Here is a 57,671-nt window from a genome sequence, read left to right on the forward strand (position 1 = left end):
CGCGCGCTTGATAAGCGTGAGGTCGGAGGTTCAAGTCCTCCCAGGCCCACCAAGAATTGCGCTTCGCCGAATGGAGACATTCGGTGAGAGGCATGAAAGTCTAAGGGGCCATAGCTCAGCTGGGAGAGCACCTGCTTTGCAAGCAGGGGGTCGTCGGTTCGATCCCGTCTGGCTCCACCAAGACTTTTGGCTGGGAAACGGGAAGACACATCATCTTAAGAAGAAACAAGTTTGCGGACTGTTCTTTTAGAAAAAAGGAAAGTCTGCCTGTTCTATTGAAATCGTAAAGAGAAGATATATTCGGACAATTGCTCCGGTGCTTTTAAGGAAGTTATCGGCGTGTCGAGCGGTTTTTGAGATCACCTAAAGTCTTGAAAATTGGCTGATGTGAAAAGAGGCAATTTGTGTCGCAGAGGAATGCTCAAAGCCTCTGCAAATGATTGGAAGCTTAACCGCGCCATCGAATATATCTCGAGAAGCTGGTCTTTCTGCTGATATTTATAGCGATGTTTTGCACAAGACATTGCAAGAAGATGAATATTGGCAATGAGAACGATCAAGTGTCTTAAGGGCATTTAGTGGATGCCTTGGCATGCACAGGCGAAGAAGGACGTGATACGCTGCGATAAGTTACGGGGAGGTGCGAATACCCTTTGATCCGTAAATTTCCGAATGGGGCAACCCACCTTTGATGGCTAGAAAAGCTAAGTTGTTCAGTGATGGACAATTTAGGTTTCTAGCTATCTGAATAAAGGTATCTGCACCTGAATAAAATAGGGTGTAAGAAGCGAACGCAGGGAACTGAAACATCTAAGTACCTGTAGGAAAGGACATCAATTGAGACTCCGCTAGTAGTGGCGAGCGAACGCGGATCAGGCCAGTGGCTTAAGAGAGAAAAGTAGAACGAGTTGGAAAGCTCGACCGAAGAGGGTGATAGTCCCGTAAACGTAAATTGATCTTAAGTCCTTGAGTAGGACGGGACACGAGAAATCCTGTCTGAATATGGGTCGACCACGATCCAAGCCTAAGTACTCGTGCATGACCGATAGTGAACCAGTACCGTGAGGGAAAGGTGAAAAGCACCCCGACGAGGGGAGTGAAAGAGAACCTGAAACCGAATGCCTACAAACAGTCGGAGCCCAAGATTAGTTCTGGGTGACGGCGTACCTTTTGTATAATGGGTCAGCGACTTAGTCTAACGAGCAAGCTTAAACCGATAGGTGTAGGCGTAGCGAAAGCGAGTCTGAACAGGGCGTTCAGTTCGTTGGATTAGACCCGAAACCGAGTGATCTAGCCATGAGCAGGCTGAAGGTAAGGTAACACTTACTGGAGGGCCGAACCCATATCTGTTGCAATAGATCGGGATGACTTGTGGCTAGGGGTGAAAGGCCAATCAAACTCGGAAATAGCTGGTTCTCCGCGAAATCTATTTAGGTAGAGCGTTCGTTGTATTCTCCAGGGGGTAGAGCACTGGATGGGCTAGGGGTCCTCGCAGGACTACCAAACCTAACCAAACTACGAATACCTGGAAGAACTGACGAGCAGACACACGGCGGGTGCTAACGTCCGTCGTGGAGAGGGTAACAACCCTGACCACCATCTAAGGTCCCCAAGTTATGGCTAAGTGGGAAAGGATGTGAGGATCCCAAAACAACCAGGATGTTGGCTTAGAAGCAGCCATCATTTAAAGAAAGCGTAACAGCTCACTGGTCTAAGTAAGGGTCTTTGCGCCGAAAATGTAACGGGGCTAAAGCCATACACCGAAGCTGTGGATACGTCGCAAGACGTGTGGTAGCGGAGCGTTCCGTAAGCCGGAGAAGGGATATCCGTAAGGGGTCCTGGAGGTATCGGAAGTGAGAATGCTGACATGAGTAACGATAAAGGGAGTGAGAGACTCCCTCGCCGAAAGTCCAAGGGTTCCTGCTTAAAGTTAATCTGAGCAGGGTTAGTCGGCCCCTAAGGCAAGGCCGAAAGGCGTAGTCGATGGGAACCACGTTAATATTCGTGGACCTGTGGGAAGTGACGGATTGTGTAAATTGTAAGATCTTAATGGATTGATCTTGCTTTGAAGCAGTCCCGGGAAATAGCTCCCACGTATAGACCGTACCCGAAACCGACACAGGTGGACCGGTAGAGAATACCAAGGCGCTTGAGAGAACTACGTTGAAGGAACTCGGCAAATTGCACGCGTAACTTCGGAAGAAGCGTGACCCTTTAGCGGGCAACCGTTAGGGGGTGGCACAGACCAGGGGGTAGCGACTGTTTACCAAAAACACAGGGCTCTGCGAAGTCGCAAGACGACGTATAGGGTCTGACGCCTGCCCGGTGCTGGAAGGTTAAGAGGAGATGTGAGAGCATTGAATTGAAGCCCCAGTAAACGGCGGCCGTAACTATAACGGTCCTAAGGTAGCGAAATTCCTTGTCGGGTAAGTTCCGACCTGCACGAATGGCGTAACGACTTCCCCGCTGTCTCCAACGTAGACTCAGTGAAATTGAATTCCCCGTGAAGATGCGGGGTTCCTGCGGTTAGACGGAAAGACCCCGTGCACCTTTACTATAGCTTTACACTGGCATTCGTGTCGGCATGTGTAGGATAGGTGGTAGACTTTGAAGCAGAGGCGCCAGCCTTTGTGGAGTCATCCTTGAAATACCACCCTTATTGACATGGATGTCTAACTGCGGCTCGTTAACCGGGTTCAGGACAGTGTATGGTGGGTAGTTTGACTGGGGCGGTCGCCTCCTAAAGAGTAACAGAGGCGCGCGATGGTGGGCTCAGAACGGTCGGAAATCGTTCGTCGAGTGCAATGGCATAAGCCCGCCTGACTGTAAGACTGACAAGTCGAGCAGAGTCGAAAGACGGTCATAGTGATCCGGTGGTTCCACGTGGAAGGGCCATCGCTCAACGGATAAAAGGTACGCCGGGGATAACAGGCTGATGACCCCCAAGAGTCCATATCGACGGGGTTGTTTGGCACCTCGATGTCGACTCATCGCATCCTGGGGCTGGAGCAGGTCCCAAGGGTATGGCTGTTCGCCATTTAAAGCGGTACGTGAGTTGGGTTCAGAACGTCGTGAGACAGTTCGGTCCCTATCTGCCGTGGGTGTAGGAATATTGACAGGATCTGTCCCTAGTACGAGAGGACCGGGATGGACATATCTCTGGTGGACCTGTTGTGGCGCCAGCCGCATAGCAGGGTAGCTATATATGGACGGGATAACCGCTGAAGGCATCTAAGCGGGAAACCCACCTGGAAACGAGTATTCCCTGAGAACCGTGGAAGACGACCACGTTGATAGGTCAGGTGTGGAAGTGTGGTGACACATGGAGCTTACTGATACTAATCGTTCGATTGACTTGATCGTTCCCATTACAAATGTTCATCTTTGCTGTGCAAAGATTACTTTACTGCGCTCACGGGCGCAGCCCTCCGCGGGGGCGGCCAAAAGTGGCCGACGCGCGGTCGCACTTTTAAGTGAGAGTAAAAGAACAATACCAACAGAAAGATATTCGGCTTCTTGAAAAATTGTTGCGCTTTGCTGACCTGGTGGTTATAGCGGAGCGGCTGCACCCGATCCCATTCCGAACTCGGCCGTGAAACGCTCCTGCGCTGATGGTACTTTGTCTTAAGACACGGGAGAGTAAGTCGCTGCCAGGTCTGCCAAGTGCAACAATAGCTTCTCTGATCTTTACGATGTTTAGCCTCGTGCTTCCTCTTCAATTGTTATTTAACGGGCAGACCACTCTTGAATGGTCTGTTTGAATTGTTATATTGAAATTAGCCAACAGGCTTTTTTAATATTCCGCTATAACGTCTATCTTCTTATAGCGGTTGGGTTTTGCGGTATCTGTTCTCGGGCCTCTCGGTGCCCCTTCCAGCTTCTCGTAAAACGCTTATCCTTGGCGCGGGGTGGAGCAGCCCGGTAGCTCGTCAGGCTCATAACCTGAAGGCCGCAGGTTCAAATCCTGCCCCCGCAACCAATCTCCCCACACACCTTCCAGATTTATATCCGCATTTGATAACCGCTGCACTTCATGAAGCCTGCGGTTATGATAACGTTCAAACATTCGTCGTTTGCCTTGTAGTGTGGTAATGTAGCGCGGAAATCGCGACCGTTATAACGCTATCCCCGAATATCAGTATGTGAAAACCAAAATCTGGCTTCGGGAAAAAGCAAGCTTCGGTACTTGCTATCATCCGCCCTTCAAAAACATTCTGATAAAACACCTCACAGAACTTGAGGTAATTAAATTGCCTCCTTCAAAAAGGCCGCTGATCGTTGGGTGCAAAATAAACCAAGTTACCCGTTGTTGCTCGATAAATCGTGTTCTGGAAAAGCAGGTCATCGCTAACGGCGTTTAAACTGGTCATCTCTGGTTCAAATGAGAGCTCTCTACTGAGTCATTGGTTTCGTTGCCTCAAGTTTAGATTGATCTGCGTAACGTCATTAAAAAAATGGTTTTAGGCGTCATAAAAATAGAATATGCAACGTGTCATTGCGCGCCGGCTTCGTTTAACGCGTTCCCCAACTTTCTCTGAGACGATAAGAATTGGTAGCGGTTGCATTAGCAGCCTCTTTGTCGTCAGACAGCATAGGCATGGCTATGATAGGGAAATATCGTCCCTAACGCTATCCGATATTAATACGCCACAATAACCGCTCGCCATAGGAAATAAAGAGAGGTTCTAGATTTACTCAACGGAATTCCTCGGGAAATTCCTATCGGCTAAAGCCTCTCATAGAACTATGTTTTGCTAGTATGCCTGAGTTAAACTAACTGCAGACCATTGGACGCGAAGTGGATCCAAGTGAATTTGCTCGCGTTAACAATCAGCGAACATGCGGTCATATGCGGTGAATCTTTGGGTAATTTCTATAATCGTAGGTTGTCCGTCGGGATATGATGGATCATTTTATATTTGAAATTATTGAGGCCTCTAATTGGAAAAAATATAGGAAAACGAAGGCCCGTTCTTTAGAATAACATTCAGGACATTGACCGGTTTATCCGCTTAAAATAAGCTATAACTATATAATTTGGAAAACTGGAGTATTGGAAATTGAGAGAACAACTTATCAAGTATGTGAAATCAAAATACAATACAAAGGAAGAACATCCGTGGAGAAAATATCCCGACTATGTAGTCTTACGCCATAGCGATAATAATAAATGGTATGCCCTCATAATGAATGTTCCAAAATACCGCTTGGGGTTGACGGGAAACGATGAGGTGGATGTTATCAATGTAAAATGCCCATCAGTCATGATAGGTAATTTACGTCAGTCAGTCGGCTATTTGCCCGCTTATCACATGAACAAGGATAGTTGGATCACTATTGTTCTTGATGGAACCGTACCTATGAAAGAAATTTGCGATCTCATAGACCAAAGTTATTCTCTCACTCATTAAGCCGGATTTTACGGTAAAAATAGGGAAATTATTCCTGAGCTTTTTAATCCCTTCGGCCGTAATTGGTGCTTAAAAATATACTTTGAGTCCACCTCAAAAACTGTCTGAATTGAGAACAATAGAGACCAACCCTTTCCATTGAAATCTTTTCAATTCATTATATGCTTCAAATCTCCCGCTTGGAAACCCGCTCTCGTCTCGCCAAAGTAAGCTGATGGATGAACAAAAAGTTTTTTATGGCAGTCTTGTTGAGCAATTGTACAAAATGAAGGATTAGGAGCCGCCTTTTGATTGCAGAATTGTGGTTGAAGGCTCAATGGCATTAGGCCATAATGAAGCTGTGAACCGCCTTTTGCGAAAGGAGCCTAACCGGCCAAATCCTTTTGCTACTTATCTCAAATTACTGTTCCAAAAATAAATTCCTTGAAAGGTTGGAGCACCGCGATGTTCTATACCATTGTCCATTTAAGCACTGTCATTGTGCTTTTTTTGATTGCCTTGACACATTACTATTGGGTATTGAAACCCGATGCTGAACCATCATCAAAAGTAATTCCCTATATTGAGGGTGTCCCGGCTTTCCATGCAAGCAAATTAGGTACTTTTCTAGTTGCCTCGGCACTGTTGCTTGTTACATTGTTCGTAATGGAATTGGGAGCAGGGATTATCGGCTTGCTGCCAACTTATATATTAAAAATAGGTGGGACTTTGCTTGCAGTTGTTTTTATTGTCAGGGCAATTGGCGATTTTCGGCTTGTCGGTTTTACCAAGAAAATAAAAGATAGCACATTTGCTTACTATGACACGCGCTACTGGTCTCCACTATGTGCATTGATCGGGCTATCGCTGCTTTATATAACGTGGGGTTCCTGACAAAAGATGACACGGTTTTTAAGCTGCAATCTGTTAGACGATTGCAGGCTACATGCTTAAGCAGAAGAACAGTGATTTTGAAAAGTAGTTTATTGCTGGCTTATCACATGAACAAGGATAGTTGGATCACTATTGTTCTTGATGAAACAGTATCTATGAAAGAAATTTGCGATCTCATAGACCAAAGTTATTCTCTCACTCATTAAGTCGGATTTTACGGTAAAAATAGGGAAATTATTCCTGAGCTTTTTAATCCCTTCGGCCGTAATTGGTGCTCAAAAATATATCTTGAGCTTACTTAGAAGATTGGCTGAATTGAGAGCAGAATTATAGAAAACAAACTTTTCCAATGGCACCTTGTCGGTCCATTGCATGGCTCAAATCTTTCGCTTAAAGGAAAACTTAGCCGCTTTCGTCTCGCAAAAGTAGGCTTGTTGGTGAGATACGGCAAATTTTTAACTCAACACGTCGGCTGTGTCCGTCTGTTAGACTGATATTCGATAACTCATTTCACTTTATAAGCTATGTTTGAGCCAATAGTTGGCAGAAAATGTGGGAGCAACGAGTGTTCGGCATTTAGAGGTCACCAAAACCATTTTGTTGTTATTTTTAAAAAAGGCTTAAGGCTCAATAAGATGGAATATTGTGGCGATCGAAATCAAGAGAACAGATTATCGAATATTTCAGATCAAAATATTGGACAAAACGTGAGGCTTGCAAATAAAGAGAGGGAAAAAGATTCCCATTAAAGGTGCGAGGATGAATGCGTTTCATATAAAAATTCCGGTGTCATAATAGCGCAATTGAAATTGACTTGGTTTGGGAAGCTAAAAAAGGTATCTCTTTACATAAAAGACGGATGATCAACGATAATCGGCCGATGAGGCAATTCAAAAGCGTTAGAACAATTGGAACGCTTTTCTATTCTCTTAGTCGAGAGAATAATTAATAAAAACATTAGGATAAAAAGGTTAAAAATTGAGATGGTGCCCAGACGCGGAATTGAACCACGGACACGCGGATTTTCAGTCCGCTGCTCTACCAACTGAGCTATCTGGGCACGTCCGGTTTTTTAACCGGAGCGGTTGGGTTTATAACATTAAAATTCCGAGTGTCTAGCCTTCAAAATAAAAATATTCAAAATTTGCCCTGATAAGTTCATTTTTTTGGGGATTTGGCATTGCTCTTTGAGTAAACAAGGCTTATTAGCGGCTCTACACCGTGCGCCTATCGTCTAGCGGTTAGGACGCCGCCCTCTCACGGCGGAAACAGGGGTTCAAGTCCCCTTAGGCGTACCAATTAATTTTCCCGAATATATTTCTCTGTGAAATTTTATAGAAAAATTCTGGCAAATATTTTTATTCTTTGAATAAGCCCTTTGAAACCATCAACCTTGTTCGTGCGTCAGTAAAATTTTTTAAGACGTGAAAAACGTTTTTCATGTGGGCGTTTGCTTATTTACCGGTTAAAGCCGCCTGCCTGTTCGATAAATCGAATAATGTCCTGAAGCCCGTCACGGCGCAGCATATCCGTGAAAACGAAAGGTTTGTCGTCGCGCTGGATTTTTGCATCATGTTTCATAACATCAAGATCGGCGTGAACATATGGGGCTAGATCTTTCTTGTTAATGATAAGCAAGTCGGAGCGCGTAATAGCAGGACCGCCTTTACGCGGAATTTTTTCGCCTTCTGCGACCGAAATGACATAAAGTGTCAAATCGGCAAGGTCGGGAGAAAATGTTGCTGCGAGATTGTCTCCGCCTGATTCGATAAATACCATATCAAGGTCAGGATGACGTTTAACCAGCTCGTCAATTGCTTGCAGATTGATCGTTGCATCCTCGCGAATAGCAGTGTGAGGGCAACCGCCTGTTTCCACGCCGATGATGCGGTCTTCCGGCAGTGCCTGAACGCGATTGAGAATCAGGGCATCTTCTTTTGTGTAAATATCATTGGTAACGACGGCGACCGAGTAATGCTCGCGCAAGGCCTTGCAAAGCATTTCCGTCAAGGTTGTTTTTCCGGACCCGACAGGGCCTCCAATACCGATACGTAACGGGCCGTTTGGTGAATAAGAAGATGTCATGAGCGGAAGATCCTTGAATAGAGTGTTTCGTGGCGCATTGCCATGATGTCGGATAAAAGACAGCATGAACCGAGATTATCGAGCGTAAGCTTATCGCTTTGCATAACAAGTGAGAGGACGCGCTCTTCCATTCGTGCCATGGTTTTGACGCCGTCGCTTTGTCCTAACGGAACAAGTCTTATTGCTGCTTGAACGAGGTTTGATATAAACGCATGAAGATAAGCCATAAGTAACGATGGCAGTTTGATTTCCAACCGGTATCCGAGGACGCCCACTGCAATCGGATAGGGAAGAGCTTTATAGATTTTGTTTGAAACCTCCATCTCGGTAATTGCCTTACAAAAAGCCGCCCCTTGCAAATCGATTTCCATCAAGCGCTCTTTCGAGGCAGCATTCGCATTGGCTATTTCAACAAGCGCAATAATGGATTTTTCTTGATCGGTTGATCTCCACGCTTCGGCAATGAAAACCGCGTCATTATGGAGAGATCCGTGATTGGCAAGAGCATCAAGCCAATCAAACAAATCTTCGGCATTTTGAATAAAATTTTCATGGACTGCCTGTTCGAGACCATGGCTATAGGCAAAGCCACCGACCGGAAAGACGGGTGAAAAAAGCGTCATCAAACGCAGTAAAGAGGCATCACCCTGCAACATTAATGATGGTGCCCCGCATGGTCGTGATAAGCTCCGTGGAGAGGTTGAAAAGGAGCTTCAATCTCTTCAATGGTCGCTCCTAAACCTTCAAGCATAGCGCGTATAACCGGATCACGAGATAGAAGAATCGTATTTTCTTTAATTTCGACAGCTTGATGACGATTGCCCAAATGCCAGGCAAGTTGTGTAAGCTCCAGCGGTGTGTTCGCCGTTACAGAATAAAGCGGTTCGTTGGCTGCATGGATGAGAAAATATTCGCCGTTTTCTGCTTCAAGAACATCCCCTTCCAAGAGATGGACGGGTTCTTTCAAATCCACCATTATCATATCGCCATTCACAAAATGAAGTAATTTCCGGCGGATATGGCGCTCGTCATGGGAAAGTGAAAGAGCACCCGAAGTCTCAACCCCTTTGGCATTGGACGCCGATATATATTTTGTTGCTCGAAAAGTTTTATAGGACATTTAAACCTCAATAAAGGAAATAGCGTTGTGCCATCGGAAGTATCTTAGCCGGTTCGCAGGTTAATAATTCACCATCTGCACGCACTTCGTAAGTTTCAGGGTCAACGTCGATATGCGGCGTTGCAGAATTGAGTTTCATGGATTTTTTGGAAATTGTGCGGGTGTTTTTGACGGCAACGAGTTCCTTTTCAAGCCCAAGCTTTTCGGCGAGCCCGTTATCAATAGCGGCTTTGCTGGTAAATGTGACAGAGGTGTGTTTGACCGCCTTTCCGAGAGCGCCGAACATTGGCCGGAAGTGAACCGGTTGCGGTGTTGCAATTGATGCATTGGGGTCCCCCATTGGTGCCGCAACGATCATTCCGCCAAGCAAAACCATCTCCGGTTTTACACCGAAAAAGGCGGGCGACCAGATGACAATATCGGCACGTTTACCTGTCTCTATCGAACCGGTGACATGGCCGATTCCTTGTGCAATGGCCGGATTGATTGTGTATTTTGCAATATAGCGTTTCACGCGCTCATTATCATTGAACCCGCTATCTTTCCCCAAATAACCACGCTGTTTTTTCATTTTATCGGCAGTCTGCCATGTGCGGATAATGACTTCTCCGACACGTCCCATCGCCTGACTATCCGACGCGATAATAGAAAAGGCACCAATATCATGCAGGATATCTTCTGCGGCAATTGTTTCCTTACGTATGCGGCTTTCGGCAAAAGCGACATCTTCGGGTATTTTTGCCGACAAGTGGTGACAGACCATGAGCATATCGAGATGTTCGGCAATGGTGTTTTCCGTATAGGGGCGTGTCGGGTTGGTGGAGGCAGGCAATACATTTTCAAACCCGCAAACACGGATAATATCGGGAGCATGACCACCACCGGCACCTTCTGTATGGAAGGCGTGGATTGTCCGGCCTTTGAATGCAGCAATTGTATCTTCGACAAACCCCGCTTCATTCAATGTATCGGTGTGGATCATAACTTGCACGTCATAATCATCGGCAACGCTCAAACAATTGTCGATTGCCGCCGGAGTCGACCCCCAATCTTCATGAAGTTTGAGCGAAGAAGCACCGGCATTCACCATTTCGATCAAAGCATCCGGTGAGGATGAATTGCCTTTACCGGCAAGACCGATATTCATTGGTAAACTGTCTACCGCCTGTATCATCCGTGCCAAATGCCAAGGTCCCGGTGTGCAGGTGGTCGCAAGCGTCCCGTGCGCGGGCCCTGTGCCACCGCCAAACATTGTTGTAACGCCGGAATAGAGCGCTTCGTTAACCTGCTGGGGGCAAATGAAATGAATGTGTGAATCAATTCCGCCGGCGGTTACAATTTTTCCCTCCGCTGCAATAATTTCGGTTGCAGGGCCAATGATGATATCGACATCGGGCTGAATATCGGGATTGCCAGCTTTACCGATTTTTTCGATAATCCCGTCTTTCAAACCGATATCGGCTTTATAGATGCCGGTATAATCAACAATAAGGGCATTGGTGATAACTGTATCCATAGCCCCTTTTTCCCGTGAATACTGGCTTTGCCCCATGCCATCGCGGATAACTTTACCGCCACCGAATTTGACTTCCTCGCCATAAGTTGTCTTGTCATCTTCGACAGTTACGAAGAGGTCCGTATCGGCAAGGCGGATATGGTCACCTGTTGTAGGCCCGAACATTTGGGCATAAGCCGCACGTGAAATTTTGTGGGTCATCAAAGATCCCCCTGAATTTTTGCACGAAAACCGAAGACACGCCGTTTTCCCGCTAATGGTATGAGTAAGACATCTTTTTCTTGCCCCGGTTCAAACCGGATAGCGGTACCAGCCGGAATATCAAGGCGCATTCCACGGGCTTTTTCACGGTCGAATTGAAGGGCAGAATTGGCTTCATAAAAATGATAATGCGAGCCCACCTGAATAGGGCGGTCACCGCTATTGCCTACTTTGAGCTTTATTGCAGGACGGCCGGCATTCATTTCAATGTCGCCTTCTTTTGTGATGATTTCACCGGGAATCATAATGTTTCTTTCCGATTGTTAGAACGGTTACTTTTGTCAGCATTATTTACGCAGAAAACGCCATATAAACGCCGGCAAGAAGGGTAGCGATGCCTCCGATGCGGATGGCTTTTTTGCCGTTCAAGCTGCCAAAAATTTTACCGGCTCCCAAGCCGATTGCGATGCCTGTAGCATGAAGAAGTGCGGTTGCGAGAGAAAATCCGGCGGCGTAAGCATAAGCGCTAGCGCTTTCGAGTTCGCTGCCATGTGCATATCCGTGGAAAATTGCAAAGGCACCAACAACCAACATTGCCGGCATAACGGGAAGATGAATAGCCATAGCTGCAAAGAGCCCCATTGCAATGACCGAGGCAAGAATGACGGGTTCAACAAAAGGCAGTTCGACACCATTCAAAGCAAGCAAAAAGCCGAAAGCCATAAAGAGAACAAAACTTGCCGGAACTGCAACAATCGATTTTCCACCGAGTTGAGCTGCCCATAGGCCAACTGCAACCATCACCAGAATATGATCGAAACCGGTTAATGGGTGTAAAAAGCCGCTTGTAAAAGAGCTATGGTCATGTGGAACACCTGTAAGGTGGGCAAAAGCCGGTGTGGATGTAAAAATCATCAAACCTGAGATAAGTGTTGATCTTGACACGAGTTTCATGAGAGTTCCCCTCTTTGTAGTTTTATTTTTCCAACTGTTGGGCTTAACGTATAGGATGGTGGACAGTGACAAGTTTTGTACCGTCGGGAAATGTTGCTTCAACCTGAATATCTTCAATCATTTCAGGGATGCCTTCCATGACCTGGTCGCGGCGCAATACATAAGCGCCTTGTTCCATGAGATCGGCAACGGTCCGACCATCGCGAGCGCCTTCGACAACAAAATCGCTGATGATAGCAACCGCTTCCGGATGATTGAGTTTGACACCCCGTTCGAGCCGTTTCCTTGCGACTATTGCTGCCATAGAGATCAACAATTTGTCTTTCTCTCTTTCGGTAAGTATCATTGTTCACCTTTACCTAAATTGACCAAAATTTCGGCACACCTGCCCCTTTTGTCAGCAGATTTACCAAAGGAACCAACCTTTTCTTCAGAAAATAGGAGTCCTTTTCTATAATCCTTGCAAGAAGCTTGCCATTCCACGCAGAGACCCCTCCGGATTGCCCGATAATCTCTCTCGCTGCCTCTTTTTTGCTTTGATAATCATCAGCAATGTAAAGAACACTGGCAATGGCCTGATTGCCGTTAAAAATTGCGGGACGAGTGGATTGTTGCGCGATATCGCCAGCGATTTTAAAAGCTTCGAAATGGACAAGTTTATTGCCAAGGCGGATTTGCCAACGATCGTCAAGAGAACCGCTGTTGACCGTTTCACCCATCAATTTCCTACCGAAAACAAAACTTTCAACCATGAGGAGTTTTGCATTTTCTTCCATCTTGACAGTGATGTTGCGTTGGAGTGCGCTTTGATCGAAGAAAATCGTTTCCTGAGGCAGCCAGAAAAGCGTAGCACCTGACTTCAATTCGAGTGAAACATCTATTTCAACGGGTTGTCCATCAAGCGAGCGGTATATTTTTTCCGCGGCTTGGGTGGTGATTGTTGCTTGTGTTTTTTCGCCGAGCTCGCATTTCCAGAAAAGCTTGTCTCCGCCGGTTGCGCCGCCGGCTGTATTGATTTGCACAGCCTCGAAATGTTTGTCCGGATAAAGCGGGAACCGCAGTTTTAATGATCCCGATTGATAAAGCTTTTCCAATGATGAGTGGTCATCGTTATAAATCGTGCTGAATGAAGCACTGCCTTCCATACGCTGCATAGCGATTTTTTTAAAAGGCGAGTTTTGCAAATTAGTGCTCTTCCCCAAGTTTTTGTAAAAATATTGTTTTTATAACTGCTATATGACAGCAGTTTTTTAAAAAAATGCAATTTTTATCTTGAACTTGAAGAGACCAACTTGTTGAAAATCTATTTTGCAATAACCTCGGTTACATCATAAACTTTGGTCGATTGTGCTTCGGGCGTATGCATCATGGTGACAACCCAATGGATGCGGCGCGTATTCAACGGCAAATCCATTGAAATTCCACCTCCTGTACTGTCAGCGCCAGGGTCGGAAAAACCATAAGGATCGCGTCCGTAATTAATGCCAAAAGTCGGCATTTTTGAAGTCTGGGCACCTTCGGATGTGTCATTGATTGTAAAATAACGATAGCCGCGACGTTCTGCCGTAAAAGCGGCACGCCTCAGGACATCGGCCGGAATGCCAACTTCATTTGTCGGGCGGGTGTTGAACTCGTAAATATTATCGGGTGATTTGAGCTTGGGAACCGATTGGCAACCGCTTAAAAACAAAAGCGGAATGATCATAAGACTTAAGCTTTTTATCCAATGCAATTGTTTCATCCTGCACCCGTCCCGTTTGAAAGCTCATCATAGTTTTATTAGCTCTTCCCGACAAGAATGATTATCGTTATCTGATAGGCTAACGGTTTTTGAAAGAGAGGTGAAACATGTTTGTCGTGATGGGTGCAACCGGCCATATCGGTTCGGAGCTCGCAAAAAATCTGCTGCGTTCGGGGAGGGATGTGACGGTGATAACCCGTTCCGGAAAACGTGCTGAAAACCTTGTCAAGCTTGGCGCCAGACTCGCAGAAAACGATATTTCCGACCACCGCTCGTTAAATGAGGTTTTGAAACAGGCAAGCGGTGTTTATATCCTTAATCCGCCCGCGAATTCTGTTCATGATGTTGATGTTGAAGAGCGCAGAACAATTGCAGCGATTGCGCGTGCTCTTGAAAACACGAATCTTGAAAAAGTCATTGTGCAGTCAACTTATGGTGCTCAAAAAGGTGACCATATCGGAGATTTAGGAAGCCTTTATTCATTGGAGGAGAAGGTTAAAGAGATTTATCCGGAAGCGCTGATTGTTCGGGCAGCGTTTTATATGTCCAATTGGGATTTTGCACTTAATGGGATTGTCGAAAAAGGATGTCTGACCACCATTTATCCTTCGCATTCTATCATTCCAATGGTCGCTCCCCGCGATATTGCCGATTATCTGACAAAGCTTGTCGAAAATGGAAAGGCTGGCATTCATTATATTGAAGGGCCGGAACGTTACACGGTTCAAGATGTCGCATCCGCCTTTGAAGCGGCACTCGGAAAGCCCATAAAGCTCGAAGGAGTGAACAGGGAAGATATTGAAAAATATTATCTTTCTTTGAGATTTTCGAAAACAAGTGCAATGTCTTTTACTCGAATGGCGCTAAAGACAATAAGTGGAGATTGGCCGCCTTTGAATAAAACGCTGAGAGGAAAAATAACACTTAAACAATACATTGAAAAACTTTGTCTAAAAACCACTTAGGCTAAATAATTTGTGATAATCTATTTTTTTACTTGTATTGATAGAAGCTTTCGGATAACCACGTGAGCGGGCCACCTCTTCCCAACGAGAGGCGAGCTATCTGAAAGGGTAGATTAATATGACAAATTTAAACGAGCCGGGCGTGCGCCCGAACAATCCCAATTTCTCTTCTGGTCCCTGTGCAAAGCGTCCCGGTTGGACGGTTGAAGCGCTTGCTGATGCGCCGGTTGGTCGTTCACATCGTGCAAAAATTGGTAAAGCCAAGCTGGCAGAGGCAATCAACCTTACCCGCGAAGTGCTGGAAGTTCCTGCAAATTATCGTATCGGCATTGTTCCCGCATCCGATACCGGTGCTGTTGAAATGGCACTTTGGTCGCTCCTTGGAGCCCGCGGCGTTGACATGCTGGCATGGGAAAGCTTCGGTTCCGGCTGGGTTACAGATGTTGTCAAACAATTGAAATTGACCGATGTGCGCAAGTTGGAAGCGCCTTACGGTGAATTGCCGGATTTGACCAAAGTCGATTTTGATCGTGATGTTGTCTTCACATGGAATGGAACAACCTCCGGCGTGCGCGTTCCCAATGCCGATTTTATTCCGGCTGATCGTAAGGGGCTTACGATTTGCGACGCAACATCCGCAGCATTTGCACAAAATCTCGATTTCTCGAAGCTTGATGTTGTAACATTCTCCTGGCAAAAAGTGCTGGGTGGCGAGGGTGCCCACGGTGTGCTTATTCTGGGACCACGCGCGGTGAAACGTCTTGAAACCTATACGCCGGCATGGCCGCTGCCAAAAATTTTCCGCATGACAAAAGGCGGAAAACTCATTGAAGGTATTTTCGAAGGCGCAACAATCAATACGCCGTCTATGCTTTGTGTTGAGGATTACCTTGATGCGTTGAAATGGGCGAAGTCGATTGGTGGCTTGAAAACACTGATGAAACGGGCTGACGAGAACTTTGCTGTTCTTGACAAATTCGTTGCAAAAACTCCGTGGATCGAATTTTTGGCCACAGATCCGGCAACCCGCTCGAATACTTCAGTATGCTTCAAAATTGTCGATCCCGCAGTGGTTAACCTCGATGCCGACAAACAGGCAGCATTTGCCAAAGCCATTGTTAACCGTCTCGAAAAAGCCGGTGTCGCTCATGACATAGGGGCCTATCGCGATGCACCGTCAGGTTTGCGCATCTGGGCAGGTGCCACTATCGAAGCTCACGACCTTCAGGCATTGACGGAATGGCTCGACTGGGCTTTCAAGGCTGAAAAAGCAGCTCTTTAAAAATTCCCTTGTAGCGGCTTGTTTCAAGGCCGCTCATTCCCCCATTTTACAAAATTTTTGGAGGCCATAATGGCACCTCGTGTACTCGTATCTGATAAACTATCCCCGACTGCTGTCCAGATTTTCAAAGATCGCGGCGTTGAGGTCGATTACAAGCCGGAACTCGGTAAAGACAAAGAAAAGCTTCTCGAAGTTATTGATCAATATGATGGTCTGGCAATCCGATCGGCAACCAAGGTAACGGAAAAACTTATCGCTGCAGCGAAAAACCTGAAAGTTGTTGGTCGTGCCGGTATCGGTGTTGACAATGTTGATATTCCGGCCGCTTCACGGCGCGGTATTATTGTCATGAATACGCCATTCGGCAATTCGATAACAACCGCAGAACATGCCATTGCATTGATGTTTGCTGTTGCTCGCGAATTGCCAGCTGCTGATAAATCGACCAAAGCCGGCAAATGGGAAAAAAGCCGGTTTATGGGTGTTGAAATTACCGGCAAAACTCTTGGTATTATCGGATGTGGCAATATCGGTTCGATTGTTGCAACCCGCGGTGTCGGATTGAAAATGAAAGTGATTGCCTATGACCCGTTCCTCTCGGATGCCCGAGCCAAAGAACTTGGTGTCGAAAAGGTTGAATTGGACGATCTGTTGAAGCGCGCCGATTTCATTACTTTGCATACACCGCTCACCGATAAGACCCGTCATATCATCAATGCCGAAACGATTGCCAAGATGAAGGATGGCGTAAGACTTATCAATTGTGCACGCGGTGCGCTGGTTGTCGAAAAAGACCTCGTCGACGCTTTAAAGTCGGGCAAAATTGCAGGAGCCGCAGTTGACGTCTATGAAGTCGAGCCACCGGCTGCTGATGATCCTCTTTTCAGCCTTGATAATGTCGTTTGCACACCGCACCTTGGTGCGTCGACAACAGAGGCACAGGAAAACGTTGCTATTCAGGTTGCCGAACAGATGTCGGATTATCTCATCAACGGCGCTGTCAGCAATGCAATCAATATGCCTTCAATTACGGCAGAAGAAGCACCGCGTTTGAAGCCGTTTGTCAAACTTGCCGAAGTTCTCGGTGCATTTGTTGGTCAATCGACCGAGGAAGACATCAAGGAAGTCGAAATTCTGTTTGACGGCTCAACCGCTGCCATGAATACGCGCGCGCTCATCAGTGCCGCATTGGCCGGTCTCATTCGTCCGCAGCTTGCCGATGTCAACATGGTATCAGCGCCGGTTCTCGTTAAAGAGCGCGGTATTATTCTTTCTGAAGTCAAGCGCGATAAATCCGGTATTTTTGATGGCTATATCAAACTGACGGTCAAAACATCGAAGCGCACACGTTCTATTGCCGGAACCTGCTTTGTTGACGGCAAACCACGCTTTATCCAGATCAAGGGTATCAATCTTGATGCCGAGGTCGGCCCGCATATGCTTTATATCACCAACACCGACACACCGGGAATTATCGGTACAATCGGTACGATTTGCGGGAAATCCGGCGTGAATATTGCAAACTTCGCTTTGGGACGCAATGAACCGGGCGGAGATGCAATCGCGCTTCTTTATCTTGATGCACGTATTCCTGATCAAGTGCTTGATGAATTGCGCAAGATAAAGGGTATCAAACACACTCAACCTCTGGAATTCGATGTCGCTAACGGTTGATCGAACCGTGAAATATTGGCGTCCAATGAAACAAAGCGATCTGGCAGATGTCTGCCGGATCGCTTCACTTTGTCATCCGGATTTTCCGGAAGAGGATGCAGTGCTCGAAGAAAAGTTTAATCTTTCTCCTTCGTCCTGCTTTGTATTTTCCGACGGAAATCCTGCCTCCGGAAACATTTCAGATAAAAGTTCAGTCTCCGGAACAAGCACAATCTATGGTTATTGCCTTGCCCATCCGTTCAAAGTGAATTCCATTCCTGCTCTCGATCGGTTGCTGCATAAACTTCCGGAAAAATGTGATACGCTCTATATTCACGATCTTGCTTTACTGCCTGAAGCGCAAGGCGGGGTGAATGGCAAAAAAGCGGTAGAGCTACTGTTCAATGTAGCCAAGCGGAAAAAACTCGAAACACTTTCTCTTGTTGCTGTTCACGGATCACAACCCTTTTGGCAAAAGAACGGGTTTAAACAGGTGGAAGTTTCAGAAATATTGAAACAGAAATTGCTGACTTATAGCGAAGATGCCCGCTACATGGTGCATCGACGCTGAAGTTTTGTAAATGATGCCGATTTTCAGCTTTATCAGTCCCGTCTCGTCGGTCCTGTCAACCAAGTCCATTCTTTCAAATCAATATCATTTTTTACCGATGTTCTTGTATTAAGATTTTAAAAATAATTATTTGTCGAGTTCTTTATATATCGGAATGAAATGGAATTTCTGATTTATTTTAACCGTGTCCTGTTTCGGCTTTTTATTTTTAAAAATTCAATTTTGATTATATTTTAAAACAATCTATTTAACTGTCCGAAAATTTCAAAATATCATAGGGTTCATCCATCCATTCTTTGAACTTTCTTTATGCGGAAAACGATTGGTCGTTACTAATTGCGTTTTCGCTCGCTAACAAAGAAAAATGATGAGTTCACACATGGAAACAGCATGCGTTGTTCGCATTTTCGATAAAATATTTAATTTTTTGAAGAGTAAAATTATCTCAATTCTTGATAGAGAAAAAATAAAAGAAATATCGCTTTTAAAGCATCTTTTATCTGAAGTTATCTGATCGTTGTAAGAAATCACGAATTGAAATTTTTGTAGCGTAAGAGGTTATTGTTTATGAAACGCTTTGAAATGACAAAAGCGCTTGCACCCGCACGACCGTCCATTTCAGGATTGGTGTTAAGAAAAGTGTGATAGATTTAACAAACGCTTCAACAGTTATGCGACAACCGTTATCGGGAAGAGTGGAGCCAGATGAAACGCGTGTAAGAGAATTCAAAATCAGAAACAGATGGGATGAGCGTTTCAAATCTTTTGATAATCATAACAAAAAGATATTTGATTAAGTGAGGATTTCCCATAGTTTTACGGGAAATCCTTTCTTTTATAAACATCACGGATGTGAATGGAGATAGCTTACCGCTTTATCAGGAAAGTCGGTGAACAATCCGTCGACATCGGCTTGCCGATACAACGCATCGTAAAGCTCGTTTACATCTTTTGCGTAAGGTGGCAACTGGTCGGCTCTTACTGTGAAAGGATGAACTTCTAGTTGATGCTCATGCGCTTCCTTGACCATTCCGTTTATGATTATATGTCCGTTGGTAGAACTATCGGCTATCAACATATGATAATCGGGGCCAATACCATCGGCATATTGCGCAATTTTCTCCATGGCACCGGGTTCCAACATCCAGTCATAGCTGTAGTTTACCCATTTACCATCGGGCTGTTGCTCTTCGGTCTCATTCCATTTTGTGTAGGCGATGAGCTGCACCAGCTTCAAATCCATGCCCATTTTTGGCTCAAGTTCGTTGCGAATGCGTTTCAACTCGTTGGCATCAAAACATTGGAGATAAATTTTGTCAGATTTTTTGGTATAACCGTATTTTTTTAAAACTTCCAAAACGCGCGTGGCTATATCCTTGCCTTCCTGATGATGAAACCAGGGCGCTTTGATTTCGGGATAGAGACCGATATTTTTTCCGGTAGAATGATTAAGTCCCTGAATGAATTCGATTTCTTCCTCGAAAGTGTGAACCCGAAAATCGGATTTTCCCATCGGAAAACGACCCGGAAAAGTTTGCACTTTCTTGCCGTTTTCTACCGTGAAACCTTCGCTGAATTTCAGTGATTTGATTTCAGCCAATGTGAAATCGATCGCATAATAACGTCCATCCTTACGGGCGCGGTCGGGAAAACGGTCCGCAACGTCTGTTACGCGATCAAGGTAATGATCATGCAAGACCACCAACTGGTCATCCTTTGTCATGACCAGATCCTGCTCAAGATAATCTGCTCCTTGTGCAAAAGCCATTGCTTTTGCCGGAAGCGTATGTTCGGGCAGGTAACCGCTGGCTCCGCGGTGTGCAATAACAACTTTGTCATCGGCGTTGGCGGTGGTGCTGAAGGTTGCCCCCATCAGCACCAGTCCGGCCATCAACATGCCTAATAGTGTTTTCATAATGCACTTACTTTCTGTGACAGACGCCACTTTATCGGATTAACGCCGATCAGTGTGCCTGCTCTTTAGCATGCTGCTTGCGTTCGCCAATCATTTCGATTGCAAGAAGGATGACAGCTACGACACCACCACCGATCATGAGAAGGAAACCACCGTTCCAGCCGAAATAGTCGACGGTGTAGCCAACGATTGCGCTTGCAGCAACCGAACCACCAAGGTAACCGAAAAGACCGGTAAAGCCGGCAGCAGTACCGGCCGCTTTCTTTGGTGCCAATTCGAGAGCATGAAGACCGATCAGCATAACAGGACCGTAGATCAAAAAGCCGATAACGATCATGCAGATCATGTCGATATTGGGGTGGCCTTGCGGGTTAAGCCAGTAAATAACAGTGGCAATGGTCACCAATGTCATGAAGAAAACGCCGGTTGCACCACGATTGCCCTTGAATACCTTATCGGACATCCAGCCGCACAGAAGAGTGCCGGGGATACCTGCATATTCATAGAAGAAATAAGCCCATGACGATTGGTCGACTGCAAAGTGCTTGACTTCTTTCAAGTAAGTCGGTGACCAATCAAGAACGCCATAGCGCAGCAGATAAACAAAAACATTGGCAAAAGCGATATACCAGAGCAGCTTGTTCGGCAAAACATATTGGGTGAAGATCTGCTTGGTCGTAAGCTCGACTTCGTTCTTTTCCGAATAGTTTTCAGGATAATCGTTTTTATATTCTTCAATTGGCGGCAAACCGCAAGATTGCGGTGTATCGCGCATCATTGCAAAGGCAAAAATGGCAACCAGAATGGCGGCAAAAGCCGGCATATAAAAGGCTGCATGCCAATCATTAAACCATGCCATACCAAGCATGAACAGGATCGGAGGAAGACCACCACCGACATTGTGGGCGCAGTTCCACAAAGAAACGATACTGCCACGTTCTTTTTGTGACCACCAGTGCACCATTGTGCGCCCGCATGGAGGCCAACCCATTCCCTGGAACCAGCCGCAAATGAACAGCAGCACGAACATGACAGCAATGCTTGATGTTGCCCACGGAACAAAGCCCATAATCAGCATAACAACTGCCGCAAGAATCAAACCGACAGGCAGGAAAACACGCGGATTGGAACGGTCGGATACCGCCCCCATAATGAATTTTGAAAAACCGTAAGCGATAGAGACAGCCGATAAGGCAAACCCCAAATCACCACGGGTAAAGCCTTGCTCGACCAAAGAAGGCATTGCCAAAGCAAAGTTTTTACGTACGAGATAATAGGCGGCGTAACCGAAGAATATCCCTAGGAAAATCTGCCAACGCAGACGACGATAAAGCGGGTCGATCTCCGCTTCGGGGACACGCGGCTTATTCGGCGCGTGTTTAAAAATGTTTAGCATGAACTGCCTCCCATAGATATCGACAGAACGCAACCTGAAAAACTATGGCGTCTCATGTTCACGCAGGCAAATCCCCCACCGGATGGACAGGAAAACGTCGCACAGATGTTACATTCCAATGACAATGTGATCCAATTTGTGCACAGTAACACGTTATATTTTCTTTGTGAGTTCAATTAATTTCAATATTGAACAATCCACAATTAATTATGAATAAATGGTTAAGACCGAAAAGACAATCTTAATTAGCCGGTTTATTTTTTAAAACCGGATAAACCACTGGGCTGAATTAATCGGGTAATGTTTAATAAGTCATTGTTTTATATATCTAAATTAATTTAAAAATTTTATGAATTGATACCGTAATTTTTAAAAACAAACGACAAATTTTGTGGAGTTACCGCACTTTTGCTGTTTTTCATTTTGCCTTTTATCAAGGCTAGAAATTCACCTTTTTGAATCAGAAAACTAAAATGTTTTCAACAGGATAACTTTCAAAATTGGACGTATCCTACAATCTTTTAAAATTGTTGAACAATGCAAAATATGGCTCGCGTCGAAACAAGGGGAAAAGTGTCTTTTCAAAAATTTTTGATAATAAAATCGCACTTTCAGAAAATAATGTACCAATACGGAACAAGTGAAGAGAGAATCACGCAAGTTTCCGCGGGGTGGATTTAAATCGATTTAAAAAGAATGAAAGAATAGTTCATATTTTAAATGTAAAACTTCTTTATCGGTTTTAAATCCGATGAAATGCAAATAAGCCTGTTAACCGTTGTTCCATGGCGGCAAAATCAGAGTCAAAATTTTTAAAATTTGCAGGGCACTTGGCAACTTTGGTCTAAATGGCTATCGCCTATTTTTTTAAAATCGCAATGTTTAATCTGCTTGTTGCGGTTGTAGAAAAGCACTTTATCGTTCAGGAGATAGAAAAAGGGAGATCGTTCGAAAAATGTTGAGGAGGGTGACCATTTTTTTTAAGCTTTTTCCTATTGCTTAGTGTTTTTGATTGATTGTTTTCGAGCTTGTTTTTTGGTGTAAAAGTTCAAAAATTTCGGCGTAAAAGCCTAAAAGAAGAGTCGCACTCGAGACTATAGTTGGGTATAAGAAAGCCGTTTATTTCTGAAGGAAGGTTAAAAACCTTCAAATAGGACGGAGAAGATTATGGCCAATGTAGTGGTTGTCGGCGCACAATGGGGCGACGAAGGAAAAGGCAAGATTGTTGACTGGTTATCCGAGCGTGCAGATGTTGTTGTACGTTATCAAGGCGGACACAACGCCGGACATACATTGGTTATAGATGGAACAAGCTACAAATTGTCACTTTTGCCATCCGGCGTTGTTCGAGGTAAACTTTCTGTCATCGGCAATGGTGTTGTTGTTGATCCGCACCACTTTGTGGAAGAGCTGAAAAAGCTCAGAGGGCAAGGAATTACTATTACACCGGAAAATTTGCGTATAGCAGAAAACGCACCGCTTATTCTTTCTCTTCATCGGGATCTTGATGCAGCCCGGGAAGATGCCACATCAAGTCTTAAAATCGGCACGACCAAGCGGGGAATAGGGCCGGCCTATGAAGACAAAGTCGGCCGTCGTTCAATCCGTGTCATGGATCTTGCGGAACCCGATACTTTGATGGCGAAAATTGAACGTTTGCTTGCCCACCACAATCCGCTCCGTCGCGGTATGGGGAAGCCGGAGATTGATCCAAAAACACTTTATGACGAGCTCATGGAAGTTGCAGGCGATATTCTTCCCTTTATGGACCGCACATGGAAATTGCTCGATGAACAGCGCCGTGCCGGTTCTCGAATTCTTTTTGAAGGTGCACAAGGTGCACTTCTTGATAATGATTTCGGCACTTATCCTTATGTCACCTCTTCCAATACAATTGCCGGTCAGGCTGCGACAGGATCAGGTATGGGGCCGGGTGCAATCAATTATGTTCTGGGTATCGCCAAGGCTTATACTACACGCGTTGGTGAGGGACCGTTTCCGACCGAACAGAAAAACGAAGCGGGTGAATATCTTGGCACACATGGACACGAATATGGCGTTGTAACCGGACGCAAACGCCGTTGTGGTTGGTTTGATGCGGTTTTGCTGCGCCAGATGATTGCTGTTTGCGGCATTAACGGTATTGCTTTGACCAAACTTGATGTTCTTGACGGACTGGATGAAATCAAATTGTGTGTCGGCTATGAACTTGACGGTAAAAAGATCGACTATATGCCGTCATCTATGGGGGCTCAGGCACGCTTGAAGCCGATTTATGAAACCATGGAAGGCTGGAAAGCAACGACCGCAGGTGCCAGAAGCTGGGCTGATTTGCCAGCCAAGGCGGTTAAATATGTCCGCCATATCGAGGAATTGATCGGCGCACCTGTGGCGCTTCTTTCAACCAGCCCCGAGCGTCTCGACACTATTCTTGTAACCGACCCGTTTGAAGACAGATAAGACAGGTTTGAAGTGCGTGGCGGCAAAGGACCGCCAACTTATCCCGAGATAGAGTAAAATTTGACGATTGTTTTGTTAGACTATATCTATTTTTTATGAGGGATAAACTTACCGGAAAAGGTTGTTCAAGAACAATATCGGTCAACAATCTGAAGTAACCGGCAGAATAAAGACCTGCCGGTTGTTGTGGATATTTAGAAAGTAAAGAAACCGATGGCGAATTTCGCAGGGTTATTAAAAAAAACTATCGATGCCCAGAATAATCCGACACCACAATTGCGGGCACGGGTTTATGCTCGCGCACGTGAAACTGTCGAGCGGAAACTTGCCGAAACCAATGTTCCTGAAAATGTGGCAGCAGCACAATTGAACGCGCTTGATGACGCGATCAAAAGTGTTGAAGCCGACTATGTCGCGGTTGAACAGGAATTGCTTTCTACCATTATGGTTAGAAAACCGGCTGAAGAAAAACCGGCGCCTGCCGGCGAAGCATTTCGTCCATTTGCCTCTCCACAAAATCATCAGGAACCGGAGCATATCGAGGCCCGAACACCATCTTCCATTCATCCGCAAGAGAATGCCGACGACATGCAAAGAAAAGCTGGTGAACAGCGTGATCTGCAACAAACTTCACCAACAGACTATCAGGGTGTTGCAAGCGGGCTTGGAGACAATAGAAGTTTGCTTTCTGGAGAAACGAAACGAGATGACTCAACTCCAAGCAATGATCTAGGCGAAAGGGCAACGGCTTCTTCCCGTAATTATTTAGGCGAGAATAAAACATTTGCCACTAACAGCAATGGTAATGAAGCAACGCTCAAGTCGGACGACGCTTTTTCGACCAATTCTACGAATGTAAAAAAAGTACCGGACGCCGAGCCGGTCAATATGGAAGACATTATCGCTGCGGAAAAGGAAGCCGAGAAAGAACAAGCTGAAAAAGAACAGCAGTCGGCAAAAGCCTTGGGAAACAACCAGCAAACCGGCGATTATGACATCGTTTCCGATATTTTTGTGCAGGCTGCCAAAAGGACAGAACGCCGTGCTGCGAGAAAACGCGCAATTGTAATCGGTTTATCAAGTGCGGTCGTTATCATTGTTGTGGTGGGTGTTTTATTGACAGCCTGGAGTTTTCTTTCAGGAAAAAACAAGTCGCATGAAGCGGAAAGCCATATTGCGGAGAGCAATGCGAACGAGCAACCGAAAGAAAAATTTACCCAGCGCCTTCTGGCTGATGGTAGCGAAGTTGACGAAGGGCCTGCAAAAACGGCAGCCAAACCCGGTGAAGGGACGTCAACTTCAGCCGGAACAACGGGAGCTGCAAATCCCCAGGAACAACCGGGAGAAGCAACATTCTATCAGGCACGCACCGATCAACAGGATGAAAAAGTTGAAACCGGTTCGGTTCAATGGTCGGTGGTTAAAGATAAAGCCACTGCGCAGCATCCGGAAGAAATTGCGGTGCGTGGTAACGTGACAATTCCTGACGAAAAATTGTCATTGAGGTTGACACTTCGGCGCAATACCGATCCGTCATTACCGGCAGCCTATCTTATCGAGGCAATTTTTATTGTTCCCGACGATTTTGAAGGTAAAGCGATTGATAATGTTCATGAGCTGACATTCAAGGATAGCGAGCAGGCTCCCGGTCAACAGTTGACCGGAACAGTCGAAGCGAAAATTGATGATGATTTCTTCCTCTTTGCATTAAGTGGAGCCAATCCTTTCCGTGATCGTAATCTTCAGCTCATGAAACAATTGGGATGGATCCGTCTTGTCATCACCGATAAAAATAAACGTGTTTCGGAATTGACCTTTTCAAAAGGCCCGAATGGTGAGGCTATCTTCAATCAAGTGATCGATAGTTGGCTCAATCAAAACAACAAGCCGACGCTCTATGATGAGAAGCAGAGTTCCGATGGTAGCAATGCAAATAATCCGACGGCACAAAGCAACGAAAATGGCGTGACAACTGATAATCCGCAAGCTCAGGGGCAAAGCGAAGATAATGCTGAAGGAAACGGCATAAATCGGTCCCCGACAACAGGTGCCCAACCGGATTCCGATGCAGTGGAACCAAGTACTGGTGAAGCGGGAGCAGCTAACGCGCCGAAAGGTGATGGACAAACAGCGACCGATGGCAATCAATCAACTGATACAGGTGAAGAAGACACCGAATAACAGTTTGATCGTAAAAATTAGATTGCCGAATTCGAAATAACGCGGTTGGACTTTTTTTACTACCAATGCATATGGAAAGCCGGGGACGCGAAGCCGTATCCGGTACGAATAACCTTGGGGTAAAAGGGAACGCCTAACTCCTGTTTTGTATCTCATTGACGGAGGAAGGGTGGAAAATATACGCATGAAAAACGGTAGCAGTTGAAATGCTACCTGATTGAAATTTCCGCTCATTGTTTACTCAAAAAACCACCGAATGCCCGAATGCAAATTGATCAGGCTGCTGATCCAATCGGTGAAAAAGAAGATCGGTATAAATGCGTTACCGATATGCGAGAGATCAAAATATCGGTCAGTCAAACGCGTTGAACAGATACCGGCATTTCAGGGACTTCCGGAAATTGCATGAAAGAACCAGGCTTTCATATCAACGTCCAAACATTCATGTAAATTCCCGAATATTCATATAAATTCCCAAATATTCACATAAATTCATTGTGTCTGGCGGAATTTTCAACAAGCCGGAGCGGAACAATGAAAAATAAAAAAGGCTCTTTCGAGCCTTTTGCTTTTATTTTTTCGGTTTCGTCCGAAGTTTTTCCGCTGCACCAAGAAAAATCTTCGTTATCCGATAAAAACTGTCGACAATAACCGGAATACTTTCCGGTTATGTTTATTTGGTCGCCGCAGGTGCAAGTTTCTTGGGTGTTGTCGGAAGCAATGCACGCTTTTGCGCGATGGCAGCAGCTTTCACGGCATTCTGTACTTTTTCGAATGCGCGCACTTCAATTTGGCGAACACGTTCACGACTGATACCGAATTCGGTTGAAAGTTCTTCAAGTGTCACAGGATCTTCCGAGAGACGGCGGGCTTTGAAAATGCGTTTTTCGCGATCGTTTAAACCTTCCATTGCCTGTTCAAGCATGGCACGGCGATTTTCAAGCTCGTCTTCTTCAATCAATAGCTGTTCCTGACTGCTTGAATCATCAACCAGCCAATCTTGCCATTCACCACTTTCACCTTCACTCGCACGGATTGGCGCATTGAGTGACGTGTCACCCGACAAGCGCCGGTTCATCGAAATGACATCTTCTTCACTGACATTAAGACGGGTCGCAATTTCCTTGACCTGTTCGGGGTTAAGGTCGCCATCATCCAAAGCCTGAATTTTGCTTTTGACTTTTCTCAAGTTAAAAAACAGCCGCTTCTGATTGGCAGTGGTGCCCATTTTTACAAGGCTCCACGAGCGCAAAACATATTCCTGAATGGACGCTTTGATCCACCACATGGCATAAGTTGCAAGCCTGAAGCCGCGTTCCGGTTCGAAACGTTTGACAGCCTGCATCAGGCCGACATTTCCCTCGGAAATAACTTCACCGATCGGCAGACCATAGCCACGATAACCCATTGCAATTTTTGCAACGAGCCTTAAATGACTTGTAACGAGTTTATGTGCTGCCTTCGGGTCATTATGCTCGCGATAACGTTTTGCAAGCATATATTCTTCCTGTGGCTCCAGCATAGGAAACCGGCGTATCTCTTCCAGATAGCGGGTAAGTCCCCCATCACCGTTAGCAACTGATGGTAAATTTGTCTGGGCCATAAAGCACCCTCCTTTAGCGCGTTCTCCCATTAAAGGCGAAAACGAAAAATATCCTTTTCGTACAGGATGTAACAAGCATATTACACCGTCTATATGGCCTTTTTAAGAAACAAGCATCCGTCCGGTTGACGTTCAATCAAACAAACCCGCCAAAGCCAAAATAGTTTCACCTAAATTTCCGAAATGCCCCGATAAGATTGAGCATATCAGTTGGCAGGCTACTCGTAAAGCGCATGATTTTTCCGGTAGACGGATGTTCAAAGACAAGTGTCGCAGCATGAAGAGCTTGACGCGGAAATGCACTGACAATTGCTTTTAAGTCATCGGGTAACATATTGGCTTTTGTTTTAAAAGCATTGCCATAGACCTGATCGCCGACAAGCGGATGACCGATGTGAGCCATATGCACACGGATCTGGTGTGTACGTCCTGTTTCCAATCGGCATTCAATCAGACTTGCAATCGCTTCCTTTTCATTCGTTTCCCCGAAAGATTCCAATAGTCGGTAATGTGTTACGGCATGGCGCGCATCCATCTGGGTGGGCGAAACAACGGATCTTTTTGTACGATCACGCGAAGAACGTCCCAGATAGGTGTCAACCACACCGGCCTTTTGCGCAAAGGCACCCCACACCACAGCCTGATAGCTGCGTTCGAGAGGACCTTGTCGACCGTGATCAGCAAATTGTCGGCTTAAAACATTATGTGCATGGTCATTTTTTGCAACAACCATAACCCCGCTTGTATCTTTGTCGAGACGGTGCACAATTCCCGGACGTTTTACGCCCCCTATGCCCGAAAGCGAAGAACCGCAGTGGTAGATCAGGGCATTGACCATTGTCCCCGTTTCGTTGCCATTGCCGGGGTGGACAACAAGGCCTACCGGTTTGTTGATAACTATAAGATCATCATCTTCATAGAGAATTTCAAGGTCTATTGCTTCCCCTTCGGGGCGTGCAGCAACCGGTTCCGGCAGAAAAACTTCAATTGAATCGCCAACTTTCAACCGGGTTTTTGGTTCGCATATAACAAGTTGATTTATTTTCAACTGCCCTTCACGAATGAGTGCCTGAAGACGCGAGCGCGACATTTCGGGACAATTCTTTGCCAGCCATTGATCGACGCGTTGACCTTTGGCCGTGTCATCACTTACCAGTCTGATCAAATGAAGCCCTATTGAAGTTTAAAGTTGCGAAATTGAGCCGCTTCGGCAAAGGGAATGTTCCCCTTGCCGGAGACGGATAATCATTATCTTACCATTCGGAGATGGCTTTTGTATCAAGAAATTGCTTGATTCCCCAGATACTACCTTCACGGGCATGGCCGGAATATTTGACACCACCGAAGAAGCTTTCCTTCGGCAAACTCTTACCGTTAACTTCGACCATACCGGAACGCAAGGCCGTTGCAACACGGTGGCATTTTTCCTTGTCTCCGGATTGGACATAGTTGGTCAGCCCATAATCCGTGTCATTGGCCATTGCAATGGCTTCTTCTTCACTGTCAAAAGGAATCATCGACAGAACCGGCCCGAAAATTTCCTGACGGAAAATTCTCATATCCGGTTTGACATCGGCAAAAACGGTCGGGCGGACAAAATAACCGCGCTTGAAACCGTCAGCCAAGCCGGTACCACCGGCAACAAGTGTTGCGCCTTCGTCGATACCCGATTGGATAAGGCCTTGGATCTTGTCAAACTGGGCTTTTGATACAACCGGTCCCAAATGGTTTCCGTGTTCGCTCGCAACAGCAAGTTTGACATTATTTGCTACGTCTTTCGCAATTTTCTTGGCTTTTTCATAAATTGAACGCTCGACAAACATGCGGGTCGGTGCATTGCAACTCTGGCCGCTATTGTTGAAGCAGGCCAGAACGCTCCATTTGATAGCATCTTCACGGGCATCGGCAAAAACCAGATTGGCTCCTTTACCACCAAGCTCCAGATCAACATGTTTTAATGTGTCGGAAGCATTTTTGGAAATTGCTTTGCCAACGCCGGTAGAACCGGTAAAGCTTATCATTGCAATATCGGGATGGCCGGAAAGACATGTTCCAACACCGGCGCCATCACCATTGACAAGGTTGAACACGCCTTTCGGAAGTCCGGCCTGATCAATAATATCGGCATATAAGAGACCAGAAAGCGGGGCAATTTCGGAAGGCTTCAAAACCATGGTACAACCGGCAAGCAATGCCGGAATAACCTTCAGGTTGATCAGGTTCATTGGCCAATTCCATGGCGTAATGAGACCGACGACCCCGACCGGCTCATATTGAAGCGCACTATCTTTATGACCTTTGACAAGTTCGGTCTGGAAAGAAAAATGCTTGAAACTATCAATAAAGCCTTCGATAAAGTAAGCACCACCTCCGACTTGTTGTTCCAAGGCCATATCAATCGGGGCACCCATTTCTGTTGAAATAGCTTTCGCCATTTCTGCTCTGCGCTGATTATAGATGTCCAATATTTTTTCAACAAAAGTTAAACGCTTTTGCGGGTCGGTATGCTTCCATCCGTCAAAAGCTGCCTTTGCGGCTGCAACTGCACGATCGACATCTTTCGACGTACCATTGCTGATGACAGCACAAGCTTCTTCCGTCGACGGATCAATCACTTTGAGGTCATGTGCCTCGACTGGCTCAACCCAGGCACCATTTATATAGAATTTGCGTTTATCTAACATATTTATCCCTTTAAGCCCACGCAGGGCAATTTTATATCGGTTTTCCTTTTTCCCGAAGCCATAGACATCCATATTGGAAAAACTTTTTTGTCGTTCAAAAAGTTGGAAGAACCGGAATTTCCGTGCAAACGGCTTTTTTAAAAATACGGTTGCCCCTATTATTTAAAAAGTGATCCTACGTATTAAAGTGTTGTCGTTTATTTTTTTTAAAAAAGTCGCAATAAGGCAAGACACACGAAAGCCGTGTTGAAACAATAAAAATCCGGCAAGCTTTAAATGCTCTTATAAGCCAAAGGTCTTTCAAAGAGGCCAATATCGGGAGGAAAAAACGGAGGAGCAGATCACGGCGTTGACTGAACCGTCTCGTTATCATTGCCGGAATAGACCACAAGGCCTGCCGGTTTGTTGATAACTATAAAATCATCCTTTTTATAAAGGATATCAAGGCCTATTGCATACCCTTTGGGGCGTGCTGAAACCGGTTCCGGCAAAAAACTTCAATTGAATCGCCAATTTTCAACCGCGTTTTCGGTTTGCGTATAACAAGTTGATTTATTTTCAACTGCCCTTCACGAATGAGTGCCTGAAGACGCGAACACGACATTTCCAGACAATTCTTTGCCAGCCCTTAATCGACGCGTTGACCTTTGGCTGTGTCATCACTTACCAGTCTGATCAACTTCCATCCTGCCCATTTGCAAAAGTCGGAAATTTGCCTTTCCGGCAAAAAGTAAATGGCTTTTTGCCGGAAAGGGTAACCTTATTTTATCATTCGGATTTTACCATTCGGAAATGGCTTTTGTATCAAGAAATTCCTTGATTCCCCAGATACCACCTTCACGGGCATGGCCTGAATATTTGACGCCACCGAAATAGCTTCCCTTCGGCAAGCTTAAACCGTTGACTTCAACCATGCCGGAACGCAATGCCGTTGCAACGCGGTGGCACTTTTCCTTGTCTTCGGATTGGACATAGTTGGTCAAGCCATAGTTCGTGTCATTGGCCATTGCTATGGCTTCTTCTTCACTGTCAAAAGGAATCATCGACAGAACCGGTCCGAAAATTTCCTCGCGGAAAATTCTCATGCCCGGTTTGACATCGGCAAAAACAGTCGGCCGGACAAAATAACCATGATTGATACCTTCGGGTAAGCCCGTTCCACCGGCAAGAAGTGTTGCACCTTCGTCGATACCCGATTGGATAAGGCCCTCAATTTTATCGAATTGGGCTTTTGATACAACGGGTCCGAGATGGTTTCCGTGTTCGTTTGCCACAGCGAGTTTGACATTATTGGCAACTTCTTTTGCTGTCGCTTTGGCTTTTTCATAAATCGAACGCTCGACAAACATGCGGGTTGGTGCATTGCAACTCTGGCCGCTATTATTGAAGCATCTTAAAACACTCCATTTGACAGCATCTTCACGGGCATCGGCGAAAACCAGATTGGCTCCTTTGCCTCCAAGCTCGAGCCCCACACGTTTTAGTGTTTCTGCTGCATTTTTGGAAATTGCCTTACCTGCGCGGGTGGAGCCGGTAAAGCTTATCATGGCAATGTCCGGATGACCGGAAAGACATGTTCCAACACCGGCACCATCGCCATTGACAAGGTTGAACACACCCTTCGGAAGACCAGCCTGATCAATAATATCGGCGAATAAAGATGCAGAAAGCGGAGCAATCTCGGAAGGCTTCAAAACCATGGTACAACCGGCTAGCAATGCCGGAATGACCTTCAATGTAATCTGGTTCATCGGCCAGTTCCATGGCGTAATGAGACCTACAACTCCAATCGGCTCATATTGAAGCGCACTATCTTTATGACCTTTGACAAGTTCGCTCTGGAAAGAAAAATGCAAAAAGCTATCAATGAAAGTTTCAATATGGCGTCCACCAGCCGCAGCCTGTTGTTCTACAGCCATATCAATCGGGGCGCCCATTTCGGTTGAAATAGCCTTCGCAATTTCACCCCTGCGCTGATTGTAGATGGCCAATATTTTTTCAACAAAGGTTAAACGCTTTTGCGGGTCGGTATGCTTCCATCCCTCAAAGGCTGCTTTTGCAGCTGCAACTGCATGATCGACGTCTTTTGACGTGCCATTGCTGATAACACCACAAACTTCTTCAGTTGATGGATCAATCACATTAAGGTCGTGTGCCTCGACAGGCGCAACCCAGGCGCCATTTATATAGAATTTGCGTTTATCTAACATAGTTTATCCCTTTAAGTCCTCGCTTGGGTATTTTATACCTGTTTTCACCCTATCCAAAGTCATAAGACGTTTTATTGGCAAAACTTTTTGTCATTGGAAAAATAGTAGAACCGGACTTTGGCGCAAAAAAGTTTTTTAAAATTACGATCGTCTCTATTATTTAAAGAGCGATCACATCTGTTAAAAGTATCATTGTCCGGTTTTTTAAGCTAGCGTACGACAAAATCAGCAAAAGCGGTATTGGAACAATAAAAATCAGGCAAGCTCTAAACAGTCTTATAAGTCGGGCGGTTCTCTAATGAGGCCCGTTTTGCAAAACCCGTTTTTCGACTTTTATCGGCAATAGTTTTGCAAAAGTTTTTTATTTATCTGGTTCCACGCTTTCAGATTTCTCGGGTTCAGGACTTTCAGATTTCTCGGGTTGGGAGCTGTTAACCGGTTTGTCCTCGCAGCTTGATACCGGAATCTCCATCTTGGCCTTTTTATCCCCATCAATAAAGATGACGTAATAGGATTTGATCGTCAAATCAAAATATTGCTGATTGGTTTTGCGATAAGGCAGCGCTTGTTCGGCCTTGAGTATTCCACAATACTTTACGAGATTTTTATTCAGATAAGAATTGGCATATGCTTCGAGATCGTCTTTTGTGTATCCTTCGGCCAATGGAGTGTTGTTTTTCACGTTAAGTGTAAGTGAATGGGCACGTACCTTGACATGGGTGAGTGTCACATTTTCGAATTTCAATGGTGTTTGTTCGAATTGCCGGTCAAGTTGTTTTTGACGTTGAGCGAGATTTATCAAGGGCTGAACCGGACTGGGGCCATCAGTCTGGAAAGCCATATAAGCTGCCATTGCAAGAGCACCTGTGGCGATCACCATAAGTTTTTGCGGAACTTTCAAAAGCCGCATGACAATAGAAAACAAGACCAGTGCCACAATAAGAATTGTAACAACGATCTCGATTCCGTGCAGATCGAATGGCAATATATAGATCAGTTCTTCCATGGCTCAATCATCATTAAAATTAATTGCGTTAAAGTATAAAACAAAATTCTTAATCATAAGATGACGACCGACAGAGATTGGTTTTCGACAGCTTCAAGTTGAAAAGACATATCCACATCATAAGTTCCATCTTAATGCTCGACTTGTTATTTTTGATTAAATTATCTATACTGGACTCCTCATATATGTGATTTTGGTTGACGGTTATTGATCTGGCCCTAATTTTCAAGATGGTCATTATCGTTGTTGTGGGCAATTATTCAACCGTCTTTAGCCCTTTATCGAATTTCCGGTTATGTTTAACCCGGGATTTGATGGAAGCAAGACTTGATTGTCTTTTTTAAGAAAGGGCAAACCTCGGCATCGTGAGAATTTGGTATGAAACGACCTTCATCGTCGCGTTTTAATGCGCTTCAATGAAGGGGTATGTCTTTGGCTCGAAAAGGAACTTTTGGTCAAAAAGAACGTGGGCTCGAAAAGGGGCGGGCCTTTTTATTCAAAAGACATATCAGGAATAAGGAAGAACATATGTCAGAAACGACACTGCAACCACTTACTGTCAAAGATATTCCGATTGTCGGAAACAAAGAATTGCGAAAAGTTATCTGCGCAGCGGGGCTTGGAAATGCCATAGAGTGGTTTGATTTCAGTGTCTACGGTTTTCTGGCAGTCATTATCGGACACACGTTTTTTGCTTCCGCTCCCCAATCGGTTCAATTGATTGCATCCCTTGCCACTTTTTCCATCCCGTTTCTGTTCAGGCCGATGGGCGGCGCCATTTTCGGTTATCTTGGTGACAAATATGGTCGCAAAAACATTCTCTCCTTTACAATCATTTTGATGTCGGCAAGCACATTTGCTATCGGCCTCATTCCCTCTTACGCGACAATCGGGGTATTCGCGCCACTTTTGCTGCTTCTTGCTAAAATCATTCAGGGACTTTCCGTTGGTGGTGAATATGCCGGTGCGGTGGTTTTCGTCAGCGAATATTCACCGGACAGGAAGCGCGGCTTTATGGCAAGCTGGCTCGATTTCGGTTCCATTGCCGGTTTTCTTGTCGGTGCTTTGGTAGTGTCGACGATTTCTCTTGTGATCGGGCAGGATGCAATGGGCAATTGGGGCTGGCGTATCCCCTTCTTTATTTCACTGCCGCTGGGGTTGGTCGGCCTTTATTTAAGAAAATCGTTAGATGAATCGCCCACTTACGAGGCACAAAACAACAATTCGGCCGAGGAGGAAGAACAGGAAAAGGTCGAGACAACATCTGTCGGTACCATCATCAAGGAAAACCTCAACGGCATTGTTATCAGTTGTCTGTTGGTGGTTGCGGTGAATTCGACCTATTATATGTTGCTCACCTATATGCCGAACTTTTTATCCGTCAATCTCGGCTACAGTTATGACCATGGTGTTCTTATTATCATCGTTGTCATGGCTTTCATGCTTCTGGTGCAACCTCTTGTCGGTTTTTTAAGCGATAAAATCGGTCGCAAACCATTTCTGTTTATCGGTTCTGTCGGTCAATTCTTTCTCGCTATTCCCGCTTTTTATATGGTCATGCACCACAATGTATTTATGATCGCAGGTGGAATTGCCATTCTCGCTGTTCTTCTTTGTTGTTTCATCGGTGTTATGGCCTCTATCCTTCCGGCACTTTTCCCGACTGATGTACGTTTCAGAACACTTGCGATCTGCTTTAATATTGCAGTGTTGATTGCCGGTCTTACACCGCCTATTGCAGCCTGGCTTGTTGAAACTTTGCAATCTCTTTATATGCCGGCCTATTATCTCATGGTGGTTGCTGTTTTCGGCTTTATCGCAGCCGTCAAAATGCCGGAAACGGCCAATCGTCCGCTAAAAGACGCAACGCCGGTTGCTTCGTCCAAAACCGAGGCAAAAGAAGTTTTGCAGGAACATTTCGATTATATTGAAGATCAGGTCAACGAGATTGAAAACAAAATCTCCGATCTCGAGGAACAGCGGCAAAATCTTGTTGACCAGCATCCGAAGCTGAATTGATTGAGAAATATGGTCGTTTCGCTTTATGGTTAATTGACCGGCTTTTAAGCTCCAAACCTCATATTGAGGAAGCTGATGTATAAAGGGCAGGTGTTAAAGGTTTCCGGTATATCGATTAACGCCTGAAACCGGCATCTACAACATTTTGCATAACTACGAAGGTCGATGTACTCGCGACATAGGGCAAGGTCGAAATTTTTTCGCCAAGAACGATACGGTAACGCTTGATGTCACTGGTTCGCACTTTCAAAAGATAGTCGAACGAGCTTGCAATCATGTGGCATTCTTCCACTTCCCGTATTTTTTTAACCGCGGCGTTGAAAGCCCGCAAAGCTTCTTCTCTTGTGTCGGAAAGTTTCACTTCCGCAAAAGCGATATGTTCAAGTCCCATTTTTGCAGGGTTGAGCACGGCACGAAAACCGGTGATATAGCCTTCATTGACAAGCCTTTTTAAACGCAATTGGCAAGGTGTTTTTGAAAGGCCGACTTTCTCGGAAAGCTCGGTAATAGACATACGGCCATTTTCAACAAGTGCATCAATAATACGATTATCGATGCGGTCGATTTCACTATTTTTTTCTTCCATTGATGTAAAAAATCCTAATACTCAGGCTTAAAACAAGAAAAAACACTATAAAATACATTTTTTTGTGCAAGAAGTAAACTATAGCCGGTGCTATGATCGTTGCATAACAAGCTTTAAAAGCATTTTTTCAAAATTTTTCAAGTTCAATAAATCTTATCCAGAGTGGAATGAAATCATGACCAGAACACAAAAGCCGTTTGCCGAATTTGCGCCTCCCATCTCCAAGCAGAGCGAATTACGCAAAAAAATCACCGCAGCCTATCGTCGTCCGGAAACCGAATGTCTGAGACCACTTCTCGAGGCAGCAACGATTGACGATAAAACCAAAAAAGACATTGCTGCTACTGCTCGCCATCTCATTGAAACGATGCGGGCAAAATATAAAGGTAATGGCGTTGAAGGTCTGGTTCATGAATATTCTTTGTCGTCACATGAAGGCGTGGCGCTCATGTGTCTGGCAGAAGCGCTGTTGCGCATACCCGACAAAGCAACCCGTGATGCCCTCATTCGCGACAAGGTGGCAGGCGGTGACTGGAAAGCGCATTTGGGTGGTGGAAAATCGCTTTTCGTCAATGCTGCGACCTGGGGACTTGTGGTTACCGGTAAACTATCGGCCAATTTCAGGGAAGGCGAACTGTCTTCCTCTTTGACTGGTCTTATCGCGCGCTGTGGCGAGCCGGTTATCCGCAAAGGAATGGATATGGCCATGCGCATGATGGGCGAGCAATTCGTGCGCGGTGAAACCATTGAAGAAGCGCTCGAGCGCTCGAAACCACTGGAAGCACGCGGGTTTCGTTATTCCTATGACATGTTGGGAGAAGCTGCTACAACGGCTGATGATGCCGATCGCTATTATCGCGATTACGAGATGGCAATTCATGCTATCGGTAAAGCCTCGAACGGGCGCGGAGTCTATGAAGGGCCCGGTATTTCCATTAAACTTTCTGCACTTCATCCCCGTTATTTCCGTTCTCAGGCTGATCGTGTGATGGGCGAACTCATGCCGCGCGTCAAACAATTGGCTTTGCTTTGTAAAAATTACAATATCGGGCTTAATATCGACGCTGAGGAAGCCGACCGGCTCGAGCTTTCACTCGATATTATGGACAGTCTGTGTTTTGACCCTGATCTTGACGGCTGGAATGGCATCGGCTTTGTTGTGCAAGCTTATGGTCGTCGTTGCCCGTTTGTGCTTGATTATCTCATTGATCTTGCCCGCCGCAGTCATCATCGTTTGATGGTGCGCCTCGTCAAGGGCGCCTATTGGGATGCTGAAATCAAACGCGCGCAGGTTGACGGACTTCAAAGTTTTCCCGTCTACACACGTAAAGTTTATACGGATGTTTCCTATGTTGCCAATGCCCGAAAACTTCTTTCGGCTCCCGATGCCGTTTTCCCGCAATTTGCAACGCATAATGCCCAAACCATGGCAACGATCTATCATCTGGCGGGGCCGGATAAGTACACTGTCGAACAATTCGAGTTCCAGTGCCTCCACGGCATGGGAGAACCGCTTTATGACGAGGTTGTAGGCAAAGATAAAATGCAGCGCCCTGCGCGCCTTTATGCACCGGTCGGAACACATGAAACTTTGCTCGCTTATCTGGTGCGGCGGTTGTTAGAAAATGGTGCCAATTCTTCTTTCGTCAATCGCATTACCGACAAGTCTATATCGGTTGATGAACTTGTTGTTGATCCGGTTGATGTGGTGCGTAATATGCCCGTTCCCGGTGCCCAGCATGACAAGATTGCTTCGCCTGCCGATCTTTTCGGAAAAGACCGTCGCAATTCCGACGGCTATGATTTATCGAATGAAACAGTGCTTGCAGAACTGACGAAAGAATTTGAGAAAAGTTCAGCATTAAGCTGGCAAGCAGCACCGGCGAATGTCGAAAAGGGTGCAAAATCACGCCAAATTGCCAATCCCGGTGACCACCGCGACAAAGTGGGCGAAGTTATCGAGATTGATGAAAGTGAAGCCAGAAAGATGGTCTCTCATGCTGAAAAAGCGTTTTCATCATGGGCAAAGACTTCCCCTCAATCGCGCGCCGGAATTCTTGAAAAAGCAGCCGATCTTATGCAGGCGCGTATGCCTTCACTTCTTGCGCTTGCTGCACGGGAAGCGGGAAAATCTATACCGAACTCTATTGCCGAAGTGAGAGAAGCAATTGATTTCTTGCGCTTTTATGCCGAACAATTGCGCACAACTTTTAAAGGCAATGAAGAACCTTTGGGACCGATTGTTTGTATCAGCCCGTGGAATTTCCCGTTGTCGATTTTTATCGGTCAAATATCGGCTGCATTGGCGGCGGGTAATACTGTTTTGGCAAAACCGGCAGAAGAAACACCGCTTATTGCTGCTGAAGGTGTGCGCATATTGCATGAAGCGGGAATCCCGAAGGATGTCTTGCAATTCTGTCCGGGAGACGGAAAAATCGGTGCGGCACTTATTGGAGAGAAAGCGACTTCAGGTGTTATGTTTACCGGTTCGACAGAAGTTGCGCGGCTTATCCAGAAGGAGCTTTCAACCCGCTTGACAAAAGATAAGAAACCCATTCCGCTCATTGCTGAAACCGGCGGGCAGAATGCCATGATTGTCGATTCGTCAGCACTTGCCGAACAAGTTGTGGGAGACGTTATCGCCTCGGCTTTTGATAGTGCAGGCCAGCGTTGTTCGGCTTTGCGGGTTTTGTGTTTACAGGAAGAGGTGGCAGACCGCATTCTGGACATGCTTAAAGGCGCAATGCAGGAATTGCGTATCGGGCGCACAGATTTCATCGGTACCGATATTGGCGCGGTTATTACCGCAGAAGCCAAGGATAATATCGAAACGCATATCGAAACAATGCGCGCAATGGGGCATAAAGTAACGCAAGTTCCCCTTCCAGATATTGCAAAAGAGGGAACATATGTAAGCCCCACTCTTATCGAGATCGACTCGATTGGCGAATTGAAGCGTGAAGTCTTCGGGCCGGTCTTGCATGTTGTACGTTATAAACGCAAAGATATTGAAAAGCTTATCAACGAAATCAATTCGACAGGATATGGTCTCACCTTCGGGCTTCATACAAGACTGGATGATTTTGTCGATTATGTTTCAAGCCATATTCGGGTAGGCAATATTTATATCAACCGCAATATTATCGGCGCGGTTGTCGGCTCGCAACCATTTGGCGGAAGGGGATTATCCGGAACCGGTCCGAAAGCCGGTGGGCCTTTATATATCGGCCGCCTCGTCAAACAGGCTCCCGACCTGCAATTTTCTGTTGGGCCAAGAAAAAATGAACTCATCGACAGTTTTTTGAATTGGCTCCAAAAAAACGGAGACTCATCCGATGCAACCTTTGCAAAATCATTAAACGGCAAGTCACCGCTTGGCGTCGCCATCAATTTGCCGGGGCCGGTGGGGGAAAGCAATGTCTATTCCCTTCACAGTCGCGGAAAAATTCTCTTGTTTCCGCAAACAAAAAGCGGGCTTTACCGGCAGCTTGCCGCGACATTTGCAACCGGCAACATTGCCGTGATTGACGTAGCTTGCAAATTGCAAAATTCGCTTTCGGATTTGCCAAAACAGCTTGTCCGGAATGTCAAATGGTCAGAAAATCTAAACGCCGATGGTCCTTATGCGGGTGCGCTCATAGAAGGCGATGAAAACAGCATTATCGAGAAACAGAAAATTATTGCAGCCCTTTCAGGGCCTATCATTCTCACCCAAGCGGCTACAAGCGAGGAGCTTACATCAGGTGAACTCCTCTATAATCTCGGTTATCTTAGCGAAGAAGTCTCGACTTCGGTGAATACCGCCGCAGCCGGTGGCAATGCAAGCCTGATGACAATCGGCTGAAGACCGGCAATTATTGTTATTTATAGCAGATCTATTCATTACCACCGGAATATCTGTCCCGGTGGTTTTTTTGTTGATAAAGCGACTTTGGCAAAAGGTTATTAACTTTCGCACTTTAACGTTGAAAAGATGAGTTTCGTTAAGAGGCAATCTTTAAAAATTGCCGCAATCTAGTTTGAGTGCCATGCGTAATCTGAAAACAAATCCGGTCTCTTTAAATCCTGTTGCCAAGCCCGTTTCCGGCGCCACTGCAAAGCCAGAAGAAGCGGTGGCTAGCGCACAATCACAAACGCAATATCCCACCATATGGAAAAAAGCTTTTGCCCTCGGACAGAATGTACGTTTTACACGCACGCCGGAAGTCGAACTTGTGCGCAAACGGGTTGAAAATGATCCCGATTTTGCGGAGAAATTGAAGGCTTTCGAGCTCGAACAAAAGCAAAAGCGTGAAAACGTGGCCTTGAAAGAAAATGCTCCGGAAAATAAAGAACCGGTGACACTTGATGGAACCACGCCCTTGCCGCAAGGACAGACACAAGTTCGCTCCTTGCAAGACGAGGTGATTGCTTCTGTCAAACGCAAAAATATCGAACAGAATTATAGCGTCAAATCTGTTTATACACGCCCTCAAAATAGTGGCGCTCCTCAAATCCGGAATGAAACTTCTATGCAAGAAGCGGCGGTCGAGGTGGAAAAACCGGCATCCGAAATTAATAAGCCTGCCGATATCAAGCCGTTTTATCTTTCCGATTCGGCATTTTTTGAATGCGGGCCGGACATTCTTGAAAATCTGGCAAAACTTACGCCGCAAAATGAAAGCGAGCCGCAGTCGGTTGAAACGCCGCTTGCAAGTGCAAACACTATTGTTCCGGAAACAAGCTTGAACACGACTGCGCCCGAAACAGATGCAAACGCTGTTGCAGTCGAAAAGAAGCCCGTTGTGACTGTACAAAAAATGTCACTTGATGGGTCGCTCACGTCGGGTGCGTCCCAATTACCGCCAGTCGCTTCGACTTTGATGACGGGTAATACAACCGAAGAAAAAAGCGCCGCCAAGGTTGAAGAAAAATCTATTGCCGATCTTTATCGGGTGCTGGAATGCCGTTTCCCGAAAAAGAGTGGAAATGGTCCGGAAAAGCCAACGGGAAAGGTTGAAGAAAAAATTGAACAGCAAGTGGCGACACCGGACATAGTTCAACCAACAAGTACTGAATCAGGGGCTTCAGCTCCGGTAGCAAATGATGCGACGGTTCAAACACCGGAAACATCGGAAGCGGCGGGCGTGGAAAATACCAATGCCGTTATTGTTGACGCGGCACCGCAATCAATCATCAATCAGACAGCGGTAACAGAAAGTGTATCGTTATCAAGTGTTAGTCCGGCAATCACTCCCCGACTGACTGAAACGCCTGTTCTACAAGTGGTAACACCATTGCCTGACAATTCTGTTGTCACTACCTTTAACAATCAGGGGCAAGTGGTGATTGAAAATGCCGGTGTCGAGAAGAATACCGAAAATACGGCCGGTGACGCACAAACGAGTAAATCCGTTGGCGGCACAGTGTCTCAAGCGGCATCGCAAAATCCGGTTTCTGTTTCCCCGGCGGGACAGGAAAATTCGGTTGCTCCATCTGCCGGAATTATCGAGGATATAGAACCGATAAAAACAGCCAACACCCAGTCCGCTGCAGCACTTCCACAGGCCATAGCACCTCAACATAGCGGAGAAGAAAAGGCTCCTGAACAAAAGGAAAAAACGCAAGCTGTTGCACCAATTGCAACAACTGAGCAAACCGCAACAACCGCGCAAAATGCAACAATTACGCCGACTGCAACAAAAGCGACGATTTCTGCACCATTTCGCACGCTCAATCCGGCTTTTATTCCGAGCCCCAAATCCCAAAGCGACGATTCATACATTTTTCCTTCAATCGACCTTTTGCAGGAGCCGGAACATAAAGATGGTGCGGTGATTTCTCAGGAAACACTTGAACGCAGTGCCGGACTTCTTGAAAGTGTGCTGGAAGATTTCGGTATCAAAGGCGAAATCATCCATGTCCGTCCGGGGCCGGTTGTCACCATGTATGAATTCGAACCGGCAGCCGGTGTCAAATCATCGCGCGTTATCGGTCTTTCTGATGATATTGCCCGTTCGATGTCGGCGATTTCCGCACGTGTAGCGGTTATTCCGGGTCGTAATGTTATCGGCATAGAATTGCCGAATAAAGTGCGCGAGACAGTTTATTTACGCGAGATTATCCAGTCGAAGACATTTCAGGATAGCAATTACAAGCTGCCGCTTGCATTGGGTAAAAATATCGGTGGTGAACCGGTTATCGCAGAACTCGCAAAAATGCCGCATCTGCTTGTTGCCGGTACCACGGGTTCGGGTAAATCGGTGGCAATCAACGCCATGATTTTGTCTTTGCTTTATCGTTTGAAGCCGGAGCAATGCCGCCTCATCATGGTTGATCCCAAGATGCTTGAATTGTCTATCTATGACGGCATACCGCATCTTCTAACCCCGGTTGTTACCGATCCTAAGAAGGCTGTAACGGCATTGAAATGGGCGGTGCGTGAAATGGAAGATCGCTATCGCAAAATGGCAAAACTCGGCGTGCGCAATATTGACGGCTTCAATCAGCGTGTCAGTGCGGCAGCCGAAAAGGGCGAAACCATTACCTGCCGTGTCCAATCCGGTTTTGATAAGGAAACCGGCGAAATGCTTTATCATGAAGAGGCAATGGATCTTACGCGTCTTCCCTATATCGTCATTATTGTTGACGAAATGGCCGACCTGATGATGGTTGCAGGCAAAGAAATCGAAGGTGCAATCCAGCGCTTGGCACAAATGGCGCGTGCTGCGGGAATTCACCTTATCATGGCAACACAACGCCCCTCCGTCGATGTTATTACCGGCACGATCAAGGCGAATTTTCCAACCCGCATTTCATTTCAGGTTACCTCCAAGATTGATAGCCGTACGATCCTTGGCGAACAGGGGGCAGAGACATTGCTGGGGCAGGGCGATATGCTTCACATGGTGGGTGGTGGCCGGATTGTCCGTGTTCACGGCCCCTTTGTTTCCGATGAGGAAGTCGAACATGTTGTGGCTCATCTGAAGACACAAGGCACGCCCGACTATCTTGCAACAGTGACGGATGGTGAAGACGAAGAAGAAACCATCGAGGACGCCGATTCCATTGCGGACATTGTGGCTGCTGGCAGTGCCGGAGAGAATATGGAAGAACTTTACTTGCAAGCTGTCAAAGTGGTTATGCGCGACAAGAAATGTTCAACATCCTACATCCAGCGCCGTTTGAGTATCGGCTATAACAAGGCAGCAACACTGGTTGAACGCATGGAAGCTGAAGGCATAGTCGGTCCGGCCAACCATGTCGGTAAACGTGAAATTCTTTTAAACCATGGCCATGAACTTTGATAATCGGTTGAGTTAACCAATTCGCGAGAAGGCGTAGACGGTTATGTCTGCGCCTTTTTGCTATAGATAGACAAAAACGTTATTTTCTAAAAGGTAGAAACGCTTTATCCATAAAAAGAACTGAAGAAATGACGGTCAATCCATTGAAGTGATTGACGAGTTTCGAGCATATTTGAAAGATATCTTTCAACCGAAGTTTCAAAAAATTTATAGCGGCCGACAAGGATGTTTCCTGATTTCTTTTGAAACTTTTTGCTCTTTCCTGTAAAAGATTGAATTAACATTTCTTTAACCGGTGGAGCAATCCTTGGCATTTCTGGATTTTCTGTCTCAAAGTACAATCAGAAACGCATTTTTGAGCGGCAAGTGTTCTTTTGTGCTTGACCGTAACGCATCGGTTTTATTGTGGCTTGATGGTGCTGCTCTTTCATTTTTCGGCTTTTCATCACTTACCGATGCACTTGATCGGGAAGAAATTTTCGATAGTGCTGTTAAACGTCAGATCGAAAATGGCGTTAAAAGCGGTCGTCCGGTTCATTTGCGCGGAAAAAACGGAGCGCGGTCTTTCAATCTGTCACTTATATCCGGTGGTCATGCATCAAATGAAACGTATGGGGAAAATGCGCAAGACGAACAAAACCGTTTTATCTTTGCCGCCGAGATCAATTCGGCAAAAACAACAAACGAGGCAGGCAAAGCAGCAAATGATACAAATCGGAATCTTTCAAGCTCTCATCCGGAAGCACTTCTTGTAGGGCTTGAAGGCAAAAATATTTCGGCGGCTATTTTTGACGACGGAAACAAAATTCTTGCGAAAACAGAAAATCTTCAGCCACTTGGCGATGCACTCCAAATTTTTCTTTCTTCTATTGACGGGTTTTCACCCGTTAAAACATTGATGAAGGCTGGCAGGGGAAAAGTACAGGTCAATGCCATTCGCTTGAGCGAAATGCCACAACGTTTTCTCGTTCTTTGCTTCAATGTCACGGCAATAGAAGAAAACGCGGACGATCGGAACAACTTGAAGACACATGTAAAGCCGGAGCGTTTTACATGGCAAATGGACAAAAACAGTGCGTTCATCAATTTTTCCCGCGAGTTTTATGATCTTGGGGGTGACGCTGAAAAATTGCTCGGCAGGCCGCTTGCCTATCTTTCCAGTGAACACAAAAATTCCGGTTTTTTAAACCTTGAAAAAAACATTTCGCAATGCACCGCCTTTCAAGATGCGGCGGTTTTTTTCCCGGCCAAAGGGGAACGTGCGAATTTGGAAGTCCATTTATCCGGCCTCCCCATTTTGTCGCTTGATGGAAGGGTTGACGGGTTTCGCGGTTTCGGCACGGTGAAGGATCTGGTGAACGGGCAGCCAAATCCGGAGAGTGGAAATCGGGTTGCCGATTCTGTCGCAACTGTCGGGAAGGAATTAACTCCAGTGCCGGAAAAGCCGGTTGAAGATGAAATAATTCAATCGCAATTGTTGGCAGATCATATTGCGCCGGAAGACGCAGAAAAATCGGCATTTCCTGTGGAAGAAAACCAATCTCATCAAACTTTGCAAGAGCGCGATAAGGACACGAGTTTGAACAGTTCGGAGCGTTCGGCTTTTCGTGAAATTGCAGAGCGTCTGCGCAGCGAATTACAATTGCCTGACGTTTCACGGCCGCTTTCAAAGGCTGCAAATACAGATAAAACAGCTCATGACAACACATTGTCCGCCGACAGCAAGTTTACCCCCGAACAGTCTTCCCTTCTCAATTTGCTGGATACAGCAACTGATGGTGTTGTCTTTCTTGATAATGACGGCTCAATAGAAGGTTTTAGCGCAGCCGCGTCGGCTCTTACCGGTTACGAAAGACAGGACGTGACCGGTAAACCTTTTAAAAGCTTGTTCCGCCCGACATCCGAAGAAGCGATAGATAATTATCTTGCCGCACTTAAAAGCGGTGGAGCAAAACGCTTATTCAACCGTGGTCAATCGGCCGATATTCAAACCAAGGGCGGTGATGACATTCGGGTTTTCGTCACTCTCGTACCGCTTTCCAACCAAAAAGGATATGCAGGGCTTTTGCGCGATATGACGAATGTGTCAGCTCAAAGCCAGCCTATCTATGATAACGAGGTTTTTGCACAAACCATCCACGAGATCAGGACGCCGCTTAATGCCATGATCGGTTTTGCCGATATCATGCGGGAAGAACGTTTCGGCCGAATAGAAAACGAGCGTTACCGTGGCTATTTGCGCGACATTATTTCTTCGGGCAAACATATATTGTCACTCGTTAACTCTTTTCTTGAAAAGGCAAAATCGCGTTACGAAGAAAGATCGCATTCCGGTGGACAGAGTAACGCGCAGATAATCGACAACCGTCAATCTGCAGTGCCGGGTTTCGACGTTATCCAGCAATTGAGGAAATCGGTTGCGTTGTTTGAAAATCAGGCAAACGAAAACGGCATTATTATTCGCATCATTATGCCGCCAAAAATACCGGTAATCAGGATTGATGCGCAGGAATTCAGGCAGATTATTTTCAATCTTTTGTCAAATGCTATCCGTTTTACCCAAAGTGGCGGTCAAATTGTGGTGCATCTTTCTTCAACGGACAAGAATTTGGTGAAATTGTCGGTAAGCGACAATGGTATCGGTATGAACGAGGAAGAAATGGCACGCGCCCTTCAGCCCTATGGGCAGGTTGCAAGAAAGGACGGGCGCGCGGGAGACGCTGTGTTTACCGGTACCGGTCTTGGCCTTCCGACAACAAAAGGGATTGTCGAAAAAATTGGCGGGCGGCTCGTTCTCTTATCAAAACCGGGACAGGGAACAACAGTGGAAGTGTTTTTTCCCATTAACCGCTCGTGAAAAAGCGTATTTTTGGAAAAACGCTATCGAGAAGTCCAACCCGAAAAGGTTGTGTAAATAAAGCCGATTTATGAAAACACAACTTTTGAAAACACATAATTTACAGGGACCTCAATTATAAGCGCATTGGAAAAAATTGAGCTCTCTCGAAATAGGTCAAAAAATCGGATGCCGCATTAATATCACTGATGTGTCGAGAACCATATTTCTTATCGAAAATTTTGTTTTCTTGCAGGTGCATTAAACTCGTCACACACTTCAACATTACCGGCTTTGCGGAACATTTCGGGGCAAATCTGACGGGCTGATTGTTACATTTGTTTTAAATATTGTCATACATTGCCCCGCGTGGCCTTTCTCTTTTTTGAGCTTATTTTTTCGCGGCCAACAGATCGCGTATTTCGGTTAGCAATACCTCGTCACGCGGAACCGGCTTTGGTGCAGGTGTTTGTTGCTCTTTACGATGCATTGCATTGATTGCTTTGACAACAATGAACAATACCCATGCAATGATAAGAAAATTGATGAACAAAGTAATGAAGTGACCGTAGGCTATTGTGGCACCGGCTTCACGCGCTGCCGCAAGGGTTGTCTGTTTTTCACCGGCAAGCTGGATAAACATATTGGAGAAATCTATGCCACCGGTGATGAGCCCGATGACCGGCATGAGTAAATCATTGACAATCGAATTGACAAGTCCGCCGAAGGCACCGCCAATAATAACACCAATGGCCAGATCAATCATATTGCCTTTAAGTGCAAATTCCCGAAACTCTTTTAGCATCAGCCTCTTCCTCGCTTGTCGTTGATCGTTCTTAACTCTGGCAATAATCGTTGACGATTATGCTCTGACCGTAAAATATGGCACGATTACCATAAGAAAAGACTTTTATTATTATTTCCTGCGCGACCTAAAAAGCATCGCGGAATTTTCAGGATTTAAAGTTTATCAGCGCCATTATCAGGGGCAGTTTCGTTATTTTTGAAGTCGTTTTTAAACTTGTCGAAGAAATATTTCATTGTGTCATAAGCCTGATCCATATCCTGTTTGCTGGGCAGGCTCGTTTTGGCTTTATTTTGTTGAAGCTCGGCAATTTTATCTTTCAACGTCTTGATTTCCTGTTCGTAACGTGCGCGATCGTCATTCGAAATAGAACAGGTTATTTTCCCGTCCTTATCAAGACATTTGTCGATGCTGCCGGTATCGCCATCAAAACGCAAATAACCACCATCGACTTTTTGAAATTCGAAACGATGATCGGATGCAGATCCGATTGTTGTCAAACCGATGGTGCAGAAGGATGCCAGAACAAGTGTTTTTAGAAAAGTCGACATTTTTATTCCTTGGTTGAAACTCTCACATCTTTTATATAGGGATGAATAAGAATATTTCCCGTCTCATGGGCGCTTACGTCTGGCGGAGTAAGAATGTTAGGCTCGAAAGATATGGCCTTGATTTATAAGATTGTGTCGAAAGACGAATGGAAAAAAGCCGAGGAAACGGGTGTTTTTTCCGGTGCTGCAGTTGATATTGCCGACGGTTTTATACACTTTTCAACTGGCGAACAGGTGGCAGAAACGGCAAATAAACATTTCAAAGAGCAAAAAAATCTCTTGCTTGTAGCCGTTGATGAAGATGAGCTTGATGAAGAGGCACTGCGTTATGAGGTGTCTCGCGGGGACGCGTTTTTCCCTCATCTTTATGGTGAATTATCACTTGAAGCTGTTGTCGGTGTCAGTCCTTTTGAAGCCGACGAGAAAGGCACATTCCATTTCAGCGAGGTTTTGCCATGAACCTCTATCGTTCTTTATTACGCCCGTTGGTTTTTTGCCTATCACCGGAAAATGCCCACAGGCTTTCTATTCTTGCTTTGAAAGCTGGCCTCGGTTCAGGGAGTGAGTTCCGTGACCAACGTTTGGGTGTGAATATTGCCGGACTGGAATTCCCGAATTTTTTAGGCTTGGCTGCCGGATATGATAAAAATGCGGAAGTTCCCGATCAAATATTGCACTTGGGCTTCGGCTTTAGCGAAGTTGGCACGATCACGCCGCGCCCGCAGGCGGGCAACCCGCAACCCCGTCTCTTTCGTCTCTGTGAAGACGAGGCGGTGATCAATCGCATGGGGTTTAACAATGAGGGGCATGAGGCCGCTCACAAACGTCTCGCCATGCGCAAAAAGCAAGGCATTGTCGGGGTCAATATCGGAGCCAACAAGGATTCCGACGATCGTATTCTCGACTATTCGCGCGGTGTTCATTGTTTCTATGATGTTGCAAGCTTTTTTACTATCAATATCTCTTCACCGAACACACCGGGTTTGCGGAATTTGCAAGCCCGTGACAGTTTGAGAGAATTGCTTTTGTCGGTAAGCGGTGCAAGAGCGGAAGAAAAGCAGAAGACGGGCGTTCATGTACCGGTCTTTTTAAAGATAGCACCTGATTTGACTGAAGAAGGGCTTGATGATGTTGCCGCCGAGCTTCTCGACTCCGATGTTGACGGGCTTATTGTTTCCAATACAACTCTTTCAAGAACCGGTCTTGAAAATAAAAGCTTCAGGAGCGAATCGGGCGGGCTTTCCGGAAAGCCGTTATTTGAACGCTCGACAATTGTTCTTGCCAAGATGCGCAAGAGAGTACAGCAGAAAAAAGCAATTATCGGTGTTGGCGGCGTTTATGACGAGAAAACAGCACTCGAAAAAATCAAAGCCGGTGCCGATCTTGTCGAACTTTATAGTGCGATGGTTTTTGAGGGTGCAGGGCTTGCGAGACGCATCCTGAAAAATGTGATTGGAATCATGGAAAATGATGGTGCGAAAAAGATAGGGGAGTATCGCGACCTGTCTTTGGATGAATGGGCCAACCGTAAAATCCCTGATTAAGCGCGTTTACTAAAAACTTAGGTTCTCCAAAAGTGCCCAAGCAGTGCCTAAAAAGTGCGAAGCGGTTTTTAGCATAAGCACTGCGACAAGGAAAGAGTACGGTTTTGGGATAGGAACCGCGTTTACTCAAAACTTGGTTCCCCAAAAGTACCCTAGCAGTGCCTGAAAAGTGCGAAGCGGTTTTCTTCAATAACGCTGCGACAAGGAAAAAGTACGGTTTTAAAAAACCGTTGATTGAAAGTTTTCTATAAAAAAGAAGAGACGCATTTTGCGTGTGTTTTAACCCGCATGCATTGTCGATTTTGTAAGTCTCGCCACATTGACAAGCAAAAATTTCAGGAATTTTGAAGTTTGGCAAAAACAAAAACGACTGAAAATGCCAATAAATAGAGTTTAAATGCGCTTAGGCACTTGCAAAATTGTTCGATCTTCCGTATGTCACCCGTCAGAATGTTTAATTCTGACGATGCGGTTGTAGCTCAGTTGGTTAGAGCGCTGGTTTGTGGCACCAGAGGTCGTAGGTTCGACTCCCACCAACCGTACCATTCCCTTCAAGCTTTCTTATTTGTCCAGTCTGATTGAAGCTTTAAGCTTTTCGTATCTCCTCATATTTTTATCAATAATGGAAAGACGTCGCTTTTATGCGCCAAAAATTTCGGTGATTGGTCGGAAACGAAAGCCCTGTTGAAAAAGCGTGAATACGCTTTTGTTCGCGACGAGCGCCTTTAAACGAACAGCGAAAATAAAAATGTGAAGGCCGGTTTTTGATCTCTCGTGAGATAACCTCTTTATCGAATAAAGATAGTTCGGGAATTTCCCAATTTTCGACAACCGCAATTCATACAAGAGAGAGTGCGGGATAACGGCTTGCCGCCAGGAGAATGGCAAAAAGTCAGGATTTTTAAATAGGCAAGCATGTCTTGAAAGACTCGAACGCCTATTAACGAGACGTTTTAAAGGTCCTTTGCTTCAAGAAAAAGTATTTTTCTCGCCAGATTGCACAGAGCGCAAGTTTGCACAAAGCGCCGGATTGACGGCGGCAATAGGAAAGTGAAGGGCAATGTTGACAGGGTCAGCTTCAGGCAAGACCGCAACAATAAATTATAGTAGGTTATAATTGGTCCTGATGGTTCGATGCAAGGCGATTGAAAGGCAATTGTCAGGTTGACAAATGATTGTGCCCGTCACAATTTTTCAGAATTGATTGTTAATATTGATTAGACGATACACATTTCAATTTGGTGTTTTATGACTGTGAAAAAAACAAAAAAGACAAAAGACAAAAATACAAAAATACAGCACGCTTATCTCAAGAATATTTATGGCGTGAAAAATTGGAAAGAAGCGTCGGAATGGCTGGCCTTTCGCGGTATTGAAGACATTGAATGTATTACACCCGATCAGGCAGGTGTCGCACGCGGCAAAATGATGCCGTCAAACAAATTTACTTCCGATACGTCGCTTGCTCTGCCATCAGCTGTGTTTATGGCGACAATTTCCGGCGATTATCCCGAGGATGGCAACGGTTTCCATTATCCTGCCGATGATGGCGATTTGCGGCTGGAGCCCGATCTTGCAACTTTAAGCGTTGTCCCTTGGGAAGATGATCCGACCGCGCAGGTTATTTGTGATATTGTCTACCAGACAGGCAAAAGGGTGGAATTTACGCCGCGCAATGTTTTGCGCAATGTGGTGGAAGCATACACAAAGTTGGGGCTGAAGCCGGTGGTGGCACCGGAAATCGAATTTTATCTTGTCCAGAAAAATCCTGATCCAGATTATCCGTTGACACCGCCCGTCGGCCGCTCCGGTCGCGCAATCGGTGGAGGGCAGGGGTATTCTATTGCCGGCGTTAACGAATTCGACGAATTGATCGACGACATGTACCATTTTTCCGAAGCGCAAGGCTTGGAAATTGACACATTGATCCATGAAGAAGGGGCGGGCCAGCTCGAGATCAATTTGCGTCACGGTGATCCGATCGAACTCGCCGATCAGGTTTTTCTGTTCAAGCGCACCATTCGGGAGGCGGCATTCAAGCATGATATGTATGCAACCTTTATGGCCAAACCCATAGAGGGTCAGCCCGGTTCAGCCATGCATATCCATCAATCTATTGTCGACGTGAAGACGGGAAACAATATTTTTACCCGCGAGGATGGAAGTGAAAGTGAAGCCTTCCGGTATTTTCTTGGGGGCTTACAAAAACATATGGCAAGTGCAATGGTTATGCTTGCGCCTTATGTCAATTCCTATCGCCGTTTGGTGCCCGATCTTTCGGCGCCGGTCAACCTCCATTGGGGGTACGACAATCGCACAACGGCATTTCGTGTTCCCCGTTCGGCACCTCAGGCACGTCGGGTAGAAAATCGTCTTCCGTCTTCCGATGCCAATCCTTATCTCGCACTTGCGGCATCACTCGCCTGCGGTCTTATCGGGCTAATCGACAAACTCGAACCTGATGAACCGTCGTCAAAGACTGTTAATGCCGATCGGGTCGATTTGCCACGCGGACTTGTAGAAGCTGTTGCGTTGTTTGACGAAAACAAGCGGTTGCGGTCGGTGTTGGGGGACGCATTTGTCAACACCTATGCTGCGATCAAACGACAGGAATTCGAGACGTTCATGGAAGTTATCAGTCCTTGGGAGCGGGAATATTTGCTGCTTAATGTTTAGGATATCAGTTGATGTTTCACGAGAATTCCATTTCGCCGGGTATATCATGGTATGAATTCAGTGTTGCCAATCGTCCGTCGTACCCCTCTCTTCACGAGAAAAAAGATTGTGACGTGGCAATTATCGGAGGTGGCTTCACCGGACTTTCGGCAAGCTATCATCTGGCAAAAGCTGGACTTCGTGTTGTGCTTGTCGACGGTGCACGATTTGGCGATGGAGCCTCCGGCCGCAATGGCGGGCAACTCGGGACCGGTCAACGGCAATGGGTAGAAAAGCTTGAAAAAAATCTTGGATACGAGCGGACAAAGGCTTTGTTCGATTTGGCTGAAGAAGCCAAAAAAGACATCATCAACCTCGACAGCCAAATAGCCCTCGACTATTTTCCCGGACAATTATCACTTATCCATAAAAAGCGCGAAATTGCGGCCTATCAGGCGCATGTCGAAAATATGGCGCGCTATGGCTATGAGCAATTGTCGTTCATGGACGGGAAAGAGACAAAAGAACGTTTGGGTTCAAATTTCTATTATGGCGGCATCCGCGATACCGGCACCGGCCACATCAATCCGTTAAAACTGGTTGTCGGACTTGCGTCTCTTGCGTCGGAAGCCGGTGCGGAACTTTATGAAAAAACGCCCGCTACGTCACTTGAAAAGAGGAATGATGATTGTATCGTTACAACGCCGGATGGATATATCAAATCGAAATACGTCCTGCTTGCCACCAATGGTTACAATCAAGGGCTAAAAGGTTTTGTAGATCGCACCATTGTTCCGATACGTTCATATATCGGCGCGACAGCTCCGTTGCCGATTGATAGTGAAATTTTACGTGGTAGAGAGTCCGTAGACGACTCGCGCTTCGTCGTCCGCTATTTCAGAAAAAGCATTGATAATCGCCTGCTTTTTGGCGGTGTCGAGAGCTATGATAATGCGGTGGCTGACCATCTTGGCGATCGCATTCGTGCGCAAATGGTGGAAATTTTCCCGAAATTAAAGGAAATCGAAATAACCCATTGCTGGGGAGGAACCGTGGCGATAACGGTCGAACGCATGCCTTATATTCGTGACATTATGCCAAATGTTACTTATTGCGGCGGCTATTCGGGCCACGGTGTTATGCTTGCTCCGTTTATGGGAAAACTTTATGCGGAAAGTATAACAGAAAAAGGCGATCGTATTCGCTGTTTCAAAGATTTGAAAATTTCGCCTTTTCCGGGGGGCAAAACTTTAAGAAGACCGTTGCTTTGGCTTGCAATGCGCTTTTTCGCATTGATGGACAGATTTTGATGTTTTTTAAAGTTCTATCGGCCTGAATATTATCGCGTTGCCGGTCGATACGCGGCGGAAAGAGGCGGAACGAGCGAAACGAAAAATGTTAAGCCATCAAAAATCGGCAAGAAAAAAAAGCCGATTGTTTGTGCGACACCTTTAAAAAAAGCGTTTCTGATAAAATTTAATGACTTGAAACACAAAATTAATGGTGAAGTCATTGCCAAATTAACAGCTTATTCAGCACCTCAAGGCATATATAATATGATATGAGTGAAAATTAAGACTTAAGGTAAAGCGTCTAAGGACTTTGGTATTTTCATGGTAAGTAAAATAATTCCTATACCCCCGTTTGATTGCATCGTGTTTGGCGGTGCAGGCGATCTTGCCGAAAGAAAACTCTTTCCTGCGCTCTATCATCGCCAATGTTCGGGACAATTCAGTGAACCGACACGTATTATCGGTACATCACGGTCAAAACTGACCGATGAGGAATATCGCAATTTTGCCCGTCAAGCGATCGAGAAACACGTTTCTGCCGCTGATATCGACAAGGGCGAAGTCGACCGTTTTCTCAAACGGCTGAGTTACGTTCCCGTCGATGCGACAACCGATGACGGTTGGGATAAGTTGAAAAAAGCAATCGAGATCCCCTCGGCTAGCACGATCAGAGCCTTTTATCTGGCGGTCAGTCCGGCACTTTTCGGTAGCATTGCCGAACATTTGGGCAAAAATGGTCTGGTCACCGACGAAACCCGCATTATCGTCGAAAAACCGATTGGACGGGATCGTGAAACAGCAACCAAGCTTAACGATACATTGGCGCGGGTTTTCCACGAGAACCAGATTTTCAGAATCGACCATTATCTTGGCAAGGAAACTGTCCAGAATTTGATGGCATTGCGCTTTGCCAATGCTCTTTATGAACCATTGTGGAATTCCGCCCACATCGATCATGTCCAGATAACAGTGGCTGAATCAGTGGGGCTTGAGGGACGTGCCGGTTATTATGACAATGCAGGCGCCCTTCGCGACATGGTGCAAAACCATATGCTGCAACTTTTGTGTCTGGTCGCGATGGAACCTCCTTCAGCCAATACAGCCGATGTTGTCCGTGACGAGAAACTTAAAGTTCTGCATTCGCTTTCGCGCATTGACAGCCATAATGTAACAACCCACACGGTACGCGGGCAATATATGGCTGGTGCTTCGACAAGCGGACCTGTCGGTTCCTATCTCGATGATCTAAAAAAAGATAAAAGCAATACCGAAACATTTGTTGCTTTGAAAGTTGATATCAACAATTGGCGTTGGGCGGGGGCACCCTTCTATTTACGCACCGGCAAACGTCTTGCTACAAGAATGTCGGAAATTGTCGTCACTTTCAAACCCATTCCGTATAACATTTTCGGCAGCGAGGCTGGTGAAATCGTACCCAACCGGCTGGTCATCCGTTTGCAGCCTGATGAAGGTGTCAAACAATGGTTGATGATCAAGGATCCGGGGCCGGGTGGAATGCGGCTTCATCATGTGCCGCTTGATATGACATTTGCCGATTCATTTCCGGTTCGCAATCCCGATGCTTATGAACGCTTGTTGATGGATGCTGTACGCGGCAACCAGACGCTGTTCATGCGACGTGACGAAGTCGAAGCTGCCTGGGGATTTGTTGACCCTATCGAAGAAGGATGGGAAGCGACAAAAATGCCGGTGCAAGGCTATACCGCGGGAACATGGGGGCCATCAAAATCGATTGCTCTGATCGAGCGGGATGGTCGTACATGGAACGATACAGTTTAGGGTATTTGTTATGAGCTTGATGGATACAAACCGGCTGAATTTCGATACGCCTTCGGCATTGGCTTCAGCGTTGGCTGATCGGGTTGCAGCGGAATTGAGTGTTGCCATAGTTGAACGCAAACAGGCAGTGCTGGCAGTGTCAGGTGGTAAAACGCCGGAACTTTTTTTCCATTATCTCGCCAAGGCAGATATCGACTGGAAAAATATTCTCGTCACTTTGGTGGACGAACGTTTTGTACCGGTGACAGATGATCGTTCCAACGAGCGTCTTGTGCGTTCAAGCCTATTACAAAATTTTGCCTCGAAAGCGCGCTTTTATGGCCTCTATAACCCGTCTATTACTGCAGAGCTTGCGGCATTTTCCGCAGCAAGCCGCATCAACAGCCTGCCAAGGCCTTTTGATGTGATCGTGCTTGGTATGGGAACCGACGGGCATACAGCTTCGTTCTTTCCGGGCGGCGACCGATTGAAACAGGCCATTGACACCGAGTCACGTGCACTGGTCTTGCCAATTCATGCACGTGGCTTGAAGGAAGCCCGCCTGACACTTACATTGCCGGTGATCGTTGAAGCACGCTTTATTGCTCTTCATATTGAAGGTCAGACGAAACTGGATGTTTTTGAACGGGCTTTGCAAGATGGGCCGGTTGAAGAACTGCCTATTCGCGCTGTATTGAAAAATACGCGCCATCCTGTTCAGGTTTACTGGTCGCCGAATGAAGAGGAAAAGCAGATCACGGATGGAACCCATTCGTTATTTGATACAGTTTCAGTTTAGGAGAAATAGAGAAGATGTCTCTTTCAGGCACAATTGCTGCCGTGACAGACCGGATTCGTGAACGGTCCAAAAAAAGTCGCGAAATCTATCTTGACCGCATCACCCATGCAGCACGAAATCGCCCGCGTCGCAGCTTTTTTGCCTGTGCCAATCAGGCGCACAGCTTTGCCGCCTGCGTACCGCTTGATAAAGAACGGTTGAAAGAAGATGTCGTCGGTAATATCGGCATTATTACAGCCTATAATGACATGTTGTCTGCGCATCAGCCCTTTGAAGTTTTTCCGAAAATTATCAGGGAAGCAGCACGTGAAGCTGGCGGTGTAGCCGAAGTTGCAAGCGGTGTTCCGGCGATGTGTGATGGTATTACCCAAGGTTATACCGGCATGGAACTGTCGCTTTTTTCACGTGATGTGATTGCTATGGCAGCAGCTGTCGGTCTTTCGCATGATGTGTTTGATGCTGCACTTTATCTCGGCATCTGCGACAAGATTGTCCCGGGACTTTTGATAGCCGCGTTGACGTTCGGGCATATCCCCGCAATTTTTGTGCCGTCGGGCCCGATGACAACCGGTCAGGGCAACGACAAGAAAGCGGAAATCCGCCAGCTTTATGCCGAAGGCAAGGTCGACCGCAAAGCGTTGCTGCAATCGGAAGCGACATCCTATCATGCACCGGGAACGTGCACTTTCTATGGAACGGCCAATTCCAACCAGATGATGATGGAAATGATGGGGCTTCATATGCCAGGAGCCGCATTCATCAACCCCAATACGCCGTTACGCGATGCATTAACGCGCGAAGCCACCAGACGCGCCCTCAAGATTACCGCCCTTGGTAATGAATATACGCCGGTCGGTGCGATGATCGACGAAAGGTCGTTTGTTAATGCCATTGTCGGATTGAATGCAACTGGTGGTTCAACGAACCATACAATCCATTTGATTGCTATGGCTCATGCCGCGGGTATTGATCTTACCTGGGGCGATATTGCCGAAATTTCGTCGGTCGTTCCGCTTATTGCGAGGGTTTATCCCAACGGTCTTGCCGATGTGAACTATTTCCATGCCGCTGGCGGTATGGGCTTTGTGATTAAACAATTGATTGAAGCGGGTCTCGTTCATGAAGATGTCCGCACAGTCGTCGGCGAGGGCTTGAGTGCCTATGCAACCGAACCGAAACTGGGAAGTGACGGACAAGTGGTGCGCGAACCGGCGCCGGAAAAAAGTGGCGATGAAAAGGTGCTCGCCGGCTGGCGGAAACCCTTCCAACCGGATGGTGGTATTCGTGTGCTTTCCGGCAATATGGGGGCGGCTATTATCAAAGTATCGGCAGTCAAACCCGAACGCTGGTTGATTGAAGCACCGGCGCTGGTTTTCAATGACCAGTTGGAACTTCAAGAGGCTTTCAAAGCCGGCAAACTTGATGGCAAGGATTTTGTTGCAGTTGTGCGCTATCAGGGACCAAAAGCCAACGGCATGCCGGAATTACATAAACTCACAACAGTTCTCGGCGTGTTGCAGGATCGCGGACAAAAGATTGCTCTTGTTACCGATGGTCGTATGTCCGGCGCATCCGGCAAAATTCCGGCTGCAATCCATGTCACGCCCGAGGCACTGGACAACGGGCCGATTGCACGGTTGAAAGACGGAGATATGATCCGGCTTGATGCCAATGACGGAACATTGACAATTC

At 46.1% G+C, this 57,671-nt stretch carries 40 protein-coding genes, 6 tRNA genes and 2 rRNA genes (2 of these 48 running past the window's edge); 26 read left to right on the forward strand and 22 right to left on the reverse strand.

Annotated features, from left to right (window positions below; all coding sequences use genetic code 11):
- The 7 genes from PEB0122_RS03420 to PEB0122_RS03450 all read left to right on the forward strand — a co-directional run.
- Positions 1-52, forward strand: a tRNA-Ile gene (locus tag PEB0122_RS03420); it begins 25 nt to the left of the window's first position.
- Between the two features lie 52 nt (positions 53-104).
- Positions 105-180: transfer RNA gene (locus PEB0122_RS03425), tRNA-Ala, on the forward strand.
- A 374-nt stretch (positions 181-554) separates the two neighbouring features.
- Positions 555-3,363 (forward strand): 23S ribosomal RNA (locus PEB0122_RS03430).
- A 178-nt stretch (positions 3,364-3,541) separates the two neighbouring features.
- Positions 3,542-3,656 (forward strand): 5S ribosomal RNA (gene rrf, locus PEB0122_RS03435).
- Between the two features lie 246 nt (positions 3,657-3,902).
- Positions 3,903-3,979: transfer RNA gene (locus tag PEB0122_RS03440), tRNA-Met, on the forward strand.
- A 1,105-nt stretch (positions 3,980-5,084) separates the two neighbouring features.
- Positions 5,085-5,411, forward strand: coding sequence for an MmcQ/YjbR family DNA-binding protein (locus PEB0122_RS03445; RefSeq protein WP_225867794.1), 327 nt, complete (start codon positions 5,085-5,087; stop codon positions 5,409-5,411).
- A gap of 444 nt (positions 5,412-5,855) precedes the next feature.
- Positions 5,856-6,284 carry a DUF3995 domain-containing protein gene (locus PEB0122_RS03450; RefSeq protein WP_075915474.1) on the forward strand — a complete coding sequence of 143 codons (429 nt, stop codon included), beginning with the start codon at positions 5,856-5,858 and terminating at the stop codon, positions 6,282-6,284.
- Between the two features lie 984 nt (positions 6,285-7,268).
- Here PEB0122_RS03450 and PEB0122_RS03460 read toward each other — a convergent pair.
- A tRNA-Phe gene (locus PEB0122_RS03460) sits at positions 7,269-7,344 on the reverse strand.
- Positions 7,345-7,507: 163 nt separating this feature from the next.
- Between PEB0122_RS03460 and PEB0122_RS03465 the strand changes: the two genes are divergently transcribed.
- Positions 7,508-7,582, forward strand: a tRNA-Glu gene (locus PEB0122_RS03465).
- A gap of 160 nt (positions 7,583-7,742) precedes the next feature.
- Here the strand turns inward: PEB0122_RS03465 and ureG are convergent.
- From ureG to PEB0122_RS03510, 9 genes are all read right to left on the reverse strand, one after another.
- Complete coding sequence (ureG, locus tag PEB0122_RS03470) at positions 7,743-8,369, reverse strand: urease accessory protein UreG (RefSeq protein WP_075915476.1); 627 nt, start codon at positions 8,367-8,369, stop codon at positions 7,743-7,745.
- Positions 8,366-9,025, reverse strand: coding sequence for an urease accessory protein UreF (locus PEB0122_RS03475; protein ID WP_075915477.1), 660 nt, complete (start codon positions 9,023-9,025; stop codon positions 8,366-8,368). Before PEB0122_RS03475 ends, ureG begins: the two co-directional genes overlap by 4 nt.
- Positions 9,025-9,489, reverse strand: a complete 465-nt coding sequence (locus tag PEB0122_RS03480) for an urease accessory protein UreE (protein ID WP_075915478.1) — start codon at positions 9,487-9,489, stop codon at positions 9,025-9,027. The genes PEB0122_RS03475 and PEB0122_RS03480 overlap by 1 nt, the downstream gene beginning before the upstream one ends.
- A gap of 7 nt (positions 9,490-9,496) precedes the next feature.
- On the reverse strand, positions 9,497-11,206 hold the full coding sequence (gene ureC, locus PEB0122_RS03485) for an urease subunit alpha (protein ID WP_075915479.1): 1,710 nt from the start codon (positions 11,204-11,206) through the stop codon (positions 9,497-9,499).
- On the reverse strand, positions 11,206-11,511 hold the full coding sequence (locus tag PEB0122_RS03490; protein WP_178391760.1) for an urease subunit beta: 306 nt from the start codon (positions 11,509-11,511) through the stop codon (positions 11,206-11,208). The genes ureC and PEB0122_RS03490 overlap by 1 nt, the downstream gene beginning before the upstream one ends.
- Before the next feature lie 46 nt (positions 11,512-11,557).
- A complete protein-coding gene (locus tag PEB0122_RS03495) occupies positions 11,558-12,160 on the reverse strand; it encodes a HupE/UreJ family protein (protein ID WP_075869256.1) in 603 nt (200 codons plus the stop codon).
- 43 nt (positions 12,161-12,203) lie between these two features.
- Positions 12,204-12,506: an urease subunit gamma gene (locus PEB0122_RS03500; RefSeq protein ID WP_075915066.1), complete on the reverse strand. Its 303-nt coding sequence runs from the start codon at positions 12,504-12,506 to the stop codon at positions 12,204-12,206.
- A 13-nt stretch (positions 12,507-12,519) separates the two neighbouring features.
- Positions 12,520-13,344 (reverse strand): urease accessory protein UreD, encoded by an 825-nt coding sequence (locus tag PEB0122_RS03505; protein WP_143238783.1) that lies wholly within the window; start codon positions 13,342-13,344, stop codon positions 12,520-12,522.
- Positions 13,345-13,463: 119 nt separating this feature from the next.
- Positions 13,464-13,901 carry a hypothetical protein gene (locus PEB0122_RS03510; protein WP_075869254.1) on the reverse strand — a complete coding sequence of 146 codons (438 nt, stop codon included), beginning with the start codon at positions 13,899-13,901 and terminating at the stop codon, positions 13,464-13,466.
- Between the two features lie 107 nt (positions 13,902-14,008).
- Here PEB0122_RS03510 and PEB0122_RS03515 point away from each other — a divergent pair, with 107 nt between their 5' ends.
- The 4 genes from PEB0122_RS03515 (at position 14,009) to PEB0122_RS03530 (ending at position 18,372) form a co-directional block, all read left to right on the forward strand.
- Entirely contained in the window at positions 14,009-14,866 is an 858-nt protein-coding gene (locus PEB0122_RS03515) for an NmrA family NAD(P)-binding protein (RefSeq protein ID WP_075915481.1), read from the forward strand.
- Positions 14,867-14,984: 118 nt separating this feature from the next.
- The gene (locus PEB0122_RS03520) at positions 14,985-16,148 is read left to right on the forward strand and encodes a phosphoserine transaminase (protein ID WP_075915482.1); all 1,164 of its coding nucleotides are present in this window, start codon (positions 14,985-14,987) and stop codon (positions 16,146-16,148) included.
- 69 nt (positions 16,149-16,217) lie between these two features.
- Positions 16,218-17,822 carry a phosphoglycerate dehydrogenase gene (gene serA / locus PEB0122_RS03525; protein ID WP_075915483.1) on the forward strand — a complete coding sequence of 535 codons (1,605 nt, stop codon included), beginning with the start codon at positions 16,218-16,220 and terminating at the stop codon, positions 17,820-17,822.
- A gap of 25 nt (positions 17,823-17,847) precedes the next feature.
- A complete protein-coding gene (locus PEB0122_RS03530) occupies positions 17,848-18,372 on the forward strand; it encodes a GNAT family N-acetyltransferase (protein WP_225867783.1) in 525 nt (174 codons plus the stop codon).
- A gap of 844 nt (positions 18,373-19,216) precedes the next feature.
- Here PEB0122_RS03530 and glpQ read toward each other — a convergent pair.
- Positions 19,217-20,287: a glycerophosphodiester phosphodiesterase gene (glpQ, locus tag PEB0122_RS03535; protein WP_075915485.1), complete on the reverse strand. Its 1,071-nt coding sequence runs from the start codon at positions 20,285-20,287 to the stop codon at positions 19,217-19,219.
- A gap of 49 nt (positions 20,288-20,336) precedes the next feature.
- Positions 20,337-21,683, reverse strand: a complete 1,347-nt coding sequence (gene glpT, locus PEB0122_RS03540; RefSeq protein ID WP_075869248.1) for a glycerol-3-phosphate transporter — start codon at positions 21,681-21,683, stop codon at positions 20,337-20,339.
- 1,167 nt (positions 21,684-22,850) lie between these two features.
- On the opposite strand from glpT, the gene PEB0122_RS03545 reads away from it, so the two are divergent.
- Positions 22,851-24,143, forward strand: a complete 1,293-nt coding sequence (locus tag PEB0122_RS03545) for an adenylosuccinate synthase (RefSeq protein ID WP_075869246.1) — start codon at positions 22,851-22,853, stop codon at positions 24,141-24,143.
- Between the two features lie 213 nt (positions 24,144-24,356).
- Positions 24,357-26,324: a hypothetical protein gene (locus PEB0122_RS03550; RefSeq protein ID WP_075915486.1), complete on the forward strand. Its 1,968-nt coding sequence runs from the start codon at positions 24,357-24,359 to the stop codon at positions 26,322-26,324.
- A gap of 673 nt (positions 26,325-26,997) precedes the next feature.
- Here PEB0122_RS03550 and rpoH read toward each other — a convergent pair.
- From rpoH to PEB0122_RS03575, 7 genes are all read right to left on the reverse strand, one after another.
- Positions 26,998-27,927 carry an RNA polymerase sigma factor RpoH gene (rpoH, locus tag PEB0122_RS03555; protein WP_075869878.1) on the reverse strand — a complete coding sequence of 310 codons (930 nt, stop codon included), beginning with the start codon at positions 27,925-27,927 and terminating at the stop codon, positions 26,998-27,000.
- A gap of 166 nt (positions 27,928-28,093) precedes the next feature.
- Positions 28,094-29,092 (reverse strand): RluA family pseudouridine synthase, encoded by a 999-nt coding sequence (locus PEB0122_RS03560; RefSeq protein WP_075915055.1) that lies wholly within the window; start codon positions 29,090-29,092, stop codon positions 28,094-28,096.
- A gap of 88 nt (positions 29,093-29,180) precedes the next feature.
- Positions 29,181-30,611, reverse strand: coding sequence for an aldehyde dehydrogenase family protein (locus PEB0122_RS03565; protein WP_075915730.1), 1,431 nt, complete (start codon positions 30,609-30,611; stop codon positions 29,181-29,183).
- A gap of 341 nt (positions 30,612-30,952) precedes the next feature.
- A complete protein-coding gene (locus tag PEB0122_RS11795; protein WP_198935995.1) occupies positions 30,953-31,102 on the reverse strand; it encodes a hypothetical protein in 150 nt (49 codons plus the stop codon).
- Positions 31,060-31,215 (reverse strand): RNA-binding S4 domain-containing protein, encoded by a 156-nt coding sequence (locus PEB0122_RS12005; protein WP_143238784.1) that lies wholly within the window; start codon positions 31,213-31,215, stop codon positions 31,060-31,062. Before PEB0122_RS12005 ends, PEB0122_RS11795 begins: the two co-directional genes overlap by 43 nt.
- Positions 31,216-31,390: 175 nt before the next feature.
- On the reverse strand, positions 31,391-32,821 hold the full coding sequence (locus PEB0122_RS03570) for an aldehyde dehydrogenase family protein (RefSeq protein ID WP_075915487.1): 1,431 nt from the start codon (positions 32,819-32,821) through the stop codon (positions 31,391-31,393).
- 361 nt (positions 32,822-33,182) lie between these two features.
- Positions 33,183-33,827 (reverse strand): hypothetical protein, encoded by a 645-nt coding sequence (locus PEB0122_RS03575; protein ID WP_075915488.1) that lies wholly within the window; start codon positions 33,825-33,827, stop codon positions 33,183-33,185.
- Positions 33,828-34,355: 528 nt separating this feature from the next.
- Here PEB0122_RS03575 and proP point away from each other — a divergent pair.
- A complete protein-coding gene (gene proP / locus PEB0122_RS03580) occupies positions 34,356-35,846 on the forward strand; it encodes a glycine betaine/L-proline transporter ProP (protein ID WP_075869876.1) in 1,491 nt (496 codons plus the stop codon).
- A gap of 115 nt (positions 35,847-35,961) precedes the next feature.
- On the opposite strand, the gene PEB0122_RS03585 is transcribed toward proP, so the two are convergent.
- Complete coding sequence (locus PEB0122_RS03585) at positions 35,962-36,432, reverse strand: Lrp/AsnC family transcriptional regulator (protein ID WP_075869240.1); 471 nt, start codon at positions 36,430-36,432, stop codon at positions 35,962-35,964.
- Positions 36,433-36,607: 175 nt separating this feature from the next.
- On the opposite strand from PEB0122_RS03585, the gene putA reads away from it, so the two are divergent.
- The 3 genes from putA (at position 36,608) to PEB0122_RS03605 (ending at position 46,575) form a co-directional block, all read left to right on the forward strand.
- Positions 36,608-40,276: a trifunctional transcriptional regulator/proline dehydrogenase/L-glutamate gamma-semialdehyde dehydrogenase gene (putA, locus tag PEB0122_RS03590; RefSeq protein ID WP_075915732.1), complete on the forward strand. Its 3,669-nt coding sequence runs from the start codon at positions 36,608-36,610 to the stop codon at positions 40,274-40,276.
- Between the two features lie 184 nt (positions 40,277-40,460).
- Complete coding sequence (locus PEB0122_RS12025) at positions 40,461-43,718, forward strand: DNA translocase FtsK (protein WP_278970772.1); 3,258 nt, start codon at positions 40,461-40,463, stop codon at positions 43,716-43,718.
- Positions 43,719-44,025: 307 nt separating this feature from the next.
- Entirely contained in the window at positions 44,026-46,575 is a 2,550-nt protein-coding gene (locus PEB0122_RS03605; protein ID WP_075915490.1) for a sensor histidine kinase, read from the forward strand.
- A gap of 370 nt (positions 46,576-46,945) precedes the next feature.
- On the opposite strand, the gene mscL is transcribed toward PEB0122_RS03605, so the two are convergent.
- Both mscL and PEB0122_RS03615 read right to left on the reverse strand, forming a co-directional pair.
- Positions 46,946-47,359, reverse strand: coding sequence for a large conductance mechanosensitive channel protein MscL (gene mscL, locus PEB0122_RS03610; RefSeq protein ID WP_075869237.1), 414 nt, complete (start codon positions 47,357-47,359; stop codon positions 46,946-46,948).
- Between the two features lie 155 nt (positions 47,360-47,514).
- Positions 47,515-47,910: a hypothetical protein gene (locus tag PEB0122_RS03615; RefSeq protein WP_083650179.1), complete on the reverse strand. Its 396-nt coding sequence runs from the start codon at positions 47,908-47,910 to the stop codon at positions 47,515-47,517.
- A 111-nt stretch (positions 47,911-48,021) separates the two neighbouring features.
- On the opposite strand from PEB0122_RS03615, the gene PEB0122_RS03620 reads away from it, so the two are divergent.
- The 8 genes from PEB0122_RS03620 to edd all read left to right on the forward strand — a co-directional run.
- Positions 48,022-48,369, forward strand: coding sequence for a DUF952 domain-containing protein (locus PEB0122_RS03620; protein ID WP_075869874.1), 348 nt, complete (start codon positions 48,022-48,024; stop codon positions 48,367-48,369).
- Positions 48,366-49,454, forward strand: a complete 1,089-nt coding sequence (locus PEB0122_RS03625) for a quinone-dependent dihydroorotate dehydrogenase (protein WP_075915492.1) — start codon at positions 48,366-48,368, stop codon at positions 49,452-49,454. Before PEB0122_RS03620 ends, PEB0122_RS03625 begins: the two co-directional genes overlap by 4 nt.
- Before the next feature lie 468 nt (positions 49,455-49,922).
- Positions 49,923-49,999: transfer RNA gene (locus tag PEB0122_RS03630), tRNA-His, on the forward strand.
- A gap of 703 nt (positions 50,000-50,702) precedes the next feature.
- Positions 50,703-52,130 (forward strand): glutamine synthetase family protein, encoded by a 1,428-nt coding sequence (locus tag PEB0122_RS03635; protein ID WP_075869234.1) that lies wholly within the window; start codon positions 50,703-50,705, stop codon positions 52,128-52,130.
- An 11-nt stretch (positions 52,131-52,141) separates the two neighbouring features.
- Positions 52,142-53,419: an NAD(P)/FAD-dependent oxidoreductase gene (locus PEB0122_RS03640; protein WP_075869233.1), complete on the forward strand. Its 1,278-nt coding sequence runs from the start codon at positions 52,142-52,144 to the stop codon at positions 53,417-53,419.
- Positions 53,420-53,722: 303 nt separating this feature from the next.
- Positions 53,723-55,201: a glucose-6-phosphate dehydrogenase gene (gene zwf, locus PEB0122_RS03645; protein ID WP_075869232.1), complete on the forward strand. Its 1,479-nt coding sequence runs from the start codon at positions 53,723-53,725 to the stop codon at positions 55,199-55,201.
- A gap of 10 nt (positions 55,202-55,211) precedes the next feature.
- Positions 55,212-55,979, forward strand: a complete 768-nt coding sequence (gene pgl / locus PEB0122_RS03650) for a 6-phosphogluconolactonase (protein ID WP_075869231.1) — start codon at positions 55,212-55,214, stop codon at positions 55,977-55,979.
- 14 nt (positions 55,980-55,993) lie between these two features.
- Positions 55,994-57,671: the 5' portion of a phosphogluconate dehydratase gene (edd, locus tag PEB0122_RS03655; protein WP_075869230.1), read on the forward strand. It continues 158 nt past the right edge of the window; only the first 1,678 of its 1,836 coding nucleotides appear in the window; it begins with the start codon at positions 55,994-55,996; its stop codon lies off the right edge, out of view.

The organism is Ditibartonella apis, from assembly GCF_001952075.1.
GTDB classification, from domain to species: Bacteria; Pseudomonadota; Alphaproteobacteria; order Rhizobiales; family Rhizobiaceae; genus Bartonella; species Bartonella apis.

Excerpts from the sequence above, each read along its gene's own strand:
- PEB0122_RS03450 (WP_075915474.1), top strand. The coding sequence starts at position 5,856 with ATGTTCTATACCATTGTCCATTTAAGCACTGTCATTGTGCTTTTTTTG.
- ureG (WP_075915476.1), bottom strand. The coding sequence starts at position 8,369 with ATGACATCTTCTTATTCACCAAACGGCCCGTTACGTATCGGTATTGGA.
- PEB0122_RS03475 (WP_075915477.1), bottom strand. The coding sequence starts at position 9,025 with ATGTTGCAGGGTGATGCCTCTTTACTGCGTTTGATGACGCTTTTTTCA.
- PEB0122_RS03480 (WP_075915478.1), bottom strand. The coding sequence starts at position 9,489 with ATGTCCTATAAAACTTTTCGAGCAACAAAATATATATCGGCGTCCAAT.
- ureC (WP_075915479.1), bottom strand. The coding sequence starts at position 11,206 with ATGACCCACAAAATTTCACGTGCGGCTTATGCCCAAATGTTCGGGCCT.
- PEB0122_RS03490 (WP_178391760.1), bottom strand. The coding sequence starts at position 11,511 with ATGATTCCCGGTGAAATCATCACAAAAGAAGGCGACATTGAAATGAAT.
- PEB0122_RS03495 (WP_075869256.1), bottom strand. The coding sequence starts at position 12,160 with ATGAAACTCGTGTCAAGATCAACACTTATCTCAGGTTTGATGATTTTT.
- PEB0122_RS03500 (WP_075915066.1), bottom strand. The coding sequence starts at position 12,506 with ATGATACTTACCGAAAGAGAGAAAGACAAATTGTTGATCTCTATGGCA.
- PEB0122_RS03510 (WP_075869254.1), bottom strand. The coding sequence starts at position 13,901 with ATGAAACAATTGCATTGGATAAAAAGCTTAAGTCTTATGATCATTCCG.
- PEB0122_RS03515 (WP_075915481.1), top strand. The coding sequence starts at position 14,009 with ATGTTTGTCGTGATGGGTGCAACCGGCCATATCGGTTCGGAGCTCGCA.
- PEB0122_RS03520 (WP_075915482.1), top strand. The coding sequence starts at position 14,985 with ATGACAAATTTAAACGAGCCGGGCGTGCGCCCGAACAATCCCAATTTC.
- serA (WP_075915483.1), top strand. The coding sequence starts at position 16,218 with ATGGCACCTCGTGTACTCGTATCTGATAAACTATCCCCGACTGCTGTC.
- PEB0122_RS03530 (WP_225867783.1), top strand. The coding sequence starts at position 17,848 with ATGAAACAAAGCGATCTGGCAGATGTCTGCCGGATCGCTTCACTTTGT.
- glpQ (WP_075915485.1), bottom strand. The coding sequence starts at position 20,287 with ATGAAAACACTATTAGGCATGTTGATGGCCGGACTGGTGCTGATGGGG.
- glpT (WP_075869248.1), bottom strand. The coding sequence starts at position 21,683 with ATGCTAAACATTTTTAAACACGCGCCGAATAAGCCGCGTGTCCCCGAA.
- PEB0122_RS03545 (WP_075869246.1), top strand. The coding sequence starts at position 22,851 with ATGGCCAATGTAGTGGTTGTCGGCGCACAATGGGGCGACGAAGGAAAA.
- PEB0122_RS03550 (WP_075915486.1), top strand. The coding sequence starts at position 24,357 with ATGGCGAATTTCGCAGGGTTATTAAAAAAAACTATCGATGCCCAGAAT.
- rpoH (WP_075869878.1), bottom strand. The coding sequence starts at position 27,927 with ATGGCCCAGACAAATTTACCATCAGTTGCTAACGGTGATGGGGGACTT.
- PEB0122_RS03565 (WP_075915730.1), bottom strand. The coding sequence starts at position 30,611 with ATGTTAGATAAACGCAAATTCTATATAAATGGTGCCTGGGTTGAGCCA.
- PEB0122_RS12005 (WP_143238784.1), bottom strand. The coding sequence starts at position 31,215 with ATGTCGTGTTCGCGTCTTCAGGCACTCATTCGTGAAGGGCAGTTGAAA.
- PEB0122_RS03570 (WP_075915487.1), bottom strand. The coding sequence starts at position 32,821 with ATGTTAGATAAACGCAAATTCTATATAAATGGCGCCTGGGTTGCGCCT.
- PEB0122_RS03575 (WP_075915488.1), bottom strand. The coding sequence starts at position 33,827 with ATGGAAGAACTGATCTATATATTGCCATTCGATCTGCACGGAATCGAG.
- proP (WP_075869876.1), top strand. The coding sequence starts at position 34,356 with ATGTCAGAAACGACACTGCAACCACTTACTGTCAAAGATATTCCGATT.
- PEB0122_RS03585 (WP_075869240.1), bottom strand. The coding sequence starts at position 36,432 with ATGGAAGAAAAAAATAGTGAAATCGACCGCATCGATAATCGTATTATT.
- putA (WP_075915732.1), top strand. The coding sequence starts at position 36,608 with ATGACCAGAACACAAAAGCCGTTTGCCGAATTTGCGCCTCCCATCTCC.
- PEB0122_RS12025 (WP_278970772.1), top strand. The coding sequence starts at position 40,461 with ATGCGTAATCTGAAAACAAATCCGGTCTCTTTAAATCCTGTTGCCAAG.
- mscL (WP_075869237.1), bottom strand. The coding sequence starts at position 47,359 with ATGCTAAAAGAGTTTCGGGAATTTGCACTTAAAGGCAATATGATTGAT.
- PEB0122_RS03615 (WP_083650179.1), bottom strand. The coding sequence starts at position 47,910 with ATGTCGACTTTTCTAAAAACACTTGTTCTGGCATCCTTCTGCACCATC.
- PEB0122_RS03620 (WP_075869874.1), top strand. The coding sequence starts at position 48,022 with ATGGCCTTGATTTATAAGATTGTGTCGAAAGACGAATGGAAAAAAGCC.
- PEB0122_RS03625 (WP_075915492.1), top strand. The coding sequence starts at position 48,366 with ATGAACCTCTATCGTTCTTTATTACGCCCGTTGGTTTTTTGCCTATCA.
- PEB0122_RS03635 (WP_075869234.1), top strand. The coding sequence starts at position 50,703 with ATGACTGTGAAAAAAACAAAAAAGACAAAAGACAAAAATACAAAAATA.
- PEB0122_RS03640 (WP_075869233.1), top strand. The coding sequence starts at position 52,142 with ATGTTTCACGAGAATTCCATTTCGCCGGGTATATCATGGTATGAATTC.
- zwf (WP_075869232.1), top strand. The coding sequence starts at position 53,723 with ATGGTAAGTAAAATAATTCCTATACCCCCGTTTGATTGCATCGTGTTT.
- pgl (WP_075869231.1), top strand. The coding sequence starts at position 55,212 with ATGAGCTTGATGGATACAAACCGGCTGAATTTCGATACGCCTTCGGCA.